The sequence below is a fragment of the Blattabacterium cuenoti genome (genome assembly GCF_014252335.1).
In the GTDB taxonomy this organism is placed as follows: Bacteria; Bacteroidota; Bacteroidia; order Flavobacteriales; family Blattabacteriaceae; genus Blattabacterium; species Blattabacterium cuenoti_AL.
The window spans coordinates 112165-169835 of the sequence record NZ_CP059218.1; the positions used below are offsets into that span (position 1 = coordinate 112165).

Sequence of the window (57671 nt, forward strand, 5' to 3'; positions counted from 1 at the left end):
GTACATTTTTTTAATCCTGAAGAACGAGCAATCTCCTGTAATTCAAAAAGTTTTTTACTTTTTAATTCAGTAATATCAAACATAAAGTAAGTATAAGTAATAAGTAATTGGATAAAATTTTATATTATAATAACATGATATACGATATATAATATACTATATACGATAAAATATTATACAAAATAAGATAAATACAATTATACAAAATTAATTTGAACTTAATTATAACTAATATATTATGCAGAATATAATACAAAATTTTTATACATTTATACAAAAAAATTTTTTAACTTAATATATAATACTTAATATATAACTAACTAATATGTTCTGTAGAATACAAAATATTTATACATTTATATCATCTTTACTAATTTTAATTTCTATATTATTAAATTTTTCTTTTAATATATTTTTTGATTTATTCTTGATTATATGTTTTATATTATCAGTTTCTAGCATGTTATTTTGCAAAAATAATAAATTACAAATAATATTAAATATTTTAAATATTTTTTTTAATAGTGTAAATAGTATAGTAATTTTATTATTCACTTATTTCAATAAAGAATTAAATAGTTCTCTACTTATTTGTTTACTATTATTTTCTATATTGTTTTTATTATTATCGAATAAATCAATCAAAAAAAATATAAAAATAATTAAATCATCAAATAGAATACGATAATTAATCATGACATGATTACAAATTCATCATTGAATAAAAAATTTGAAGTATTTAAAAAAGAATTTGATCAAATTTCAAAATTGATTTCTCTTCCTAACATTATATATAATAAAAAAAAATATCACAAATTATTAAAACAATATAAAAAAATAGAAAAATGGATAAACTATTATAATGAATATAATAATAAATTATCATATTTAAATGAGCTCAATTCTATTTTAGAACATGATACAGATCCAGAAATGATAAATATAGCATCTGCAGAAAAAAAAAATATATTAGAAGAAATATTATATTTTAAAAATAAATTAAATCATACTTTTTCATCTTCATCACAATCACAAAATATCAATGATAATAATAGAAATGCTATAGTAGAATTACGTTCAGGAACTGGTGGAAATGAAGCGTGTCTATTTGTTGAAGAAATATTAAGAATGTATATTATGTATTTTAAACAAATGCATTGGAAATATAAAATAATGCATGCTCAAAAAAGTGGATCCACAGGATATAAAGAAATTATATTAGAAGTCAGTAGTGGCAGTAATAATAAAGATAATGTGTATGGCAATCTGAAATTTGAATCTGGAGTACATAGAGTGCAAAGAATTCCAAAAACTGAATCTCAAGGTAGAATTCATACATCAGCAATTACTGTAGCAGTATTACCAGAAATTCAAGAATTAGAAATGAAAATCAATCTAACTGATATAAAAAAAGAAACATTTAGATCTAGTGGAGCTGGAGGACAACATGTGAATAAAACAGAATCAGCAGTTAGATTAACTCATATACCAAGTAAAATAACTGTTGAATGTCAAGAAGAAAGATCTCAACATAAAAATTTTGAAAAGGCTATGAATGTATTAAGAGCTAGATTATTCCAACAAGAAATGAATAAAAGATGTCAAGAAAGATCTTTTCAAAGAAAATGTTTAATCTCTACTGGAGATCGGTCAGTTAAAATCAGAACTTATAACTATCCAAACAAAAGAGTAACAGATCATAGAGTAAAAAAATCAATTTATGATATTACAGGATTTATGAATGGAAATATTCAAAAAATGATAGATTGTCTAAAAGAAAAATATATACAATAAACAATAATAAATATTTATTTTATATTATATAAATCAATAATTTGATAACATTGTCTCTATAAAATTAATATTATAATCTCCTTGTATAAAAAAATGATTTTTCATCATTTGTATATGAAAAGGAATAGTGGTACTAATACCTTCTATGACAAATTCATCTAATGATCTACGCATTTTTTCAATAGTTTCTTTTCTACTATTTGCTGTAGTAATAATCTTTGCAATCATAGAATCATAATAATGTGGCACATTATATCCAGCATAAATATGAGTATCAATACGAACTCCTTTACCACCAGGTAAATGCATTTGAGTAATTTTTCCTGGATATGGACGAAATTCTTGTTTAGATTCTTCTGCATTAATTCTACACTCAATTGAATATTTGTTTGGATAAAAATTTTTTCCTGATATTTTTTTGCCATTTGCTATAAATATTTGTTCTTGAACAAGATCTAATCCAGTTATTTCTTCAGTAATAGCATGTTCTACTTGTATTCTGGTATTCATTTCCATAAAATAAAAATTTGTATTTTTATCTACTAAAAATTCAACTGTTCCTATTCCTTCATAATTAATAAATTCAGCTGCCTTAACTGCTTGTTCTCCCATTGTTTTTCTTAAATACGGAGTTAAAAAAGGTGACGGAGCTTCTTCTACTAATTTTTGATTTCTTCTCTGTATAGAACAATCTCGTTCTGATAAATGGCATGTTTGTCCATATTTATCACTAATAATTTGTATTTCTATATGTCTTGGATTAATAATTAATTTTTCTAAATATAAATCTGGTTTTCCAAAACATATTAAAGATTCTTTTTGAGCATTTTCCCAAGATTTTTTTAAATCATTCTTTTTAAAAACAGATCTTATTCCTTTTCCTCCTCCTCCAGAAACTGATTTGATCACAATAGGATATCCTATTTTTTCTGCAAGATTTTCTACTTCTTTATATGAATATTTTTCTTTTAAACATTCAGTTCCAGGAATACATAAAATACCAGCTTTTTTCATAGTTTGTTTAGCTAAAATCTTATTTCCCATTTGAATAATATGATTTGGTAAAGGCCCTATAAATTTAATTTTATGTTTCTTACACATATAAGAAAAATATGCATTTTCAGATAAAAAACCATATCCTGGATGAATTGCATCAGAATTAGTTATTTCTGCGGCTGAAATAATATTTGGAACATTTAAATATGATAAATATGGAGATGGAGGACCAATACAAACAGCTTCATCTGCAAAATATACATGAAGACTATATTTATCTGCCGTAGAATATACTGCTACCGTTTTTATTCCCATTTCTTTTACTGTTCTTATAATTCTTAAAGCAATTTCTCCACGATTTGCAATTAATATTTTTTTAAACATACAAAATCAAGAAATAGATGATTAATTATTATTAATTTTAATAAGAAATAAAGGTTGATTATAATCAACTGGGGTGGAATCTTCAACAAATATTTTTACAATTTTACCTTCAACTTCCGATTCAATATCATTAAATAATTTCATTGCTTCTATAATACAAATTTTGGTTCCTATCTTAACATTATCACCAATTTTTACAAAAGGATCTTGATTAGGATTTGATCTTCTATAAAATGTTCCAATCATTGGAGATTTAATTGTAAAATATCCATTATTATTAAAATTTTTTTCTGAATCTGAAACAGAATAATATTGTTCTTGATTATTATTTTGATTAACTAATTTATAATTTTTTTTTTTTAAAAAAATGTTGTTTTTAATAGAAATTGTAGTTTTTCCTATTTGTATTTTGATTTCATCAATTTCGTATTTATAAACTACTTTAATCAAAGATTTAATTTCTTTTAAATCCATAATTTTCAATGAAACATATCATTTTTGGTTTTTAATAAAAATTACTTTTCCTTTATAAATAAGTTGTTTGTTTTTCCAATATGCATGATGATATAAATATTTTTGATTAGTTAAAGAACATTTAGACAATAAAGGTATGTTTACTTTTAAATGAGTTCTTCTTTTATTTCGTCTTGATTTAGATTGTCTTCTTTTAGGATGTGCCATAATAAAAATTATAATAAATTACTAAGTTACTATAATAATGAAATTATTTTTATATTTATTAATATGAATTATTCGTTAACCAAACAAAGCCAAGATTATTCTAAATGGTATAATGATATTATTATTAAATCTGAATTAGCAGAATTTTCAGGAGTTCGTGGTTTTATGATTATTAAACCATATGGATTTTCTATTTGGGAAAACATGAAAAAAGAATTAGATAAAATGTTGAAAGAATCTGGACATGAAAATATTTATTTTCCACTTGTAATTCCAAAATATTCTTTATTTTTTGATGAAAAAGAAAATAACCACTTTCATAATAAAGAATGTGCAGTCATCACTCATTATAGATTAAAAAAACAACAATATAAAAATCAATTTGAAATAGATGATGATGCTAAATTAAAAGAAGAATTAATTATTAGACCAACTTCAGAAAGCATTGTTTGGCCAACCTATAAAAGGTGGATACAATCTTATAGAAACTTACCTATTCTTTTCAATCAATGGGGAAATGCTGTAAGATGGGAGATGAAAACACGATTATTTATTAGAACTTCAGAATTTTTATGGCAGGAAGGACATACAGCTCACGCTACAAAAGAAGAAGCTATGTATGAAGCTAAAAAAATATTAAATATATATACTAATTTTTCTGAAAAATTTTTAGCTATTCCAGTTATACAAGGAATAAAACCAAATATGGATAAATTTTCTGGATCTGATATCACTTATTGTATTGAATCTATCATGCAAGATGGAAAAGCTTTACAAATCGCTACTTCTCATTTTTTAGGACAAAATTTTTCAAAAGCCTTTAATGTCAAGTTTATGACTAAAAATGGAAATACAGAATACGTATGGGGGACTTCTTGGGGGATATCTACACGATTAATAGGAGCATTAGTAATGTTACATTCAGATGATCATGGTTTAATTTTACCTCCAACAATATCCCCAATACAAGTTATTATTATTCCTATTTTTAAAAATCAAACAGAATTTAATCAAATAAACACAATAGTTTATAGACTAAAAAATAATTTAGAAAAACAAGGAATTAGAGTAAAATATGATAAAAATCAATATATGACTCCAGGATGTAAATTCCACAAATATGAAATGAAAGGAATACCAATCAGAATTAGCATAGGACCACATGAAATTAATAATCAAATAGTAGAATTATTCAGAAGAGATACATATAAAAAAGATTATATGTCATTAGATAAAATAGCATCGTTGATATCTACACTTCTTAAAAAAATTCAAACAAATATATATGAAAAAGCTGTCAATAGAATAAATAATTTATCTTACACATTAGATAATTATGATGAATTTAAACAAAAAATACGTAATACAGGAGGATTTATATTTGCTCATTGGGATGGAACAATAAAGACAGGAAAACAGATTCAAGAAGAAACAGAAGCAACAATTCGTTGTATTCCTATTAATAATAATGATAATTTAAAAATTGGTGGTAAATGTATTTATTCTGGTAATCCATCTGATCAAAGAGTAATTTTTGCCAAATCTTACTAATTAATTATTTATTATTTAATTTGCTTCAAATTGCCTTGAAATTCTTTTAAAGAAAAATAATTTTTATTTTTTAATAATTCTATTAATTCAAATAATAATCTATGAAATACAGTAATTCCTTCAATCAAAAATTGAGTTCCTATTTGAACAGCAGATGCCCCACATAATATATGCTCAAAAATATCTTTACCATTTTTGATACCACCACATCCTATAACTGGAATATCTTTTCTAAGATAATTATAAAATTGTCGTACATTAGATAATGCAAATGGTTTGATTCCTATTCCACCTATTCCTCCAAATCCTTTATTTGGTCTAATGACTATAGTTTCTGTTTCTACATTAATAAATAAACCATTTGGTAAACTATTAACACAGGTAACAAAATAAACTGGATATTTATTCAATATAGAAGAAATTTTTTCTATATCATATTCATTAAAATATGGTGGTAGTTTAATTCCTACAGGATTATTATATAAGTTAAATAATTTATCAAAAAAATACGGCATGTTATGAAAATCATAACCCAAAAGTGTTTTTTCACCTAAAATATTTGGACAAGATAAGTTTAATTCTATAGCACTAATGAAATCAGAATATGGATTTGTTTTTTGTAATAAAACATAAGTTTCTTCAAAAGAAGATCCTGATAAAGATAAAAAAATAGGTTTTTGTAAATGTTGTTTTTCTAAAAATGAAAGATAAAAATCAATTCCAAGATTAGCTAATCCAACAGAATTGATACTTCCAGTTTTCCATTGAAAACATCTAGGAATAGGATTACCATTTCTTTTTTTTATAGTACAACTTTTTGTAACTACTGCTCCTGAATAATTATCTTTCATAAGATTCTTTAATTCTTTTTCTGTAGAACAAAAAATGCCTGATGCATTCATAATACATGAATCTAGTTTTATTGCATTTATATTAGTGGATATATCTATATCTATTGTTGTCATCATTTTATAATTTTAAAGTTAATAACAAAAAATAAAATTTTTAACTTGATAAAAAAGGTTTGTTATGATAAAAGAAAAAGAACAATTTGTTTTAAAAATTTATAATTTAGGAATAATGAAATTTGGAAACTTTACTTTAAAAAGTGGATATAGTTCACCTATATATATTGATTTTCGTCCTATTGCTTCAAAACCTAATTTATTAATTAAATTATCAGATTTACTGTTACATACAATTTCATATTATAATTTTGAATTAATTTGTGGAGTTCCTTATGCAGCATTACCCATTGCAACTACTTTATCAATTAGATCTAATATTCCTTTGATTATTAAAAGAAAAGATAATAAAGGATATGGAACACAAAAAATGATTGAAGGGATTTATAAAAAAGGACAAAATTGTCTTCTTATAGAGGATGTTATAACTAGTGGTGATAGTTTATTAAATACAGCAGAAGGGTTGAAAAAAGAAGGATTAGTAATTAACAACATATTATCAATTTTAGATCGTGAACAAGGAGGAATAGAAAATATAAAAAATAAAGGATTTAAAATTAATACACTATTTAAAATAGGTGAGGTAATCAAAATATTAGAAAATAAAAAATTATTCAAACAACAGGAATTATATTATATTAACAAATTTTTAAAACAAAAAAAGAATATTAAATATAAAAATAAAAGACTGTCTTATGAAGAAAAAAAAGAAAATATTTCTCATCCAATAGGAAAAAAACTTCTTGATATTACAATTAAAAAGAAAACTAACTTAATTTTTTCTGCAGATCTTATATATTCTAATCAAATTTTGAATTTAGCACATTTAATAGGAGATCTAATTTGTGTATTAAAACTGCATGTTGATATTATTCGTGATTTTTCATATTCTTTTATTCAAAAACTAAAAAAAATTGCTATAGAAAAAAATTTTTTAATATTTGAGGATAAAAAATTATGTGATGTTGGATACACAAATTACTTACAATTACATCATGGAATACATAAAATTTCTTCATGGGCAGATATTGTGTCTACACATCTTATTGCAGGAGAAAATAGCATAAATAATTTATATATTCCATATACTATGGCATTAGTCACTATATCTGAAATGTCATCTTATGAAAGAATCTCTGATAATCAATTTGTAATAAAATCTTTAAATATTTCTTTGAGAAATTCTACAGTCATTGGGACTGTTGCACAAAGAAAAGTAGATGATAGATTATTATTATTTACACCAGGAATTTTATTATCATCTACTCATCTTAGTAATAATAATAATCAACATTTATCATATATTACTCCTTATCAAGCTATAACACAATATAAAAGCGATTTTATTATAGTCGGAAAAGCAATTTATAAATCTAAATATCCAACATTTTTTGCAAAAAAATATAGATATGAAGGATGGAAAGCATATCAAAATGACTTTTAAAAAAAAATATTTTTTATTTATATGATAGTAATGAATATAAATTTATTTTATAATTTTAAAATAAACCTCGATATAAAAAAGCGTTGAATACAGTTTGAAAATATGAAATGGATAAATTCATTAGTTAGTTGTTTCATGATATTGTTTAGTATTATCGATATTTTAGGTAATGCTCCTATTATTATGGGATTTAAATCTAAAGGAAATATTATAGAAACTAAAAAAGTAATTATAACATCCTTGATAATATTTTTATCTTTTCTTTTTTTAGGAGAACCTTTATTAATAATTATTGGTATTGATGTTCAATCATTTTCTGTAGCTGGATCTTTTGTATTATTTCTAATTGGATTAGAAATGATATTAGGAATAGATATCCATAAAGTACAAAAAAATGCACAAACATCTATAGTTCCTATAGCATTTCCTCTTATTGCTGGTCCTGGATCATTAACTACATTGATATCATTGAAAACTACGTATAATGTTTCGATTATTATTATGTCTTTGATTTTAAATATGATAGTAGTTTATTTTGTTTTAGAAAAATGTGATATGATTGCGAAAAAATTAGGTGCTAATGGATTAGATATTGTAAAAAAAATATTTGGAATTATTTTATTAGCTTTTGCAGTGAAAATTTTTGGAGCTAATATCAGTGATTTATTTCACAAAAAATTTTAAATTTATAAAGATTTTCTTCAATGAAAAATTTATTACATGAAATGTTGGTAAAATACTACCTTGATAAATAAAAACTATGTAATAAATTTTGTTATTATGTATTTTATTTTCTAAAATATATTTATTTAATACATAAGCTGATCTAAATAATCTTTTTATTTTATTTCGATGAACTGCCTTTTTAAAAACTTTTTTTTTATTAATATTCCAACAATTTTAGTTTTTAAGTAATTATTTGATTTTTTTTGATCTATTGAAATATATTGCAGTTTTATAGGAAAATTATATAATAATTTTCCATATTTTATAATATTTATAACATTAATTTTTAATGAACTATTCATAATAGTTTGTTTTCATAAATGCCTCTAATTTATTAACCATGTTTATAGGGCCACAAATAAATGGAGTTCTTTGATGTAACGAACTAGGTTTGATATTCAAAATTCTTGTAGTCCCATCAGAAGCTTTTCCTCCCGCTTGTTCTGTTAAAAATGCTATTGGATTACATTCATAAAGTAATCTTAATTTTCCATGTGGACAATCATAATGATTAGGATATATATATATTCCTCCTTGTATCATATTTCTATGAAAATCACCTACCAAAGACCCAATATATCTTGCAGTATATGGCCTATTTTCGTTAGTTTCTTGACAATACTTAATAAAATGTTTGATTCCTATAGGAAATTTATCATAATTTCCTTCATTAATAGAATATATTTTTTCTTTTTTTGGAAAAGAAATATTTGGGTGAGATAAATAAAAAGTTCCAATAGTAGGATCTAAAGTAAATCCATATACACCATTGCCAATTGTATAAACTAATATTGTAGATGATCCATATATAATATATCCTGCAAGAATTTGTCTATATCCTTCTTGCAAAAAATCTTCTAACGTAATATTAACAGATGATTTTCTTATATATACAGAAAAAATTGTTCCAATAGGAACATTAACATCTATATTAGATGAACCATCTAGTGGATCAAGTAAAACGATATATTCATTTTTAGAACAATTATCATTTTTTTCTTTGATAATAATAAAATCTTTTTCTTCTTCAGATGCTATTCCACAAACTACATTTCTACTTTTTAAAGATTCAATAAATACTTTATGTGCATAATTATCCAATTTTTGTTGTTTTTCGCCTTGTATATTTATAATTCCAGTACTCCCTATAATGGTTTTTGTTAATCCAGCTTTATTCACTTCTTTATTAATAGCTTTTGCTGCTAATTTAATAGAACTAAATAATCTTAATAAGGATTCTGTAGAATACAAGAAACGATCTTTATTATCTATAATAAATTCTCCTAATGTATACATGATGAAAAAAAATATTTAACTATACTGTTTTTTTTTCAACAAAAAAAGTTATAAATTTTTATTTGAAATGAAAAAATTTTTTTTTATTATTAGTAATTTTATTAAATTATTGATTTATAATTTATTAATTATTTTATGGCATATTTGGTTTCTATTAATTAATATTATATTAGTTCCGTTTTGGGCAGGTGCTTCAATTCCTTTTTTATTTCATGATAAAAATTATCCAATAGTTTATTGGTTTCATCAAATGTGGGCAAGATCTAATCTTTTTTTGATGGGATTTTGGTATGTATTAGAAACTGATAAAGAAATATTAGATAAAAAAAAACAATATGTTATAATTAGTAATCATACTTCTATTATGGATATTATGTTAATTTATTCTTTAATGAGACATCATCCTTTAGTATTTGTGGGAAAAGCTGAATTAGCTAAATTACCATTTTTTGGATTTGTTTATAAAAATAGTAATATTCTATTAGATAGAAATAGCTTATCAAGTTGTAAAAAAGTTTTTAAAAAAATACAATCTCAAATAGATTATGGCAAAAGTATTTGTCTTTTTCCAGAAGGAAGGGTTCCAAATCCATCTATTTTATTGGGAAATTTTAAAAGTGGAGCCTTTGCTATTGCTATAATAAAAAAAATTCCTATAGTGATATTTACAATAGCTGATATAAAAACAAAGTTTCCTAAATTTGCATTATTAAAAGGTAAACCAGGCAAAATAAGAATTAAGCAACATCATTCTATTTCTACTAAGAATTTTTCTTTAAAAGAAAAAAATATTTTAAAACAAAAATGTTTTAATTTAATCAAATTTCAATTAGAACAATTTTATAGTGACAAATATTGATACAATAAAAAATATTGCTAAAGGAAAAAAAATACATATATATACAGATGGTTCTTCTAAAGGTAATCCAGGACCTGGTGGATATGGTATATTTATAGAAGAATTTTTAGAAAATAAAAATTATAAAAGACAAATTATATCTGAAGGATATCGTTATACTACTAATAATAGAATGGAATTATTGTCTGTGATAGTTGGATTAGAAAAAATTCCTCAAAATAGACAAAATATTACTGTTTTTACAGATTCTAAATACATTATAAATCCAATTAATAAAAATTGGATTTATACATGGGAACAAAATAATTTTAAAAATAAAAAAAATATTGATTTATGGATTCGTTTTTTAAAAGTGTTTAAAAAACATTTTATTTTTTTTCAATGGATGAAGTCACATGGATATCATTATATTAATGATTATTGTGATCGTCTAGCTGAAATGGCAGTTAAAAAAAAAAATTAAAAATAGATTACATTTATGAAAAACACAAACAAATAAGTTAATTGTTCCATTAATTATATTAAATACTATTTATAATATTTTTCTTCTTATTATTTCATATATAATAATAGAAAAAACATTACTAACATTGAGAGAATCTATAAATCCAAACATAGGAATTTTCATTATTTTATTCGATTTTTGTAACCAAAACTGAGATAATCCTTTAGTTTCTGATCCTAATACAATAGCTAAAGAAGAAGAAAAATAAGTTTCATATAAATGTGTTGTTGTATATTTATTAACGTTTGTGCTAGTGGCAATTATTTCAATATTATGTTCTTTTAACCAATTTAAAATGGATTGTTTATCTTCTATCATAATGTGTTTAGTAAACACGCTACCTAAACTACATCTAATTACATTTGGATTAAATATGGAAGTTTGTAAATCACAACATATAATAAAATGAACTCCAGCAGAATCTGCAGTTCTAAATATTGATCCTAAATTTCCGGGTTTTTCAATTCCATCTAATATTACACTTAAAGAATTTTTAGGAGGAGTAATATTTCTTAATTTTTTTAAAATTAATTTTTTAAAAAGGCCAATAATTCCTCCTGAATTTTTTCTATATGCTATTTTTTGAAAAATTTTTAAACTAATAAAAATAATAATTGAATGAAATGACTGTATAATCTTATAATGATCAAATATATCTTTACAAATAAATATTTTATTGGGTATATAATTTCCTTTGATAGCCATTGTAAATTCCATAATTCCTTCAACAAAAAAAAAGTTTTTGTTTTGTTTATAAATTTTTATTAATTTTTTTATTTTTATATTTCTTACTATTTTGTTCATATATTGTTCATATAATGAAAATAAATAAAAAATACGATGAAATTTTCTTACAAATTGCAATAAATTTGTCTAAATTATCTATTTGTAAAAAAAAAAAGTAGGAGCTATTATTGTTAATAAAAATCAAATTATATCAAATGGTTATAATAATACTCCAAAAGAATTTGATACATTATGTGAGGATAAACATGGAAACACAAAATGGTATGTATTACATGCAGAAGCTAATGCAATTTTAAAATTATCTTCTTCATCATTATCATGTACAAATTCTTCTTTATATATTACACACTTTCCATGTAAAGAATGTAGTAAATTAATTTATCAATCTAAAATTCAAAGAATAGTCTATTTATATGACAATGAAAATGATAATATAGAAGAACAATTAATTTTTTTTAAAAAAGCAAAAATTTTGATTAACAAATTTATTTAAAATACATCATATTTCATATACAGACCCAGATGGCGGAATAGGTATACGCGCTGAACTCAAAATTCAGTGATTTAATGATATCATGCGGGTTCAAATCCCGCTCTGGGTACTACTAACGATATTAAAAATTAAAATAAAAAATATTTTTGAGAAAGAGGTAAAATAGAGGATGGTTGAGATGTAATTTTTTTGCCATTTATATACACTCTATAATTTATTGGATCTATTTCTATATTTGGAGTTTCTCCATTTAATATCATATCGTGTTTAGATAAATTACTACAGTTTTGAATAATTTTTAATGTTTTTTTAATATTATTTTTTTCTATAAATCCATGATTTATAGCTGAGAGTGAAATAAAAACGCTACTTAATTTAGGATTAAAAAAACCAAACATTTTTCTATACATAAATGGTTGAGGAGTTGGAATAGTCGCATTTGGATCCCCAATACTAGCATATACAATCATTCCACTTTTAATTACTAATTCAGGTTTAACTCCAAAAAAAGCTGGTTTCCAAACTACTAAATCAGCCATTTTTCCAATTTTAATTGATCCTACATAATTTGATATTCCATGAGTGATTGCAGGATTAATAGTATATTTAGAAATATATCTTTTAACTCTTATATTATCATTTTCATTTTTATCATCATCCCCTAAACCACCTCTTTCTTTTTTCATTTTATCTGCCGTTTGCCAAGTTCTTTTTACAATTTCTCCTATTCTTCCCATTGCTTGAGAATCTGAACTAATCATACTGATAGCTCCTAAATCATGTAAGACACCTTCTGCACTAATTGTTTCAGATCTAATTCTAGATTGTGCAAAAGACACATCCTCTGGTAGATTAGAATCTAAATGATGACATATCATAAGCATATCCAAATGTTCATCCAGTGTATTACAAGTATAAGGAAGAGTCGGACTTGTAGATGAAGGTAAAATATTCGAATGAGATATTACTTTTAATAAATCTGGAGCATGTCCACCACCTGCACCTTCTGTATGATAAGTATGAATAGTTCTATTATTGAATATTTTTAAAGTATCTTCAACATAACCAGATTCGTTTAATGAATCTGTATGAATATTCACTTGAATATCTAGTTTATCTGATATTTTTAAACATTGATCAATTACAGATGGAGTGCAGCCCCAATCTTCATGAATTTTCAATCCACCAGCACCATATAATACTTGTTCTTCTAAAGCAATAGGATTAGAACTATTTCCACATGCTAAAAACATAAAATTAATAGGAATATGATCAGTACTATGAAACATATTTTGAATATTCCAAATTCCAGATGTGCAATTAGTTGCAATACTACCAGTTGCTGGACCTGTACCACCACCAATTATAGTTGTTGTTCCATTTTCTAATGCAACTTCAAATAATTGAGGACAAATATAATGAACATGACAATCTATACTTCCAGATGTAACAATACAATTTTCTGCTGATATAACTTCAGTACCTGATCCAATGTGCATATTATTATGAACTCCATCCATAATATCTGGATTACCAGATTTTCCAATTCCAACAATTAATCCATTTCGTATCCCAATATCAGACTTTATAATACCCCAATGATCAATAATAATCGCATTTGTTAATACTAAATCTAAAATGCCATTATCTTTCATTCCTAATGCATTTTGTCCCATTCCGTTTCTAATTACTTTTCCACCTCCAAAAACACATTCATCACCATATACCGTATAATCTTTTTCAATTTCAATCCATAATGAAGTATCACCTAATCTAATTTTATCCCCTTTAGTAGGCCCGTACATTTTAGAATAAGATTCTCTATTCATTTTTGTCATATTGTGTTGTTTGTATATAATTTGTTATTTTAAAAATCCAATAATTTTCTTATTACCTCCCATTTGAACTAATGAAATTTTTTTCATTTCTCCTGGTTCAAAACGAATAGATCTTCCAGCAGCAATATCTAATCTATAACCTTTAGTTCCTTGTCTATCAAAAGATAACATTGAATTAGTATCGTAAAAATGAAAATGTGATCCTATTTGAATAGGTCTATTTCCTTTATTTGATACAATTCTTGTTATTCTATGTCTATTAGGAAGTAATGTAATGTCATCTTTAAGTAAATTATACTCTCCTGGTATTGGTATAATTTTAGTATTTATTTTTTTTAAATTTCTTTTTTTGATTGGATGATGAATTGTTACCAATTTAGTTCCATCTGGAAAAGTTGCTTCTACTTTAATATCTTTAATAAGTTCATAAATTCCATCCATTACTTGATCATCATACAGAATATTTTTTGCTTCATATATTATGTCTTTTATCATTTTTCCGTCACGTGCACCTTCCATTACATAATATGTAATTAGTGCTATAGATTCTGGATAATTTAATTTTAAGCCCCTTTTTAAACGATTTATTGCTAATATACCAGCCATATGAAGAAGAAGTTTTTCTTTCTCATCAAAAGTTAAATGCATAAATCATATAATTTTATTTGTTATCAATCAAAAATCAAAAATAAAGAATTTTATTTCATTGTTTAATTTAATTTAATTTATAAAAACTAGATTTTAAATATTTTACTTTTTTTACATAAAAAATTAAATTTTTTTTAATTATACTTATTTTTGTTTCTATTTTTATCAGATAAAAAATTGGAAAATTTTTATAAAAAATGCAAGTTTTAAAATTTGGAGGTAGTTCTGTTGCTCATGCAGATTCAATTAAACGTATTTGTTATTTATTAGAACAAAAAACTGAAGGAAAATATGCAATTGTAGTTTCTGCTTTGGAAAACATTACTGATCAGTTAATACAATGTGGAAAATTTGCTGCTAAAAGACAAAATATATATAAAAATATTATAGAAAAAATAGAAATTCGTCATTTAAATATGATTAGAGAATTATTTCCAATTTCTTATCAAAGTCATGTAATTAGTTGGATAAAAAAAAAAATTAATAATTTAGAATGTTTATGTGATGGAATTTTTCAAGTAGAAGAATTATCAAAAAGATCTTTAGATAAAATCATGAGTTTTGGAGAACTAAGTTCTTCTTTTTTAATTGCAGAAAAACTCAAACAAGTTGGATTATATGCCATTTGTAAAGATAGTCGAGATTTAATTATTACTGACGCTAAATTTGGATGTGCACAAGTTGATTTTTTAACAAGCAATCATCATATTGTTAAATTTTTTAATGAAGAAAAAACTGCTAAATATATTGTATTACCAGGTTTTATAGGCTCCACAATCAAACATGAAACTACTACTCTTGGAAGAGGTGGATCTGACTATACAGCTTCTATTGTAGCAGCTGCTATATCTGCAAGTTTTTTAGAAATATGGACTGATGTTAATGGTATGATGACCGCAAATCCAAAAATAGTGAATCAAGCATTTACTATTAAAGAAATTTCTTATGAAGAAGCTATGGAATTATCTCATTTTGGAGCAAAAGTTATTTATCCTCCTACTATACAACCAGCAATGAAAAAAAATATTCCTATCAAAATAAAGAATACTTTTTCTCCAATAGATAAAGGAACTTTAATTTATGTGAATAAAAATATTAATATCAATCAACCAGTTATTGGTATATCCGGTATTCAATCTGTATCTTTATTGACGTTAGAAGGAAGTGGCATGATAGGAATTCCAGGTTATTCAAAACGTTTATTTGAAGCTTTATCAAGAGAACAAATTAATGTTATTTTTATTACACAAAGTTCTTCAGAACATTCAATTACAACTGGTATACATGATTTAGATGTAATCAAAGCTAAATCTGTTATAGATAGTGAATTTGCCAAAGAAATACACAAAAAATGTATTGATCCTTTAAGGATAGAAAAAGATTTATGTATCATTGCAGTAGTGGGGGATAATATGAAAAATCTTCATGGAACTAGTGGAAAAATGTTTTCATCTTTAGGAAGAAATAGTATCAATGTCAGAGCGATTGCTCAAGGTTCTACAGAAAAAAATATTTCAGTAGTTATTAAAAAAACTGATTTTAAAAAAGCTTTAAATACTTTGCATGAAGCATTCTTTGAAAGACCACCTAAACAAATCAATCTTTTTATTTGTGGAGTAGGAAAAGTTGGTAGTAAATTATTAGAACAACTTTATAAACAAACAAATTATCTTATTAAAAAATTAAAATTACAAGTTAGAATTATTGGATTAGCAAATAGTCAAAAAATGTTGTTTAATGAAGAAGGTATTAATTTATCACAATGGAAAAATCATTTTGAAAATAATGGAGATACTATGAATATATGTTCTTTTATAAAAAAAGTTTGGCAATTTAATTTTAGAAATAGTTTATTCGTAGATAATACAGCAAGTGAAGATATGGCAATGACTTATGAAAAATTTTTGCAAAATGGAATTGGAGTTATTACTTGTAATAAAATCGCTTGTTCTTCTAATTATGAATATTATAAAAAATTAAAAAATCTTGCTAGACATTTTCAAGCTCCATTTTTATTTGAAACAAATGTTGGAGCAAGTTTACCAGTAATAAGTACTTTAAACGATCTTATAAATAGTGGAGATAAAATTAATAAAATTGAATCTGTATTATCTGGAAGCTTAAATTTTATTTTTAATCATTTTGTAGAAAATAAAACTTTTTTAGAAGTAGTTAAAGAAGCACAATTTAAAGGATACACAGAACCAGATCCAAGAATAGATTTAAATGGATTAGATGTAATGAGAAAAATTCTTATTTTAGCAAGAGAATGTGGTAGTCCTTTAGAATTAAGTGATATTATAAACAACTCTTTTTTACCTAAAAGTTGTTTAAATGCAAAATCTATTAATATTCTTTATCAAGAATTACATAAGTATAGAGATTATTTTATAAAAATAAGAATCAAAGCCGAAAAAAAAGAACAAAAATTACGTTTTATTGCACGTTATGAACAAGGAATAGCAACTGTTGGATTAGAATATGTTCCAATAAATCATCCATTTTATCAATTAGATGGAAAAGATAATATGGTATTATATTATACATCTCGTTATGCTAAACAACCATTAATTATTAAAGGTGCAGGTGCAGGTGCTGACGTAACAGCTTCTGGTATTTTTTCGGATATTATCAAAGCTACTAAATAAAATATGAACGGAATAAAAATATTATCACCTGCAACTGTAGCTAATTTTGTTTGTGGATTTGATATATTAGGATTCTCACTTCAATTTCCATTTGATGAAATTTTTTTGTATAAATCTAATGATCCAGGAATTAGAATGAATAGAATATATGGATCAAAATTACCAGAAAATCCAAATAAAAATGTTGCATTTGTTGCTTTACAAGCATTATTAAATAAATACAATAATAATAAAAATAAAATAATAGGATTTGAATTGGAATTAATTAAAAATATTCATCCTGGAAGTGGAATTGGTTCTAGTGCAGCTAGTGCAGCAGGAGTAGTGTTTGGGGCTAATATTTTATTAGGAAATCCTTTTAATACAATGCAACTGATTCGTTTTGCAATGGAAGGTGAACGCGTATCTAGTGGGACAGCACATGCTGATAATGTATCACCAGCTCTTTTAGGAGGCATTACATTAGTAAGAAGTTACCAACCATTAGACATTACTAAATTACATTGTCCAAGAGAATTATGGGTTAGCATTATACATCCTAAAATTGAAATTAAAACTTCAGATGCAAGAAATATTTTAAAACAAAAAATATTAATGACAGATGCTATACGTCAATTGGGAAATATTGGCGCATTGGTTGCTGGTTTATATCAAGAAAATTACGAATTAATTAGTAGATCTTTAGAAGATGTTATTGTAGAACCTATACGAGCAATATTAATTCCAGCATTTTACGAACTAAAAATTAAATGTAAAAAAATAGGTGCATTAGGTGGAGGAATATCAGGATCAGGACCATCAGTATTCATGCTAAGTAAAGGAAATTATACCGCAAAAAAAGTTACTGAAATGATGAATCGAGTATATGATCCTTTAAGAATAGATTATAAAACGTATACTTCTCCTATTAATAAAAAAGGAGTTCAATGTATAAAAATGATTTGATGTAATAATATGTTTTTTTATAGTTTAAAAAATCAAAAATCTAGAATTTCTTTTCAAGAAGCAGTGTTAACAAGTTTAGCAACAGATGGAACATTATTTTTTCCTGAAAAAATTCCTTTATTAAATTACAATTTTATAGAAAATATATATCAACATGATATATATACTATTGCTATGCAAGTTATTAAACAATTTGTTGGTAAAGATATATCATATAATGCATTATATGAAATGATAATAAAGACTTTCCATTTTGATATTCCACTGAAAATGATTCATGATAATATTTATGTTTTAGAATTATTTCATGGACCAACTTTAGCGTTTAAGGATATTGGAGCTAGATTTATGTCAGAATGTTTAAATTATTTTTATAAAGTTAAAAAATGTGGATTTTTAACAGTTTTAGTTGCTACTTCTGGAGATACTGGTGGTGCAGTAGCTAAAGGATTTGATCAAATTGATGGAACTGAAGTGATTATTCTATATCCATATAAAGGAATAAGTAAATTACAACAACAACAAATTAATACTTTAGGAAACAATATTTTTTCAGTAGAAATACAAGGAAATTTTGATGATTGTCAAAATATTGTAAAAAAAGCATTTTTAGATCGGGATATTAAAAAAATATATAATCTTACTTCTGCAAATTCAATTAATATAGCTAGATGGATACCACAAATAGTTTATTATTTTTTAGCATATAAACAAATAATAAATATAAATAAAAATATAATTATTTCAATTCCTAGTGGGAATTTTGGTAATATGTTTTCAGGAATGATTGCAGAAAAAATGGGATTACCTATTAAATATTTTATTGCTTCTACTAATATTAATGACACTATTCCAAGATTTTTACAATCTGGTAAGTATCATCCTTTTTTATCTAAGCAAACTATATCAAATGCAATGGATATATCTAATCCAAGTAATTTTGCTAGAATCTGGCATTTATATAAAAAAGATATCAATAAATTAAAAAATAAGTTAATAGCATATCCATTTACAGATAAAGACACGTTATCTATAATTAATCTGGTTTGGAAAAAATATCAATATATATTAGATCCACATGGCGCTATTGGTTATTTAGGATTAAAAGAATATTTACAAAAAAATAAAAATACGAAACATACTTCAGAAAGTTATATTTTTTTGGAAACGGCTCATCCTGTCAAATTTGTTGATAAAATGCCTGTTATATTACAAAAAAATATAATGTATTTAAAACAAAAATTTTTTAAAAAAAATATACAAAAGAAAAATACAATATCTCTTCCTAAAGATTTTAATATTTTTAAAAATTGGTTAATAACACGAACAAATTAACATTATTATACTGCAACATCTCCTTTAATATGAGGATAAGGATTATAATTTTTTAATTCAAAATCTTCAAATTTAAAATCTAAAATATTTGTTTTATCAGGATTTATAATCATAGTTGGCAATATTTTTGGGCTTCTTTTAAGCTGAATTTTAGTTTGTTCTATATGATTATTATAAATATGAGCATTTCCAATGGTATGAATTAATACTTTTGCTTTTAAATGTACAATTTGAGATATCATTATAAGTAATAAAGCATAAGAAGCAATATTAAAAGGCAATCCAATAAATAAATCTGCACTTCTTTGATATAATTGCAAAGATAATTCTTGTTTATTTTTATTCACGTAAAATTGAAACATAATATGACATGGAGGTAATTTCATCTGTTTAATCATTCCTACATTCCAAGAAGAAACTATTATACGTCTTGATTCAGGATTGAATTTTATCATATTTATAACATTGTCTATTTGATCAATAAATTTTCCATCATATGTTGGCCATTTTCTCCATTGAAATCCATATATTGGGCCAAGTTCTCCATTTTCATTCGCCCATTTATTCCAAATAAATACTTTATTTTTATTTAAATAATGTACATTAGTTTTTCCGTTTAAAAACCATAACAATTCATAAATAATTGCTTTTATATTTACTTTTTTTGTAGTTATTAGTGGAAATCCTTTATTTAAATCAAATTTTAATTGAGCTCCAAATAAACTGATTGTTCCTATTCCTGTACGATCTACTTGTTTTGTACCTTTTGTTAATACTTTTCTTAATAAATTTAGATACTGTTTCATTATTAAATTTTTAATTCTTGAGTATTTTTGTGATAAAAAGATAAAAAAATTAAATATGAATCAAAAGGTTCTCTTTTTTTCTACAAGAAGTGGATTAAAATTATCAAAACATATAGCTTATCATTATGGTAAGTTATTAGGAAAAATTAATTTTTTAGAATTTAGTGACGGAGAATATACACTGTATTTTGAAGAATCCGTTCGTGGTGCTAGAGTTTTTTTAATTGGATCTACTTTTCCTCCAGTAGATAATTTAATGGAATTGTTATTAATGTGTGATGCAGCAAAAAGGGCATCTGCTCATAATATTACATTAGTTATACCATATTTTGGATGGGCCAGACAAGATCATAAAGATAGACCTAGAACTCCAATTGCTTCTAAATTAGTTGCTAATTTAGTAGTTGCATCAGGTGCAACTAGAGTTATGACTATGGATTTACATGCAGATCAGATTCAAGGATTTTTTGATATTCCAGTAGATCATTTATATGCTTCTAGAATATTTATTGAATATATAAAAAATTTGAATATGGATCAATTAACTATTGCTTCTCCTGATATGGGGGGTGCAAAAAGAGCCAGAAGTTATGCTGGGTACTTAAGAACAAATGTAGTGATTTGTTATAAAGAAAGAAAAAAAGCAAATGAAATTGAATTTATGAATTTAATTGGTGATGTAAAAGGAAAAAATATCATATTAATAGATGATATCGTAGATACTGCTGGTACTCTTACTGAAGCTGCTAATCTTATTCAACAAAAAGGGGCAAAAAGTGTTAGAGCTATCGCTACACATCCTATTTTATCTGGTAATTCATATAATAAAATTAAACACTCTTATATTAAAGAATTGGTAGTCACTGATACAATTCCCATAAATAATCATAACAATACAATAGATAAAATAAAAGTATTATCTTGTGCACCGTTATTTGCAGAAGTTATGAAATCTGTACATAATGAAGAATCTATAAGTAAGAAATTTATTATATGAAATATATAAATGTATATGGTAAAAAAAGACATACAGGAAAAAAAGCATCACAATTAATTAGAAAATATGGTGAGATCCCTTGCATTTTATATGGAAAATATATAGATAGACCCATACCATTTTCAATCTCTTTAGATTCTATGAATAAATTTATATATCAATCTAATATATATTATATTATTCTACAAATAGAAGGTGAAAAAGAAAAAATCACAGCTGTTAAAAAAGAAATTCAATTTGATCCTGTTAGTGATAAAATTATACATGTAGATTTTTTTAAAATCAATGAAAATAAACCTATCATTTTAGATATTCCTATTCAATCTGTTGGAAGATCCATTGGAGTTGCTAAAGGTGGGGTGTATTACTCCTTAATAAGGACATTAAAAGTTAAAACTTTACCAAAATTTTGTCCAGAATATATAGAATTTGATATTAGTTATTTAGATATTGGAGATAAAATTATTGTAAAAGATATTTATAAAAATAAAAAATATATAATTTTGCATTCTATGAATACTTTGATTGCAAAAGTGAAACCAACACGTACAATTGATAATAAAGAAACATTAGAAGAAAACAATAAAGAAAATAAATAAACAAAATATCAAAAAAACAAATAATAACAATGACCATGATTTACAATTTATGCAACTGGCACTTCAAGAAGCTATGATTGCGTTTCATAAAGATGAAGTTCCAATAGGTGCAGTTATTACTTGTAATGATTGTGTGATTGCTAGAGCACATAATTTAACAGAAAGTTTAAATGATATTACAGCACATGCTGAATTATTAGTAATAAAGTTAGCATCTAATTTTCTTAACAAAAAATATATACAAGAATGTACTATATATGTTACTATGGAACCATGTATAATGTGTGCTGGTGCGTTATGTTTTTCACAAATTGGACGAGTAATATGTGGAGCAACCAATGTTAAAAGAGGATTTTTCTCTACTAGATTACTACTTCATCCAAAGACACAATTTATATCTGGCATTATGAAAAATGAATGTAGTGTTATTATAAAAAAATTTTTTTTATTTAAAAGAACTTATAAATTTTATTTAGATTAATTATTGAATAGAATAAATAATAATAGTTGAATAACAAAAAATATAATAGTAATTTGACAGATTGATATCCTATCCTACCTATCCAATCCAATATACTTGCATATTTCCAAAAATGTTAAATAATAATTATAACAAACAAAGGAACATTATATATAAACATATTCATATTTGCATATTACTTAACCAAAAAGTTATGCAGGAAATAAAATATAATCACCTGGTCATAAACATACTATATTCTGTTTATTCAACATCATAGCTAATAAAAAGTAGTATAGTATAAAAAAATAAATGTTGAATAATTTGTACATTTACAAAATTATGACATTTGAATATAATTTATTTTTTAGTATTAAAATATTTACTCATATTTTTGCTATATGAGCTGTTTATTTAAATTAGTTAATACTTTAGGTTGGTTTCCAAATATATTGTTCATCATAATTGCTATTATTTTATTAATTTTTTGGTTATATAAAATTTTCTATTTTGTTGATTAAAATAATAGCAAATTTAAATGATAAAAATACGTAATAATTGCTATTATTTTATTAATTTTTTGGTTATACAAAATTTTCTATTTTGTTGATTAAAATAATAGCAAATTTAAATGATAAAAATACGTAATGTAACAATATTATATGATGCATAAGAATAATAAGAATAATAATCAAATTATATATTTTAATGAAGATGGATATCAAAAATTATATGAATATTTACTGAATAAAAATCACCGAGATTATGGCAAAAATTTATTCATATTAGTAGATGATTTATCTTATAAATATTGTTTTCCTATTTTAATATCTTATCTAAATTTTTTAGATACATCTCATATTATTAAAATCTCACCAGGAGAACAAGAAAAAAATTTAAATACTTGCATTTTTATTTGGAAAAATTTTGAAAAATTTAAAGCTAATAGAAGTAGTGTATTAATTAATTTAGGAGGTGGTGTAATTACAGATATTGGAGGATTTTCTGCTTCTGTATTTAAGAGAGGAATTAGATTTATTAATATTCCTACAACATTATTGGGCATGGTGGATGCATCTATTGGAAATAAAACTGGAATAAATTTTGGAAATATTAAAAATGAAATAGGGTCGTTTTATCATCCTGAATTATTAATAATTGATCCTAATTTTTTAAAAACTCTTTCAAAATATGAAATAATATCAGGACAAGCAGAAATGATCAAACATGGATTAATTTTTGATAAATCTTTTTGGATAAAATTGACAAAAGAATTAGATGATAATATTATTCCTACACAAAATTTAATTTATGAATCTATTTTAATAAAAACTAATATAGTGGAAAAAGATCCTACAGAAATTGGATTGAGAAAAATTTTAAATTTTGGACATACTATAGGACATGCATTAGAAAGTTTGTTTATGAAAAATCCAAATAAAAAATATTTATTACATGGAGTAGCAATTGCGATGGGTATGATTTACGAATCATGGATTTCATACAAAATCAATGATTTACATATCAATGATTATCAAGAAATAAAATATTTTATTTTAAATAAATATTCTTTACAAGAGATAATAAATCAACTATCTAATGATGATATAAATGATATTTTATTAATTATGGAACATGATAAAAAAAATGAAAATAATAAATTTTTATTTTCATTATTAAAAGAAATTGGATATTGCTCTTATAATTGTGCAGTTCCAATTTCATTAATAAAAGAAAGTTTTTTTCAAGTTAAAACTAATCATTGAAATTGAATAACTACTTTATTTAATAAAATATTTTCTACAAAATGAAAAAAGAAAAAAAATTAATATCTATTAACATTGAAGATGAAATGAAATCGTCTTATATAGATTATTCAATGTCTGTGATTGTAGCTAGAGCACTTCCAGATGTTAGAGATGGATTAAAACCAGTACATAGAAGAGTACTTTATGGAATGTATCAATTAGGAGTCTTTTCTAATCAATCTTATAAAAAATCTGCTCGTATTGTTGGAGAAGTATTAGGTAAATATCATCCACATGGAGATATTTCTGTTTACGAAACAATGGTTAGAATGGCACAAAAATGGAATATGCGTTATCCTCTGATAGATGGCCAAGGTAATTTTGGATCAATGGATTTTGATCCACCTGCAGCTATGCGTTATACAGAAGTTAAAATGCAAAAAATAGCTGAAGAAATGTTATTAGATATAAAAAAAGAAACGGTCAATATGCAATTCAATTTTGATGATTCCATAGAAGAACCACAAGTTTTACCTACACGTATCCCTAATTTATTAATCAACGGAACATCAGGAATTGCTGTTGGTATGGCCACTAATATGCCACCTCATAATTTAACAGAAACTATTCAAGCTATTTGTGCATATATAGATAATAAAAATATATCTATAGAAACAATTATAAAATATATTAAAGCCCCTGATTTTCCAACTGGTGGAGTGATTTATGGATATGATGGAGTAAAAAAATCCTTCTATACTGGAAAAGGACGTATAATATTACGAGCAAAGTTTCATTTTGAAGAAATTAATGGGAAAAAATGCATTATAATCGATGAAATACCTTACCAAGTTAACAAAGCCGAAATGATCAATAAAACTGTAGAATTAATGAAAGAAGGTAATATGGAAGGAATTTCTCAAATCAGAGATGAATCAGATAGAAATGGATTAAGAATTGTTTATATATTAAAACATAATCATAATCCAAATATTTTGTTAAATAATTTATTTAAACATACATCTTTACAAACTGCTTTTAATGTCAATGCTATAGCATTAGTCAATGGTAAACCAGTACAATTAAATATTAAAGAACTGATTAAACATTTTGTAGATCATAGAGAAAATGTCATTATTCGTAGAACTAAATATGAATTAGAAAAAATAATAAATAGAGTACATATTTTAAAAGGTTTGATAATTATATTATCTATCAAAAATAATTTAGATAAAATGATTGAATTAATTCAAAGTGCTCAAGATAAAAATGAAGCTATTATAATATTAATGAATAAATTCAATTTATCTAAAGATCAATCAAAATCTATTTTAGATATGAAATTACAACATTTCACTTCATTAGAAATTAAAAAAATTCAAATAGAATATGATCAGTCAGTAAAAACAATAGATAATTTGAAAAAAATTTTGGTAATAGATGATATCAGAATGGATATCATTAAACAAGAATTAAAAGACATAATTCAAAAATATCACGATAAACGTCGTACACAAATAAACTATTCTGATAAAATAACACAACATATAGAAGATTTAATTGAAAATGAACAAGTAGTATTAACTATTTCTCATGCTGGATATATAAAAAGAACTTCTTTATCAGAATATAAACTTCAAGGAAGAGGTGGGGTAGGTAATATAGGTGCTTTAGTTTCTAAAAAAACAGATTTTTTTAAACATATTCTTATAGCCACAAATCATCAATATCTTCTTTTTTTTACAGAAAAAGGAAAATGTTTTTGGTTAAGAGTATATGAAGTTCCAGAAGGATCTAAAATTTCTAAAGGAAGGGCAATACAAAATATTATTAATTTAGAAGAAAACGATAAGGTAAATGCTTATATATTAACTGGAAATTTAAAAAATCCAGAATATATTAAAGATTATTATGTCATAATGGTAACTAAAAAAGGTATTGTGAAAAAAACTTCTTTAGAACATTATTCAAGGCCTAGAAAATATGGAATTAATGCAATTGTGATACGTACAGGGGATTATTTATTAGAAGCTATTTTAACTAAGGGGAATAGTCATGTTTTTATTGCAGTAAAAAGCGGTAAACTTATTCGTTTTTCAGAAAAAAATATTCGTTCTACTAGACGAAATTCTTCTGGTGTAATTGGAATACATGTGAAGCATGACAAAGATTACGTTATTGGGATGATTTGTGTCAACCAAGACCAGCAGGATAAAAAATGTTTGTTAGTTGTTTCGGAAAAAGGATTTGGAAAAAGATCTTATATAACAGAATATCGTACTACTAATCGTGGTGGAAAAGGAATTAAAACGATTAATATTACTTCAAAAACAGGATTTTTAATTGCCATAAAAGATGTAACAAATCAAGATGATCTGATGATTATTAAAAAATCTGGAATCATCATTAGGATCCCCATTTTGGATATTAGAATAATGGGCAGAAATACTCAAGGAGTAAAATTGATTAATTTAAAAAATCATGATTCTATAGCTGATGTAGATAAAGTTACTAATAACATGAAATAAATTTATTTATGTTTATGTTTATTGTATTTTATTTTCTCAATATCTTGAAAAATATTAATAGATTCTTCTATATAAATATCTTTTAACAATTTTTGAGACCATTTTGTTTCTTTGGAATTATTCATAATAATTTTATTTTTATAATTTACGTGATTCTTATGATGCATGGATGATACATGAGAAGTGATATAATTATTTAATTTTTGTAAGTGTTTATTAATTCTTTCTAGTTTAACATTTTCATTATAAAAATCTTTCCAATGTAATGGCATATGTTTTGTATTTAAACATTTTGTATCTAAATCCAATAATTTTTTATAATGATTTATTAAATTAATATGCTTTTTGAAACGTTGCATACTTTTTAATTTTATTTCTTTTATATTAATTGGATATTTCCAACACTTATGATAAACTGGAGAAATACAATCCCATTTCATAGCATTATCTTGATTTTCTTTTTTCATTTGAAAATAATAATGATTCAAATGATTAAATGGAATAACAATATCTGATTTTACTCCTTGTTTTTGAGTAGAACAACCATTAACTCTATAAAACTTATTAATAGTAAGTTTTAATGATCCTAGATTTTGATAAAATGATTTTAAAGGGTAAACAACTTGAACAGTTCCTTTTCCATATGTTTGTTCACTACCCACAATAATTCCTCTTTTATAATCTTTAATAGAAGCTGCAAGAATTTCTGAGGCAGAAGCAGATAAATTATTTGAAATAATTATTAATGGCCCTTTCCAAAGAATATGTTTTTCATAACTTTTTATAATTTGTGTTTGCCCATTAGAAAATACTATTTGAACTATAGGAGTTCTTCCTAAAAAGTATCCAGCAATTTTTACAACATCATCTAACGATCCACCTCCATTATTTCTAATATCAAAAATTAAATGTTCTATGTGTTTTCTTTTTAAATCTTTAATAATTTTTTTAATATCTTTGGCTGAATTTCTATCATTTTTATTATCAGGATTAAAATAAAATTCTGGCAAATATATTAATCCATATCTCTTTTTATTCTTATCTAAGATAATTGCACTTTTTGCCAATGTTTCTTCTTTTTTAATAGTATCTCTGGTGAGTATTACTTCCTTTAATAATCCATTTTTCTTTAGAATGGTTAATTTTACTTTAGTATTTTTTTTTCCTTTTATCAGACGAATAGAATTTTCTAATAACATTCCTACAATATTTTGAGATGGAGAATTGATATTTTTCGATACTCTAATAATTTTATCACCAATTTCTATTTTTTTGCTTTTCCAAGCTGGTCCACCATGAATAATATTTACTATAGTTGCGTAACCTTTATCATCTTGCAATTCTGCCCCAATTCCATCTATTGATCCTGATATAGTATAATCAAATTCTTCTTTTTCTTTAATAGAGAAATAATTTGTATGAGGATCATATAATGTAGTCATTATATTAACATATTTAGAAAACCAATCTTCTACTGTTTTAATTTTTAATTTTCTGAAATATTCTTGTATATCTTCTTTCACTTGTTTTCTACTCCATGCCTCATTTTGCTGAAAAATCTTTTTTATATCATTTAGTGAATAACCAATTTTATTATCAATGGTTTGAAATATTTTAATCATGGCAAGATATTTTAAATATTTTCGCCATTTATTTTCTAAATCATGTACATTTTTTGGATAAGAAATTTTATCATTTTCAAAAAAAAATATTTCTTTTTTTTCAAAATCAAAAGGATGCTCTAATAATTTTGAACAAAAATGGTCTATTTCATTAATTCTTTTATAAAAACATTTAATTGATATATTAAAAAATGTAGGATCTCCATTTTTCCAAAATTCATCTAATTTATATTTATAAAAAGATAAAGATTTTAAATCTTTTTGTATAAAAAAAAATTGATTTTCATCTAAATTATTTAAATAATTATTATATACTTTTCTTGAAAAAGTATTATCAATTTTAATATTATTAAAATGCAACATACTTAATGTTTTATATATGCTTTGTAATATTAAGTGTTGATTCTTTTCTAGTTGTTTTTCTGTTTTATATTTGTAACAACATTTGTAACAACAATTGAATAAAATAAAACATGAACATATAATAATTATATATCTAATTTTAAAAAATTTCTTTTTTTTATGTAAAAATGAAATAAAATTATGTAACATATGTAACAATGTAATCACAATTAATGAACAATTAAAAAAAAATAATAAAAAATATAATGATTTGATAAAATTTTGAAAAAGACATTAGATAAAGTGTTTTGTTTAGAAAAGTCTGTAAATCCAAAAAAAATTACAGATTTTATTGGTCCAGAGGACTTATTATACAATTTAAAAATTTTTATTCAAGCTGCTAAGGCAAGAAACGAAGCATTAGACCATATTTTATTTCATGGCCCACCAGGATTAGGAAAAACTACACTTGCTAATATTGTAGCTAATGAATTAGGGGTAAATATTAAAGAAGTATCTGGAGCTATTTTGGATAAACCTGGAGATTTAGCAGGAGTTCTAATACACTTACATTTAAATGATGTATTATTTATAGATGAAATTCATCGTCTTTCTCCTATAGTAGAGGAATATTTATATTCTGCTATGGAAAATTATAAAATAGATATTATTATAGATTCTGGATCTAAAGCAAAATCAGTTCAAATTGATTTATCACCATTTACGTTAATAGGTGCAACTACAAGAGCTGGATTATTAACAGCTCCTATGCGATCTCGTTTTGGAATTAATATACGTATTAATTATTACAACAAAATATATTTGAAAAATATTATCGATAGAAGTGCCAAAATATTAAATATACCAATAACTGAAAAAGCTTCTTTTGAAATTGCTGATAGAAGTCGTGGAACACCAAGAATTGCAAATTCATTACTTCGTAGAGTTCGTGATTTTGCACAAATCAAAGGCACTGGAATTATTAATAGTAATATTTGTCATTTTAGTCTGAAATCATTACATGTAGATAAATATGGTTTAGATGAAATGGATAATAAAATTCTTACATATATTATTGATAATTTTGAAGGTGGTCCTGTAGGAATAAAAACAATAGCTACTGCTATAAGTGAAAATTCAAATACTATTGAAGAAGTTTATGAACCATTTTTAATTCAAGAAGGTTATTTAATCAGAACGCCTAGAGGAAGAATTGCTACCAAATTAGCTTATATACATTTAAAAAAAAATAGATATTAAATATTTATTATATTATTATATTAAATAAAAAATGAATTAATTATGCCTTCAAATGTTATTGTTGGACTCCAATGGGGAGACGAGGGAAAAGGAAAAATTACTGATTTATTATCTGAAAATTCAGATTATGTTGTTCGTTATCAAGGAGGGAATAATTCTGGCCATTCTATACATATTAAAAATCATTATTTTGTGCTTCATATCATTCCATCTGGAGTGATTCATCCTTTTATTAAATGTATTATTGGTCCAGGTGTTGTAGTAGATCCAAAATCTTTAATTAAAGAATTAAATCAATTGGAATCTATAGGAATAAATACTACACAAGTGTTTTTAGCAAAAAGAGCACATGTCACTATGCCTTATCATTATTTATTAGATCAATATATTGAAGAATCTTTAGGTAATAAATCAATTGGAACAACTAGACGAGGAATAGGGCCGACATATGCAGATAAAATTGGAAGAATCGGAATTCGTATATTAGATTTTTGTAACTTAAAAAAGTTTTATAAAAAATTAAAACAAGTTCTTGATTATAAAAATCAAATTATTACAAAAATATATCAACGAGATCCTTTATCTTTGAAATTAATTTATGAAGAATATGTAGAGTACTATAAAGTACTTTCTCCTAGAATTATAGATTCTGTTTATGAAATTCATAATGCATTTCAACAAAGAAAAAAAATTCTTTTTGAAGGCGCACAAGCTATGCTGTTAGATATTAATTATGGAACATATCCTTATGTCACAACTTCTTCTACATCTACAGGTTCTGTATGTTCAGGGGTTGGAATACCTCCACATTATTTAAATAATTTAATAGGAGTAGCAAAAGCTTATTGCACTCGTGTAGGTCATGGGCCTTTCCCTACAGAAATTAAGGATACCAAAATAGAAAATTTTTTAAGACAAGTTGGCAATGAATATGGATCAACTACTAATAGAGCAAGAAGATGTGGATGGTTAGATTTATTCTCTTTAAAATATTCTTGTATGATTAACGGAATTAATGGTTTGATTATTACTAAATTGGATGTTTTAAGCCAACTAGATATTATTAAAGTAGGAGTAGGATATACAATTCATGGTAAACAATTAAAACAATTTCCAGCAGATTTAGAATATCTTGAAGAACAAAATCTAGAATCTATATATGTAGAATTTCCTGGATGGTATAATAATATTTCTGATATTTATGATTATGATAATTTACCTCAAAATTGTAAAAAATATATTAACTTTATTGAACAATATTTAAATTTGAAGATTTTTTTGATTTCTGTTGGAACTGAACGAAATCAAAACATTATTAAAAACAAATCTTTATTTTTTAAGATATTTTCATAAAATTACTTTTGTGAACGAATATAAAAATCCATTAGTTGAACGATATAGCAGTCAAGAAATGATTTATAATTTTTCTCCAAAAAAAAAGTTTTTGACTTGGAGAAAACTGTGGGTAGCTTTAGCAGAAATACAAAAAAACTTAGGTATTAATATAACCAATGAACAAATAAATAATTTAAAATCTTGTTTAAAGAATGACATTAATTGGAATATAGTTTCCTTTTATGAAACTAAATTTAGGCATGATGTAATGGCTCATTTATATGCTTTTGGAGAACAAGCAAGTTTAGCAAAACCAATTATTCATTTAGGTGCTACAAGCGCGTTTTTAACGGATAATACAGATATAATTATTATTCGTGACGGATTAAAAATAATTTTACATAAATTAATTATAGTTATTTTTCAACTTAGAAATTTTGCTTTAGAATATCATAAACTGCCTACTTTAGCGTTTACTCATTATCAACCCGCACAATTAACTACTGTTGGAAAAAGAGCAACTACTTGGATACAGAGCTTGCTTATGGATTTACAAGAATTAGAATTTAGATTAAAAAATATTTGTTTTAGAGGTGCAAAAGGTACGGTTGGTACGTCTGCAAGTTTTAAAGAATTATTTGACGGTAATATCGATAAGGTGAAAAAAATGGAAATAGAATTATCCAAACAATTTGGATTTAATCAATTTTATCCAGTAATAAGTCAAACTTATGATAGAAAAATAGATACCCAAATATTAAATTTATTGTCTAATATTTCCCAATCTTCTCATAAATTTAGTAATGATATAAGATTATTACAAAATTTAAAAGAATTAGAAGAACCATTTGAAGACCATCAAATTGGATCCAGTGCAATGTCATATAAAAGAAATCCTATATTGAGTGAACGAATATCTTCTTTATCTAAATATGTAATGTCTTTATCTCATAGTTCAGAAATGGTTGCTGCTACACAATGGTTAGAAAGAACATTAGACGATTCTGCTAATCGTAGATTAGTGATTCCGCAATCTTTTTTAGCAGTAGATGCAATTTTAATAATATGGAATAACATTTTGGAAAAAATAACTGTATATCCTAAAATGATTGAAAAAAACATTAAGAAAGAACTTCCATTTTTTATTACAGAATATATTATTGTAGAAAGTGTTAAAAATGGTGCAGATAGACAAACAATTCATGAAATAATTAGGCACCATTCTATGGAGGTGAATAAAGAAATTAAATTCAAAGGGAAAACAAATGATTTTATTCAAAGAATTGTAAATGATAAAAAAATACCAGTTAATGAAAATAAAATCAAACAAATGTTAAATCCAAATAGATTTATAGGGTTTTCTTCTATTCAAGTTATAGAATTTATTGAAAATTATGTGAATCCTATTTTAACTAAGTTTCATTATTTATTGGATTGATTACTCCAATTATTATGAACCTCAAAATTTATATAAAAAAAAAACAAAAATTTGATATTTATTCCAAAGAATTGTATAAAGAATTACAACATCTTTTTAATATATCAAGTTTATATAAAATTATCGTTTATCAAACATACGACATATTAAATGTCACAAATCCGTCAGTTTTTTTTCAAGATATTATATATAAAGTATTTGTAGATCCTGTAACCGATGTTTGGTATAAAAAAATCAATTTATTAAATCCATATTTTGAATATAATCTAGGTCAATATAATTCTAGAGCGGAAGCAGCAACACAATGCGTAAAAATTATTCATCCACAATATAATAATATTGTAGTTAAAACGGGAAAATTAATTGAATTATTTGGAATCAAAAATAAAACAGATTTTTTAAAAATAAAAAACTACTGTAGTTATAAAATTACAAAAAATAATATAAAAAAAACGAAAAAACAAAATAACATACCATATATTATTAATTTTATACATTTAACTTATTATGAAATAAAGAATCTACATCAAGACTTTGATTTTTCTATAGATATTGAGGATTTACTATTTATTCAGAAATATTTTCGTTATGAAGTATGCCGTAATCCTACAGAATTAGAATTACGAGTTTTAGACACTTATTGGTCAGATCATTGTCGTCATACAACTTTTTTAAGTTCTTTAATTGATATTCAATTTACTGGATATTTAAAACCAACATATCATAAAATTTTTGATGAATATAAAAAAGATCGTCGTAAATATTGTATTGATAAAAAATCTTTTCCAAATTTAATGGAACTATCAACACTACCATCCAAAATAGTATTACAAAAACAACAATCAAATTATTTTGTATCTAAAGAAAAAAATGCATGTACAATATTGATCGATGTAGATATAGATATCTTTGGTCATAAAAATATAGAAAAATGGTATATTTTATTTAAAAATGAAACTCATAACTATCCTACAGAAATTAATCCATTTTGGGGGGCAGCAACGTGTATAGGAGGTGCTATTCGTGATCCTTTATCTGGTAGAGCATTTGTGTATCAATCTATTAGATTAAGTGGGGCAGCAAATCCAACGATTAACAAAACATTATATAATAAAATTCCACAATATAAAATATGTAGAGATTCTGCTTATGGATATAGTTCTTATGGAAATCAAATTGGGGTAGCTACAAGTCATATAAATGAAATATATCACGAAGGATTTAGAGCAAAAAGAATGGAAATAGGTATGGTAATTGGTGCCGTACCAGCTAATTATGTAAATCAAAAAACGCCACAAACGGGTGATATTATTGTATTATTAGGAGGTTTAACTGGTAAAGAAGGTATAGGTGGAGCTACCGATTCTTCCAAAAAAAAACATAAACCACAAAATATATTGAAAAATCATTTATTTTACAAATTAACATTAGATCCAATAACAGAAAGAAAAATTCAAAGATTATTTAGAAAAAAAAAAGTAATCTCATTGATTAAAAAGTGCAATGATTTTGGTGCTGGAGGTACATCTGTAGCAATTGGAGAATTATGTGATAGTTTAGAATTAAATTTAGATAAAATTCCTATTAAAAAAAATTTTCACACTTTGACATCGGTTGAATTAGCGTTATCAGAGTCTCAGGAAAGAATGGCAATTGTGTTGGATCCATCTGATCTAAAAAATTTTATTCATTTTGCTAATGAAGAAAATTTACGAGCTATTCCTATAGCTACTGTTATGAATAACAAAAAAATAATTTTTTATTATAAAAATAAACAAGTATTAAATTTAAACAGTGATTTTTTGAATAGTGGTGGAGTTGAAAAAAAAAGAATGGTACATATAAATTCTCCTTTGACCATTTCTCCATTCAAAAAATCAAAAAATGTAATATTTAATAAATACACATTTTTAAAAACTATATCCAAGTTAAATATTGCTTCTCAAAAAAGTTTAGTAGAGATGTTTGATAGTACTGTTGGGGGAACTACAGTTTTAATGCCATTTGGAGGAAAATTTCAAATGACACCATCAGAAGGCAGTGTTCATAAAATACCAGTTTTTAATGGAAAAACTAATACTGTTAGTTTAGTTTCTTGGGGTTATCATCCAGATATTTCTTTATGGAGTCCATTACATGGTGGAGCTTATGCAATAATAGAATGTATTTCTAAAATTGTTTCTATGGGAGGAAATTATAAAAAAACATATTTGAGTTTTCAAGAATATTATCAAAAATTAGACAATGATCCTAATAAATGGGGGATTCCTTTTGCTTCTTTGTTAGGTGCATATAAAGCTCAAAAAGAACTAGGAATAGTATCTATTGGCGGAAAAGATAGTATGTCAGGGACATATAAAAATATACATGTACCACCAACTTTAGTAGCTTTTGGTGTTTGTATAGGATCGTCTTTAAATATCATATCTCCTGAATTTAAAAGGGTAGGAAATAAAATATATTTATATCATCATCATCCAAAAAATGATGAAATGCCAGATTTTCAATCAATCAAAAATGCATATATACAAGTGCATAAAGAAATTATTTCAGGAAAAATTATTTCTGTTCAAACAGTAAAAGACGGTGGTATTGCTATAGCTATTTCTAAAATGGCATTTGGAAATCGTTTAGGAGTGATGATTAATTTAAAAACACATCATTTACTTGAAACCCATATAGGATCATTAATTATAGAATCAAATTCTACTTTAGAAAATAAAGAATTTATTCTTATAGGACAAATTGTAAATTCTAAATATCTTAACTTTAATTCAGTTAAAATTGATATAGAAGAAGCAATTTTTTATTGGGAAAAAACATTAAATCCTATTTATAATAATTCATGTTTGGTAGACAAAAAACTGAATATTAAAAAAAATGTAAATAAAAATTATTTGTATAATACAAAAATTAAAAATAAAACAATTATTTTTCAATCAAAAGTTAGAGTAAGAGTATTTATTCCTATTTTTCCTGGAACTAACTGTGAATTAGAATCTATACGTGCGTTTAAACAAGAAGGAGCTATAGTAATAACGTCTATCTTTAAAAATTTAAAATATAAAGATCTTATTGAGTCTATACAAGAATTAAAAAAAAATATAAAATCATCACAAATATTAATGATTTGTGGAGGATTTACTTATGGAGATGAACCAGATGGTGCTGGAAAATTTATAACATCTATTTTACATAATCCATATATAAAAGAGACCATAGAAGTTTTATTAAAAAAAAATGGATTAATATTAGGTATATGTAATGGATTTCAAGCACTTATCAAGTCAGGATTATTACCATATGGAAAAATAAAATTAAGAAATTATAAATCTCCTACTTTAACTTATAATGAATTAGGTAAACATGTTTCTCAATGTGTGAGAATTAAAGTAATTTCTGATAATTCGCCATGGTTAAAAGGAATGAAAAATAAAATTTATATTCAGCCATTATCTCATGGAGAAGGTAGATTTTATGCTAATAAAAAAATTACTGAGATTCTATTCAAAAAGAATCAAATAGCAACTCAATATGTAAATTTTCAAGGTAATCCTACATTAGACAAAGCATTCAATCCTAATGGATCACTTCAAGCAATAGAAGGATTATTAAATAATAATGGACAAATTTATGGAAAAATGACTCATCCAGAACGTTTTCAACATGGATTATTAAAAAATATTCCTAATATTATTAATGAATATTCTATTTTTAGAAATGCAGTAGAATATTTTGTATAAAAAATTTTTTATTATGAAAGTATTAATTTTTTGTGGCAGTCAATCAGATAAAAAAATTATGAATATTGCAGAAAATACGCTAAATAAGTTTAATATTGAAAACACAACTTATATTATTTCAGCTCATCGTTTACCGGATGTGTTATCTGACAAAATTAAAGAAATTGAATACGAACAAAAAACAGATTTAATTATAGCTGGGGCTGGTTTATCTGCACATCTTCCAGGTATAATTGCATCAAAAACAATTATCCCTGTTATTGGCGTACCAATTTATAATATTGATAATGGATTATTGGGTGGCCTGGATGCTACTATTTCTATATTGCAAATGCCTAAAGGTGTTCCAGTCGCTACTGTAGGTATAAATAATGCATATAACGCTGCATTATTAGCTGTCCATATTTTATCTATAAAAGATAAAAATGTAAAAACATCTTTAATAAAATTTAGAATAGAAAATACAAAATTATTGATGAAACAAATAAAAAATAATTAAGTTGTAATATAAATACAATACAATAATGTATTATGTATAATTATAAAAATAATTTTCTTTTAGAAGGCAAAACTAAAAAATTATATAAGACGGATAATATTAATGAAATTATTATTCATTATAAAGACATTATTACCTCATTTGATGGAGATAAAACACAAAGTTTAAATCAAAAAGGAATTATTAATAATCAAATATCTGCAATAATATTTCATCTTCTAAATTCTTGTGGAATCAAAACTCATTTTATTCGTATAATAAATAATAGAGAACAGTTATGTCATAAATTAGATTTATTTACATTAGAATTTGTTATTAGAAATATAGTATTTGGTAGTATGTCTAAACGTTTAGGAATAAAAGAAGGAATATACATACAAAATCCAATTTTTGAAATTTTTTATAAAAATGATATTTTAAAGGATCCTTTTATTAATCATCATCATGCAGTTTTTTTAAAGATTATTTCTTATGAAGAATTAAATATTATCAATAAAATATCATTAGAAATAAATAAAATAATTAAAAAATTTTTTTTTGATAAAAATATTATATTAGTTGATTTGAAACTAGAATTTGGTAAAAATCATAAAAAAGAAATTGTTCTTGCTGACGAAATTAGTCCTGATACTTGTCGTATTTGGGATAAAACAACAAAACAAAAACTTGATAAAGATTGTTTTAGAAAAGGATATAGTAATGAAAAAATTATTAATACTTATATGAAAGTTTTAAACAAAATCGACAAATAAGAAAGATTTATAAATTGTTTATCAATAATCAAAAAGAATATTTCGATAGATTTCATGAAGAATGTGGAATTTTTGGAATTTATTCTCCTAATAAAATTGATACATTTTCTTTAATTCAATTTGGATTATTTGCCTTGCAACATAGAGGACAAGAAGCCTGTGGATTTTCAGTATTGAAAGATGGGTTTATTTTATCTCATAAAAGCGAAGGATTAGTTTTAGATTGTTTTAGACAAATTTCTAATATTGAATGTTATCATGGAAATGCTGCAATTGGACACACACGATATTCTACAGAAGGTGGCCAAAGCAAAAAAAATATTCAACCATTTTTTGGTGGTGAAGATGCTTACGGACGAAGTATTATATCTATAGTGCACAATGGAAATTTAACTAATGCTAAAAACATTAGAATACAATTAGAGTCAGAAGGATTTAAATTTATATCTGAATATTCTGATTCAGAAGTGATTTTACGTTTAATTCAAAAATATTTGTTATCCAATCATAATAATTTAGAAAAAGCAATTAGAAAAACTATTTTAAATATAAAAGGAGCATATTCTGTTATAGTTCTCATGAATAATAAAATCGCTGCTTTCAGAGATCCAAATGGAATAAGACCTTTATGTTATGGAATATTAGATGAAAATACTTATATTTTTAGCTCTGAAACTTGTGGTATAGATTCTATAGGAGGAGTTTATATAAGAGATATTTTTCCTGGAGAAATGATCATAATAGATACCAAGTCTATACGCTTTTCTTTTTTGAAAGAAAAAAGATTAACTAAGTGCAAAATTTGTTCTTTTGAGTATATTTATTTTTCTCGTCCAGATTCTTTTATAGAAAATATAAGTGTTTATAAAATACGTGAACAAAGTGGAATAAAACTTTATAAACAGAATCCAATTAGTGCAGATGTCGTGATAGGAGTTCCAGATTCAGGAGTCCCTTCAGCTATTGGTTATTCCAAAGCATCTGGAATACCATTTAAGCCAATTTTAGTAAAAAATAAATATATAGGAAGATCTTTTATTTTACCTAAACAAGAAATTCGTGAAAAAATGGTTAATTTAAAATTAAATTCTATTTTAAATGAAATTATAGGTAAAAAAATTGTGATTATTGATGATTCAATTGTTCGTGGCACAACCAGTCGTAGACTAGTTCATGTATTAAGAAAAGCAGGTGCGAAAGAAATACATTTTCGAAGTGCATCACCACCTATTATTGCACCATGTTATTTGGGAGTTGATACACCAAGTAAAGAAGATCTTATTTCCTATAATATGAATCAAAGTGAAATTGCAAAAATTTTAGATGTAGATACTTTAGAATTTTTAAGTATGAAAAATTTAATAGAAATTTTAGGTGGAACTAATTATTGTTTTGGTTGTTTTACTGAAACTTATCCTATTGATAATAAATAAAATAAAATGATTGTATATTATGATATAATAAATTCAATATGAAAGACAGCCTTATATCTCAAATTACCCCTATTGTTAAACCAACATATAATCATAATGTAATTAGTGATTTAGATTTTTTTTCGGCACTGTATAGTATACCTATTAATAAATATAAAAATCCTGTTTTAGTTTCTAGCGTTGATGGAGTTGGAACTAAAATATGTATAGCTATAAATTATAAAAAATATGATATAATTGGCAAAGATTGTTTTGCTATGTGTATTAATGACGTTTTGTGTCACGGTGCCACTCCATTATTTTTTTTGGATTATTTAGCTTGTGGTAAATTAGATGATCAAATTTTCAATAAAATTATACAAGGAATGGCAATTGCTTGTAAAGAAACTGATACCTGTATGATTGGTGGTGAAACGGCAGAAATGAAAGGATTTTATAAAGAAAATAATTATGAAGTTGCTGGATTCTGTTTGGGAATTGTAGAACGACATAAAATTATAAATGGAAAAAAATTGATTCAAAATGGAGATATTATAATTGGGCTACCATCTTCAGGAGTTCATAGTAATGGCTTTTCCTTAATTAGAAGTATTTTTAATACAGAATATTTATTGAATAAAGAATTTAATCAACAACCATTTTATGAAACACTTTTAGTTCCAACTAAAATTTATTATTCATCCATTAAAAAATTGATAAAAAATGTTTATATACATGGATTAGTTCATATTACTGGTGGAGGTATCATTGATAATTTACTTCGTATTTTACCTGAAAATCTATTAGCTATAGTATATAAAAATAACATTCCTATTCAACCTGTTTTTAATTATATTAAAAATCAAGGAAAATTATCTGATCAAATAATGTGGAAAACATTTAATATGGGAGTAGGAATGATTATAATAGCATCTATACAAGATCAAGTTTATATATTAAATCATTTACGTTCTTCAGGTGATAATCCATTTATATTTGGTAATATATTTAAAGGAAATAAAAAAGTTGTAATAAAATAAAAAATATTTATGATTAAAAAAATACTAGCTATTTTAGTTTCAGGAAAAGGATCTAATATGTTACATATTTTAAAATCAATTGATATTGGAATACTGAAAAATTTTCAAGTCAATTTAGTTATTGCAGATAGAGTGTGTTTAGCAATTCAACGAAGTATCCAAAAAAATATTCCAACTTTTTTATTATATAAATTACATGATCAATCAAATAATATTTTTTATGAAAAAATGCATTTTCTTTTGAAAAAGTACTGTGTAGATATCATTGTTTTGTCTGGATTTCTTTCTATTCTTAATAAAGAATTTTGTGATAAATGGCATGATAAAATAATTAACATACATCCATCATTACTACCTAAGTATGGTGGAAAAGGTATGTATGGAATTAAAGTACATAAAGAAGTTTTAAAAAAAAAAGAAAAATTATCAGGTGCAACGATTCATTATGTAACAAAAGATATAGATTTAGGAGATATTATTTTAAATAGATCATGCAAAATATCCAATAACGATACATACATTTCACTAGATAAAAAAATTTCTATAATAGAAAAAGATATTATTATACAATCTCTCAAAATAATTTAAAGATTACACAACACTGTTGTAATGAATATTTATTTATTGTGTGTTTATGAAAATGAAAGGTGCTTTAATTAGTGTTTATAAAAAAAATGAACAAATATTGAACTTTGTTGAGTTTCTCAAGGATAATGGATATCAAATAATGGCTACTGAAGGAACTTATCATTATTTAAAAAAACATGGTATACATAAAGTACAGTCTGTATCACATTTATTTGACTCCAATGAAAAAATATTAGATGGAAGAATTAAAACTCTTCATCCAAACATTTATATAGGAATATTAGCAAATCGTTCTATTAATAAACATATGGATTTTATGAAAATGAAATCTATAACACCTATTGATATAGTTATAGTCAATTTTTATCCATTTTTTGAAAAACAAAAAACATATTCTCTTCAATCATTAATTGAATTTATTGACATAGGTGGCCCATCTTTATTAAGAGCTGCAGCAAAAAATTTTTTTTATGTAACTCCTATTGCAGATACTGATGATTATATATTAGTAAAACAAGAAATAGAAAAGCATGGTAATATATCTTTTAGTTTGAGAAAAACATTATCAGCAAAAGCATTTAATATTACTTCTTATTACGATTTATGTATTTCAAAATTTTTCATGGTAAATCAACAAGAAGATTTTCCTATGTATTTTAATAAAATTTATAAAAAAGAAATGGATCTCAGATATGGAGAAAATCCGCATCAAAAAGCTGCTTATTATATTAGGCCTACTCATATAGGTACAGGAAGTATGCAAAATTTTAATCAATTACATGGTAAATTATTGTCGTTAAATAACTTAAAAGATATGGATGTTGCATGGAAAATTGTATCAGAATTTAATCAACCTACCTGTTGTATAGTTAAACATTCTACTCCTTGTGGAGTAGCAATAGGACAAGATATTTTAGACGCTTTTCAAAAAACTTATGAATCGGATAAAATTTCTTCTTTTGGAGGCATTATGGCTTTCAACATGCCAATAATACATAAAGAATTAGCTATAAATATAAACAATATATTTTTAGAAATAATATTATCTACTGGTTATTCACAAGAAGCATTAGATATTTTAAAAACAAAAAAAAACATACGAATTATTCGTATAAATAATAAAATTACAGACACAAAAATAGAATTTTTTCAAATAGATGGAGGAATATTAGTTCAACAATATAATAATTGTGATAATAATACTTATAGAATTGTTACTAAAAAACAATTTTCTAATGAAGAAATTTCTTCTTTATTATTTGCAAACAAAATTGTAAAATTTGTGAAATCTAATGCAATTGTGTTATCTCAAGGAACTCAAACATTAGGTATTTCTGGTGGACAAACAAATCGTATTTGGGCGGCGCGTCAAGCCATTCAAAGAGCATTAGAAAAAAAAATAGAAAATATGGTACTTGTTTCTGATGCCTTTTTTCCATTTAGAGATATAGTAGATGAAATCGCTATGTCAGGAAAAATAAGTGCTATTCTTCAACCAGGAGGATCTATTAGAGATAATGAATCTATAATTGCCTGTGATACATATGGTATCGCAATGGGATTTACTGGAATTAGACATTTTAAACATTAACAAATAATTAATTTATGAAAATTTTAATTCTTGGTAGTGGTGGACGTGAACATGCTATGGGTAAAAAATTATTGCAAGATTCACCAGCCATAAAACTTTATTTTTATCCTGGCAATGGGGGGACAAATCATATAGGCATAAATATTAAATTTGATGATATTGATAACAATAATATAATAGACAATATTTGTTCATTTGTAAAAATTAATAATATAGATCTTACGGTAGTAGGCTCAGAAACATTTTTATTTTATGGAATAGTAAATCGCTTTAAACATTTTGGATTACCAATATTAGGCCCAAATTTGTATTCTTTTCAATTAGAAGGAGATAGATTATTTGCCAAATCATTTATGAACAAATATGGAATTAGAACTCCTAAATATCATAGTTTTTCTTCATATATAGATGCTTTCAATTTTATCAAAACTACCACATACCCATTAGTTATAAAAACTAATGGAATTGCTGAAGGAAAAGGAGTAATTATTATTAATAATAAAATAGAAGCTGAACAAGCATTACATTCTATAATGATAGATAAAAAATTTGGAAAATCAGGAGAAAAAATTATAATAGAAGAAAAATTAATAGGTAAGGAATCGTCAATTATTTCTATTTTGAACAGTAAACAAATAATTCCTTTTTTATCTGCTATGGATTATAAAAAAATAGGTGAAGCAGAAACAGGACATAATACTGGTGGAATGGGATCTATTTCACCTAATCCATATATGACAAAAGATATTTGGAGAGATTTTCAAAAACATATATTAGCACCAACTGTAGAAGGACTGTTTGCAGAAAATTTGATGTTTTCTGGGTTTATTTATTTTGGATTAATGATTACTCCATCGAATAAAATTTATTTATTGGAATATAACACTAGGATGGGAGATCCTGAAACTCAATCTTTATTACCAATTATGAATAGTAATTTTTTACAAATTTTACGAGATGCTATGTTAAAAACCAATATAAGAGTTTTTTGGAAAAACTTATGTTCTTGTTGTGTTGTTTTATCTTCAAAAGGATATCCAAATGAATATAAAACTGGACACATTATACAGGGAATTAATTTATTAAAAGAACCATTTTTTATTGCTGGTGCTAAACAAGAATATAATAAATGGATAACAGTTGGTGGAAGAGTTTTAAATTTAGTCGGATTAGGAAAATCAATATATGAAGCTAGAATAAATACCTATAATAAAGTAAAACAAATTGTTTTTAAAAATTGTTATTTTAGAAAAGACATTGGATTATTATAATTAATAAATCATAAAATGAAAAAAGATTTTATATTAATACTAGATTTTGGCTCTCAATATACTCATCTCATAGCGAGAAAAATAAGAGAAATTGGAGTTAATGCAACAATATATCCATATCATACTTCTATATTATATATTCAATCCATAATGCCAAATGGTATAATTTTATCAGGAGGACCATTTTCTGTTTATGAAAAGAATCCACCATTAATATCACGATCAATTTTTCAATTAAATATTCCTATACTTGGAATTTGTTATGGAATGCAATTGCTTGTATTTCTGTTTGGAGGAAAAATTCTTCCATCCAAACATAAAGAATATGGAAAAACCAAGTTTTTCATAAATAATGAAGTAAATAATAATTTATTATTTCATGAAATTCCAAAACAATCTATTGTTTGGATGAGCCATTATGATGAAATTAAACAAATTACAAACAACTTGAAAATCATTGGATACACCACTTCTTCTTCTATTTCAGCATGTTGTAATTTAGACCAACATATTTATGCATTACAATTTCATCCAGAAGTAACTCACACTGAGTTCGGACAAGTAATGATTAAAAATTTTGTTTTCAAAATATGTAAATGTATACCACAATTAAAATATAATAATTTTTTTAAACAGTTTATACAAAAAACTATAAACCAAATAAAAACAACAACAAAAAAGAAAAATGTATTATTAGGATTATCAGGTGGTATAGATTCATATGTTACTGCATATTTACTACATAAATCGATTGGTTCTCATTTATACTGTATTTTTGTAGATACTGGATTATTGATAGAATCTGAAACAAAACAAATAATTTTATCATGCAAAAAAATAAATCTTTATATAAAAATTATAGATGCAAAACAACGTTTTGTATCTATTTTAAATGGAGTAATTGATCCAGAAGAAAAAAGAAAATTAATAGGACAAGAATTTATTAATATTTTTCAGGCAGAAGCAAAAAAAATTAAAAATATAGGATTTATAGCACAAGGAACTATTTATTCAGATATGATTGAATCATCTATAGATCCCCAATTAACAAAAAATATGAATCATGTAATGATAAAATCTCATCATAATGTTGGTGGAATTCCAAAGGATGTCAATATTAAACTTCTTGAACCATTAAAAATGTTATTTAAAGATGAAGTAAAACAAATAGGTGAAGAACTAGGAATTTCGAAAGAAATTTTATATAAACATCCATTTCCTGGCCCTGGATTCAGCATTCGGATTATTGGAAAAGTAAATAAAAAAAAAATTGATATTCTTAAAAAGGCAGAAACGATTCTTATACATGAATTAAAAAAAGCTAATCTTTATCAACATGTAGATCAAGCATTTATAATTTTATTACCAATCAAATCTGTAGGAGTTATGGGAGACAAAAGAACATATGAATATACTGCAGTATTACGTGCAATTAATACAAAAGATTTTATGACATCAACTTTTGCTTATCTGCCTTATGAATTTTTAGAAAATATATCAAATAGAATTGTTAATGAAGTAGAAGGAATTAATCGTATAGTATATGATATTACTTCCAAACCTCCATCTACTATTGAATGGGAATAGATTATATCATCATAGAAATTAATTTATACAGATTATTTTTCAATTCAGTTCTAGAAGAAATTAAATCTATAAATCCATGTTCTAATAAAAATTCAGCAGTTTGAAACCCTTTAGGTAGATCATGCCCAATAGTTTCTCTAATAACTCGTGGTCCTGCAAAACCAATTAATGCACCAGGTTCTGCAATATTTATATCTCCAAGTAATGCATATGATGCAGTCACCCCACCCGTAGTCGGATCAGTCAGAACAGAAATATAAGGTATTCGTGAATCTCTTAATTGAGTTAATCTAGCAATTGTTTTCGCCATCTGCATCAAAGAAAAAGATGATTCCATAATTCTAGCACCTCCAGATTTAGAAATCAATACATATGGATATTTATTTTCAATACAATATTTAATTGCTCTAGATATTTTTTCTCCTACTACAGAACCCATTGATCCTCCTATAAAAGAAAAATCCATACAAGAAATTACCAAATCTAATCCTTTTATTTTTCCAATTCCTGTTCTAATAGCATCATATAATTTGGTTTTTTTTCTAGCATCTATTATCCTCTCTTCATATGTTTTTCTATCTATCCATTTCATAGGATCTTTACTAATTATATTAACATTTATTTCTAAAAATTTTCCATTTTCAAAAAGAATTTCAAAATATTCTTGACTACGAATTCTTACATGATATCCATCTTCTGGACTAACATAAGCATTCTTTTTAAGTTCTTCTGTATCTATAATTTTTCCACTTGGTGTCCTGTACCAAAGACCTTTTGGTAATTCTTTTCTATTTTTTGTGGGTGTAATAATATTTCTTTTTTTTCTTAGAAACCATGCCATGATTTTATGATAAAGTGTTAATATTATTCAATAATTTGAAATATTTTTTTAAAAACATGCTAAAATACAGTTCTCCTTCTCTAAGCCAAACTCTTGGATCATAATATTTTTTATTTGGAATATTATCTCCTTTTGGATTACCTATTTGTTTTTGAATATATTTATTATTTTTATTTATATAATCACGTACTCCACAAGTAAAAGCATATTGTAAATCTGTATCTATATTCATTTTAATGACTCCATAATTAATAGCATTTTTAATATCTTGTTTAGAAGATCCTGAACCTCCATGAAATACAAACAAAACAGGATTTTTTTTTGTATGAAATTTTTTTTGTATATATTCCTGTGAATTTTTCAATAATATTGGACGTAATATCACATTTCCAGGTTTATATACACCATGAACATTTCCAAAAGAAGCAGCTACAATAAAGTTATGACTAATTTTTGTCATTTGTTCATATGCAAATGAAACATCTTTTGGATGAGTATATAATTTTTCATTTTCTATATTTGAATTGTCAACACCATCTTCTTCTCCACCTGTAATACCCAGTTCTATTTCAATAGTCATTTTCATTTTATTCATTATTTCAAAATATTTTTCACACAATTTAATGTTATTTTCTAGAGATTCTTGAGAAAGATCTAACATATGTGAACTAAATAATGTTTTTCCAAAACGTTTATAATATTTTTTATTTTCATTTAGTAATCCTTCTATCCATGGAAGATCATTTTTTGAACAATGATCAGTATGAAGAATAACTATAGATTTATAATGCTGAGATAATTCATGAATATGAAGCGCGCTGGTTACTGATCCTCTAATAGCTGCTAATTGATTATGATTATTCAGTCCTTGTCCAGCATTAAAACGTGCTCCGCCATTAGATAATTGAATAATTACTGGCGCATGCAAGTTTGATGCTGTTTCCATCACAGCATTCATTGTATTAGTACCAATAACATTAACTGCAGGTATAGCAAAATTATTTTCTCTAGCGTAATCAAATAGTTCTTTAACTAAATTGCCGGTAGCTACTCCATAAGGAAATTTTTCAGACATTTGTATATATATTTAATAATGGATCAACAAATGTAAAAAAGATTTTTTTCTTGAAATTCGTAAAAAACATTTTTATTCATTACCATTTATTTTATTTTGACTACATCTATATTAAAAATATATAATGCCTCTGCAGGTTCTGGAAAAACAAATTGTTTAGCACAAAATTATTTATACATATTATTACAAAGTGATAATAAAAACGAATTTACAAGAATATTATGTTTAACGTTTACTAATAAATCTTCTGAAGAATTAAAAGACAGAATATTACAATGTATTAAATATTTTGCTAAAAACACAGAATATACAACTAATAAAGAATACGATTCTTGGAAAAAAAATTTAAAAAACAAATTAAATCTTACTGATCAAGAACTTGAAAAACGTTCTAAAAAAATATTGTTATCTATTTTGAATGATTTTTCATCATTTTCTGTACAAACAATAGATAAATTTACTTATCATATTATTCAATCTTTTTTTGTAAATAAAAAATTCAATTTAGAAATTAATACCAATGAATTTTTATTAGAAGTATCAGAACAAATATTATATAAACTTAATTATTATAATACAACAAAACAAGTTAATAATTTTTTTTTAAAAAAATATTCATTAGAAAAACTACAGTCAGGAAAAAATTGGGATATCAAGTTAGAATTGATGAAAATTTTAAAATTAATAGTGAAAGAAATTCACTATTTACCAATGATTGGAATAAAAAAACAATCTACAAAAGATTGGATAAATTTAAAAAATACCTTATTATATAGAACAACTGTTTTTGAAAATGAATGTAAAAAACAAGGAAATAAATTTATTAATTTTTTAACAAGTACTTCTATTATAAATTCTTCTTTGTATTATAAACTAATTCCAAAATTTTTAAAAAATATTTGCAACATAAAAAAATCTCCAATTATTGTTTTTGAAAAAATAGAAAATCATACATTATACAATAAGAATGCTAATGTATATCAAAAACAATTAATTAATAAATACCAATCACATATTATTGATTTATATAAAAAAGCTGTTTTAATTTATAAATTAGGTATCTCATCATATATTATAGACAAACTAATTTTAAAAAATTTGAATTTATTTATTCTAATAGATGAAATAGAGAAAGAATTAGTTTTATTAAAAGAAGATAAAAAAATTTTACTTAATGAAGAATTAAATCAAATACTTTATAATCATATAATAAAAAATATTGTTCCACCAATAATTTATGAAAAAATAGGAACACAATACAAACATTATCTGATTGATGAATTTCAAGATATTTCATATTTACAATGGCAAAATATAAAAATATTAATAGAAAATACATTATCAGAAAACGGAACTGTTATAATTGTAGGAGATCCAAAACAATCAATTTATCGATTTAGAGGAGGAGATTCAAAATCATTTTTTAATCTTTTATATACTCCTTCTAAATATTATCATAAAAAAATTTTTTATATAAAAACTAATTTTCGTAGTTTTGAAGAAATAGTAAAATTTAATAATTTTCTATACTATTCTATATCAAACTTTTTTCAGTCTTCTATTTATAACAAAATATATAAAACATCTACACAAAAAATATTTAAAAAACCTGGAGGATATGTAAAATTATATTTTATTGGTAAAACACAAACAAATCATAAAAAATATGTTTATGAACATACAGAAAAAATTATTAATAATTTATTAAAAAACAAATATAACTTATCAGATATAGCAATTTTAGTAAGAAAAAACGAAGAAGGATATTTTTTGTATGAACAATTAATAAAAAATGGATTTTATGTCAATACAAATGTTTCTTTTCTTCTCAAGAATAGTATAGATATTAAAATTATTATACATATTTTTTATCTTTATATCAATCCCAACTGTATTAAACATAGAATTGCTATAATTTTATTATTACTGATGAAAAAACAATCAGTGTTATTGAACTATGATATACATGATTTTATTAAAAAAATATTGCATTTACCATTAAATTTATATTTAATCAATATTATTAATGTCATCATAAAAAGTAAAATAAATAAGATATTTTTCAATTTGGATACAATGTATAATAAATCTCTGTATTATATAGCAGAAAAAATTATTGATATGTTTGATTTGCTCAATTCAAATAATAAATCATTCATATATTCTTTTTTAAATTTTATTCATAAATCTAAAAAAATTATAGGTAATTCTATGATAGATTTTTTAGAATATTGGGAATATAAAAAATGTAAAATTAGTATTACATATACTGATAATATCAATGCCATTCGTGTCATGACTATACATAAATCAAAGGGATTACAATTTCCGATTGTTATATTACCTTTTGCTGATTGGAAGATAACATCCAAACTAAAAGAAGGAATATGGATCAACATTAATCCAAAATTATATCATGGATTAGATAAAGTGTATTTAGAAATCAATTCTAATTTAGAAACATATATAAAAACACATTATGATTCACATTTATGTAATCTTTATGAAGATAGTCTTTATCAATCACAATTTGAAAATACGAACTTATTATATGTAGCTACTACTCGTGCTATAGAGAAATTATTTATTTTTTCTAAACAAGATGATAAATCAGTTTATTTTTATCTTAAAACATTATTAAAAGAACAAAAAATGTGGAATAAAAATAAATTTCATTATTCATTTGGAAATATCAAATAATTATTTAATTATTTATAATACGTGTTTTTCCGCGTGATAAGATGAACGAACTAATGGGCCACTTTCTACATATTTGAATCCCATTTTTAATCCAATTTTTTCATATTCTAAAAATTCTCCTGGAGATACAAAAAAACGTACTGGAAAATGTTTGATAGAAGGTTGCAAATATTGTCCAATTGTTAAAATGTCTACTTTAGAATGTTTTATATCTTTCATTGTTGCTAATACTTCTTCTTTTGTTTCACCCAATCCTAACATAATACCGGTTTTTGTCCTAATTTTAGTATTTTTTTCTTTAATATATTTCAATACAAAAAGACTCCTATCATATTTTGCTTGAATTCTGACTTCTTTTGTTAGTCTATAAACAGTTTCTAAGTTATGAGAAATGATTTCTGGATTTAATTTTATGATTCTATCTATTATTTTGTGGTTCCCTTGGAAATCTGGAATTAATGTTTCTATTGTAATTTTAGGATTGAATTGTCTGATTTTTTTTATAGTATTTTCCCAAATATATGTACCCATATCCTTTAAATCATCTCTATTAACAGAAGTAATAACGACATGATTGAGGTTTAATATTTGAATTGATTTAGCTATTTTTTCTGGTTCTTTCCAATCAATATTATCAGGTTTTCCAGTTTTTACTCCACAAAATCTACATGATCTAGTACAAATAGATCCTAAAATCATAAAAGTTGCTACCCCTTTACCCCAACATTCTCCTATATTTGGACAATTTGCACTTTGACAAATGGTATTTAAATTATGTAAAACAATTAATTTTTTAATTTTTTTATAATTTGTGCCAATTGAAAATTTAACTTTTATCCAATCCGGTTTTTTTTTCATAATATTCATAAAACTAGTTTTAGTTCCAAAAATATAATTTTATGTTTTTATGAAAATAATTTTTTTTTTAAATTTGCTAAACCTTTATGGATATAACAGTAAAAAATATTACAGATCAATTAGAAAATTTTGCTCCAATAGAATATTCTGAACCGTATGATAATGTTGGATTAATTATAGGATCGTATGAACAAATAGTTAGAAAACTATTGATAACTTTAGATATTACAGAGGAAATAATAGAAGAAGCTATAAAGAAGACATGTAATTTAATCATTTCTTTTCATCCTATACTTTTTAAACCAATAAACAAATTAACTGGATTAATTAGTCAAGAAAGAATTATTATTTTATCATTAAAAAATAATATATCTATTTACGTTATTCACACCAATTTAGATGTTATATGGAATGGAATTAATTCTTACATATCTAACATATTAGATTTATATAATACTAAAGTATTATTTCCTAAAAAAGGCATCATAAAAAAATTAACAACTTATGTTCCTATATCTTATGCAGAAAGAGTTAGAAACTCTTTATTTTCTGCTGGAGCTGGTGAATTTAACAATTATAGTTGTTGTAGTTATAATTTTGATGGTATTGGAACTTTTCTAGGAAATGAAGATGCTAACCCTACTATTGGTAAAAAACAACATTTTAATATTGAAAAAGAAACTTGTATAAATGTTATTTTTCCATATCATAAAATTCACTCTATTAAAAACGCTCTTTTTACAAGTCATCCTTATGAAGAAGTAGCTTATGAAATTTATAATTTAGAAAATTATAATTCACGTTTAGGAATAGGCATATCCGGTTTTTTAAAGAAAGAAATGAATGAATATGATTTTTTACGTTTTTTAAAAACCAAAATGTCATTGTCTTATATAAGACATTCTTTCTTTACTGGTAAAGAATTAAAGAAAATAGCTATAATATCAGGATCAGGTAGTTTTGGAATTGAACATGCTATAAAAGGAAAATATCAAGTTTTTGTTTCATCTGATTTAAAATATCATGATTTTTTGAAATCAACAAATAAAATTTTTCTTATTGATATTAATCATTATGAATCTGAAAAATTTAATAAAATAATAATAAAATCTTTTTTACAACAAAGATTTTCCTCAATTGATATTGCAGAATCCTCAATTTGTACAAATCCAATTCAATATTTTTATTAAAAATGAAAAACAAAGAAAAAAGTATTCAAGTACAAGTAGTAGATAAATTGAGAAAATTATACAAACTTCAATTAATAGATACTCGTATAGATGAAATTAAAGAATTTCGTATCAATATACCTATAGAAATTAAGATTATACAAGATGAACTTGAAAAAACAAAAAAATTATTAGAAAATACTAAAAATCATCTTCATGCTTTGAATGAAGAAATTTTACAAAAACAAAAAGAGATTAAACAATCGGATTTATTAATTATAAAATATAAAAAACAAAAAAATAATATAAGAAATGATAAGGAATTATATTCTTTGAATAAAGAAATTGATTATCAAAAATTAGAAATCCAATTATATCACAAAAAAATCAAAGAAATTACCCAACAAATTAATAATTATAAAATACTTTTGGAACAACAAGAAATAACATTTAAAAATGAAAAAGAACATATCATTCATAAAAAAATAGAATTAGATCAAATTTATTTAGAAAATGAAAAAGAAGAAGAATTATTAAGAAAACAAGCCAACATACTTTCAAAGGAATTAGATAAAGAATTATTACAAACTTATATACGAATAAGACATGGAGTCAAAAATGGAATTGCAGTATCTCCAGTTCAAAGAGGTGCTCCATTAGGATCTTATTTACTTATTACACCACAAAAATATTCTGAACTTATGCAAAGAAATAAATTATTAATAGATGAACATAGTGGCAGAATACTAATAGATGAAGAACTAGCTATAGAAGAAAGAAAAAAATATTCTCTTTTGAATAAAAAAAAATAATAATATTATGGTCATTACTTATTCTGCTTACGATATTAAACATAAACAACTAAAAAATTTTTACTTATTAGAAACTAAATCTGGTAAACAACAAGATTTAAAAGAGTTTTTTTCTGATATAGGAACTGTAATTATGTTTATTTGCAATCATTGTCCATTTGTTCAACATATTAATAACCAACTAATTATATTATCTAATGAATATATTAATAAAAATATATCATTTATATCTATTAATTCTAATGATATTAAACAATATCCAGAAGATTCTCCTGAAAATATGCACAAAGTTGCACATAAATTAGGATATCCTTTCCCTTATTTTTTTGATAAAACACAAGAAGTTGCAAAATATTACGGAGCAACATGTACACCAGAATTTTTTATTTTTGATAAATATCAAAATTTATGTTATTATGGTCAATTTGACGATTCAAGACCAGGAAATAATATTCCAGTATCTGGAATATCTATACAAAAAATACTAGATAATATATTAACAAATAAAAAAATAAAATTTATAAAAAAACCAAGTCAAGGATGTAATATTAAATGGACAAAGTAAGATTTTCTTTATATTTTTTAATAATATTTAAAAAATAATCAATTGATTCAGAAAGACTGGTGTAAGATATTCCTCCTGCTGCGTTTTTATGTCCTCCACCTTGAAAATGGGTACGTGCAAATTTATTCACATCAAATGTACCTATTGAACGAAAAGAAATTTTAATTGTTGAAGTTTTATATTCCTCGAAAAAGAACACAGAAAAAACAATATTTTTTATTCCTAACCCGTAGGTAACAATCCCATCTGTATCACTTTTATTATATGAATTAATATATCTCATATCTGATTCATTAATACTAGTATAAGCTGTTCTATATTGATCTATTATCTGAATTTTGTTTAAAGCTTGTGATAATATCTTTAATTTTGATATATTATATGTTACTTTAAGATGGAAATAAATATTTTGAATATCAATTCCTTGATCTAGTAATTTAATAGCGATAAAATGAGTTTCGGATGTAACAGATGGAAATCTAAAAAATCCGGTATCAGTTATTATGCCAACATATAAACAAGTAGCTATATTTTTATCAATTTTATCTAAATTATTCATATTGTATATTAATCTATAAATTAATATACTAGTTGCTGAAACTGTATAATCAAACAACATAAAATCAAATTTAGATGGAAAAGGATGATGATCAATTAATATTGTTTTTCCTTTATAATTGGAAAACAAGTATTTCATATTTTTTATTCTATATAATCTAGATAAATTATTAAAATCAATAACAAATAAATAATCTGAATTAGATACCTTCTTTTTTATAAAACTTTCTGTTTTATCAGAAAAAATAATAATATTATCATTTCCTGGAAGCCATCTAAAAAATTCTGAATATTCTGTAGGTGAAATTAAGTAAACATCATGTTGTAATTTCTTTAAATAAAAATATAGTGCTAAAGAAGATCCTAATGCATCGCCATCTGGGTTAGGATGAATTAATAGTATTATTGTTTTTTTTTCTTTTCCGTCAATATTATATAACCACATTACTACTAATTTTTCTTTTTAATCCTAATTCATCACCTTTTTGTAACATCATTAAATATGCTGAATTATATTCATTATATATCCTTCCTTCTAAAATCGACTCTTTAATATAATTCTTAATAATTCCTATTTGTTTACATGGAGTAATATCAAAAGCGTTCATAATATCATTTCCTGATATAGGTGATTTCCAATTTTTTATTTTATCTTGTTTTTCTAATTGTTTTATTCTTCTAACTAAAAGAAAAAAATTTTTTTTATATGTTGTTTGTTTTTTTATATTTTTTGTCGTAATATCCGCTACACATAATCGTATTAAATCATCTATATCATCTCCCATATCAAATAATAATCTACGTATTGCAGAATCACTAGTATTATCAGATATTAATGCTATTGGTCTATAACTATTTCTAATAATTTTTGTGACATATTTCATAGGAGATCCTTGTGGTAACTTTAATCTTTTAAATATATTTGAAATCATTCTAGATCCTACTAATTCATGTGCATGAAAAGACCATCCTATTTTTGGAATAAATTTTTTTGTATTCGTTTTTCCAATATCATGAAGTAAAGCTGCCCACCTTAACCATATAGTATGATCTTTATTTTTACTAATATTATCTAATACTTTTAATGTATGAAAAAAATTATCTTTATGTTTATATCCATATTTTGTTTCTATACCTTGTAATACAGATAATTCCGGTAATATTTTTTGTAATAATCCAGACTGATATAATAATAATATGCCTACAGAAGGATTTTGAGTTAATATAATTTTATGTAATTCTTCTACAATTCTTTCTATAGAAATAATACTAATTCTATGTTTATTTTTTTTAATTGATTGAAAAGAAGATTTATCAATGATAAACTGTAATTGAGTTGCAAATCTGATAGCCCTTATCATTCTTAACGGATCATCAGAATAAGTAATATCAGAATTTAATGGGGTTCTTAATATTTTTTTTCTTAAATCTAATAATCCACCAAATGGATCAATCAATTGACCATAATTTGTTTTATTTAAACTAATTGCTAAAGCATTAATAGTAAAATCTCTTCTATTTTGATCATCTTGTAAAGAACCAGGTGTTATCATAGGATTTCTACTGAAAATATTATAGGATTCTTTTCTAGATCCTACAAATTCTATTTTTTTATTTTTATATTCTAACATAGCTGTCCCAAAACGTTTAAATATGTTGATTTTTGGAGATGGTGTAATATATTTAGAAACTTCTTTAGCTAATTTAATTCCTTCTCCTATAGTTAAAATATCTAAATCTGTTGCAGATGCATATTTGTTAACCCCCAGTAAAAAATCACGTACATATCCTCCTATTACATAAGAATCTTGTTCTATATTTATTGCGGCATGAGTAATTATTTTAAATATATTTTCGTTAATAGCTGAAATGAGATTCATGTTCGTTATACAATACAAGTTATTAACGTAATATTGTGATTTGATTAGAAACCAATTTTATAATAGAAGATTCATTATACATAGATTTTTCTTGTCTACGAAAATTAACAGCATAATCAATTTTATTCAATATAGATGGATGAATTTCAGAAAAAGATTTTGGAGTTGGATCCCCAGATAAATTTGCAGAAGTAGATATTAATGGTTTATCTAAATTTTTGATTAAGTTGTAACAAAATGTATCCATGGTTATACGTATTGCTAAAGTTTTATCATGTTTTATAAAAATACAGTTAGAAATTATTTTTCTAGGATTGTCATATATTATAGTCATGGGTTTATTTATATTTTGTTCTAGTAATTTCATTAATTTATTAGGAATAAATGTGATTAAATCATGTAAACGATTAATATTTTCTACTAAAATAATCATAGGTTTAAACAACTTTCTATTTTTTATTTTATATATTTTTTTTACTGCTTGTATATTAAATGGATCACAACCTAATCCCCATACTGTATCCGTAGGATAAAGCAAAGATTTTCCTTGATTTAATATTTTCACACTTTGTTCTATTTCATTTATAAATGACATGGACATATTGTAAAAAAATTAAAAAGATAAACGATGTTGTCTTAATACTTCATTTAAAGAAGTTTTTTTATTTGTGCTATCTTTTCTTTTGCCTATAATTAATGCACATGGAACATGATATATTCCAGAAGGAAATTTTTTTGGATATGTTCCAGGAATAACAACAGATGACTTAGGTATAAAACCTTTCATTTCAATTGCTCTATCTTCTCTAGTCACATCGAAAATTTTTGTAGATGAAGTTAATACTACATTGGCACCTAAAACCGCTTCTTTTTCAATAAGCACTCCTTCTACTAAAATACATCTAGAGCCAATAAATACATCATCTTCTATAATAACTGGATTGGATTGTATTGGTTCTAAAACTCCTCCAATACCAACACCACCACTAATATGTACACGATTGCCTACTTGTGCACAACTACCAACTGTGGCCCAAGTATCTATCATAGTATCTTTTCCTATATAAGCCCCTATATTAACATAAGAAGGCATTAAAGTGACTCCAGGAGAAATAAATGATCCATAACGAGCAACAGCTGGGGGAACAACTCGCACTCCTTTTTCTTTAAATTTATTTTTTATAGGTATTTTATCATAAAATTCTAATGGACCAACTTCTATAACATTGATTTCCCTCATTGAAAAAAACATCAGAATTGCTTTTTTGACCCATTCATTAACTTTCCATTTTCCCTCCGAAAAATATGAAACTCTAATACATCCTTCATCCATTTTTTTTATAACATACATAACAGTATCTTGAGTATTTTGTATATTATAACAACTATTCTTGTAATTTTCTTCATTAGCATTCCAAGCAGTTTCAATTTGAAATTTTATTTTCTCTACATTTATTTTCATAGTTAATATTAATGAAATGACAAACAAGATGAAATATAGCAAAAAAAAATAAATTTTTCATGATAATAAAAAAAATATTAGGAATAGATTATGGAAAAGTAATGACTGGAGTATCAATAACAGATTCTAAACAAATTTTTGCTTTTGGTATTGACTCTGTTTTGACAAAAGATTTAATGATATTCTTAGATACTTTAATGAAAACCAATCAAATAGAAATAATTGTGATAGGTTTACCGAAAACTTTAAATAATAAAATTTTTTCCATAGAAAAACTT

General features: G+C 24.3%; 50 protein-coding genes, 1 tRNA gene and 1 pseudogene (1 of these 52 running past the window's edge). 34 read left to right on the forward strand and 18 right to left on the reverse strand.

The genetic code is table 11. From position 1 onward, the window contains the following. Window positions 1-460 precede the first annotated feature (460 nt). Together H0H37_RS02765 and prfA are read left to right on the forward strand one after the other, a co-directional pair. Window positions 461-688 (forward strand): DUF4293 family protein, encoded by a 228-nt coding sequence (locus tag H0H37_RS02765; RefSeq protein WP_238785499.1) that lies wholly within the window; start codon window positions 461-463, stop codon window positions 686-688. Window positions 689-699: 11 nt separating this feature from the next. Next, a complete protein-coding gene (gene prfA, locus H0H37_RS00540; RefSeq protein ID WP_394798457.1) occupies window positions 700-1794 on the forward strand; it encodes a peptide chain release factor 1 in 1095 nt (364 codons plus the stop codon). Window positions 1795-1827: 33 nt separating this feature from the next. On the opposite strand, the gene accC is transcribed toward prfA, so the two are convergent. Genes accC through rpmF form a run of 3 tightly spaced genes read right to left on the reverse strand, consistent with a single transcriptional unit; the run spans window position 1828 to window position 3855 of the window. Continuing rightward, window positions 1828-3174, reverse strand: coding sequence for an acetyl-CoA carboxylase biotin carboxylase subunit (accC, locus tag H0H37_RS00545; RefSeq protein ID WP_185882505.1), 1347 nt, complete (start codon window positions 3172-3174; stop codon window positions 1828-1830). 21 nt (window positions 3175-3195) lie between these two features. Further along, window positions 3196-3648 carry an acetyl-CoA carboxylase biotin carboxyl carrier protein gene (gene accB / locus H0H37_RS00550; RefSeq protein WP_185882506.1) on the reverse strand — a complete coding sequence of 151 codons (453 nt, stop codon included), beginning with the start codon at window positions 3646-3648 and terminating at the stop codon, window positions 3196-3198. 18 nt (window positions 3649-3666) lie between these two features. After that, the gene (rpmF, locus tag H0H37_RS00555) at window positions 3667-3855 is read right to left on the reverse strand and encodes a 50S ribosomal protein L32 (RefSeq protein WP_185882507.1); all 189 of its coding nucleotides are present in this window, start codon (window positions 3853-3855) and stop codon (window positions 3667-3669) included. A 63-nt stretch (window positions 3856-3918) separates the two neighbouring features. Between rpmF and proS the strand changes: the two genes are divergently transcribed. Beyond that, window positions 3919-5406 carry a proline--tRNA ligase gene (gene proS, locus H0H37_RS00560; RefSeq protein WP_185882508.1) on the forward strand — a complete coding sequence of 496 codons (1488 nt, stop codon included), beginning with the start codon at window positions 3919-3921 and terminating at the stop codon, window positions 5404-5406. Window positions 5407-5417: 11 nt separating this feature from the next. Here proS and H0H37_RS00565 read toward each other — a convergent pair whose 3' ends face one another. Continuing rightward, window positions 5418-6374: a dihydroorotate oxidase gene (locus H0H37_RS00565; protein ID WP_238785500.1), complete on the reverse strand. Its 957-nt coding sequence runs from the start codon at window positions 6372-6374 to the stop codon at window positions 5418-5420. Between the two features lie 64 nt (window positions 6375-6438). On the opposite strand from H0H37_RS00565, the gene pyrE reads away from it, so the two are divergent. Next, window positions 6439-7815: an orotate phosphoribosyltransferase gene (gene pyrE / locus H0H37_RS00570; protein ID WP_185882648.1), complete on the forward strand. Its 1377-nt coding sequence runs from the start codon at window positions 6439-6441 to the stop codon at window positions 7813-7815. Window positions 7816-7917: 102 nt separating this feature from the next. Further along, window positions 7918-8499: a MarC family protein gene (locus H0H37_RS00575; RefSeq protein ID WP_185882509.1), complete on the forward strand. Its 582-nt coding sequence runs from the start codon at window positions 7918-7920 to the stop codon at window positions 8497-8499. On the opposite strand, the gene H0H37_RS02795 is transcribed toward H0H37_RS00575, so the two are convergent. Then, a complete protein-coding gene (locus H0H37_RS02795) occupies window positions 8479-8703 on the reverse strand; it encodes a ribonuclease P protein component (protein ID WP_185882649.1) in 225 nt (74 codons plus the stop codon). The two genes, H0H37_RS00575 and H0H37_RS02795, sit on opposite strands and share 21 nt — an antisense overlap. Before the next feature lie 132 nt (window positions 8704-8835). Next, window positions 8836-9837, reverse strand: a complete 1002-nt coding sequence (gene fbp, locus H0H37_RS00585) for a class 1 fructose-bisphosphatase (protein ID WP_185882510.1) — start codon at window positions 9835-9837, stop codon at window positions 8836-8838. Between the two features lie 67 nt (window positions 9838-9904). Here fbp and H0H37_RS00590 point away from each other — a divergent pair, with 67 nt between their 5' ends. Together H0H37_RS00590 and H0H37_RS00595 are read left to right on the forward strand one after the other, a co-directional pair. Then, window positions 9905-10696: a lysophospholipid acyltransferase family protein gene (locus H0H37_RS00590; RefSeq protein WP_185882511.1), complete on the forward strand. Its 792-nt coding sequence runs from the start codon at window positions 9905-9907 to the stop codon at window positions 10694-10696. After that, on the forward strand, window positions 10683-11159 hold the full coding sequence (locus tag H0H37_RS00595; RefSeq protein ID WP_317168510.1) for a ribonuclease HI: 477 nt from the start codon (window positions 10683-10685) through the stop codon (window positions 11157-11159). The genes H0H37_RS00590 and H0H37_RS00595 overlap by 14 nt, the downstream gene beginning before the upstream one ends. Before the next feature lie 69 nt (window positions 11160-11228). Here the strand turns inward: H0H37_RS00595 and H0H37_RS00600 are convergent, their stop codons facing one another. Beyond that, window positions 11229-12005 carry a TrmH family RNA methyltransferase gene (locus tag H0H37_RS00600; RefSeq protein ID WP_185882512.1) on the reverse strand — a complete coding sequence of 259 codons (777 nt, stop codon included), beginning with the start codon at window positions 12003-12005 and terminating at the stop codon, window positions 11229-11231. Window positions 12006-12019: 14 nt separating this feature from the next. Here H0H37_RS00600 and H0H37_RS00605 point away from each other — a divergent pair. Further along, window positions 12020-12441: pseudogene (locus tag H0H37_RS00605) on the forward strand (deaminase). Window positions 12442-12464: 23 nt separating this feature from the next. After that, window positions 12465-12550: transfer RNA gene (locus tag H0H37_RS00610), tRNA-Leu, on the forward strand. Window positions 12551-12569: 19 nt separating this feature from the next. On the opposite strand, the gene ureC is transcribed toward H0H37_RS00610, so the two are convergent. Together ureC and H0H37_RS00620 are read right to left on the reverse strand one after the other, a co-directional pair. After that, window positions 12570-14279 carry an urease subunit alpha gene (gene ureC, locus H0H37_RS00615; RefSeq protein ID WP_185882513.1) on the reverse strand — a complete coding sequence of 570 codons (1710 nt, stop codon included), beginning with the start codon at window positions 14277-14279 and terminating at the stop codon, window positions 12570-12572. Window positions 14280-14303: 24 nt separating this feature from the next. Further along, window positions 14304-14927 (reverse strand): urease subunit gamma, encoded by a 624-nt coding sequence (locus H0H37_RS00620; protein WP_185882514.1) that lies wholly within the window; start codon window positions 14925-14927, stop codon window positions 14304-14306. Window positions 14928-15124: 197 nt separating this feature from the next. Between H0H37_RS00620 and thrA the strand changes: the two genes are divergently transcribed. Genes thrA through thrC form a run of 3 tightly spaced genes read left to right on the forward strand, consistent with a single transcriptional unit; the run spans window position 15125 to window position 19855 of the window. Further along, the gene (thrA, locus tag H0H37_RS00625; protein ID WP_185882515.1) at window positions 15125-17575 is read left to right on the forward strand and encodes a bifunctional aspartate kinase/homoserine dehydrogenase I; all 2451 of its coding nucleotides are present in this window, start codon (window positions 15125-15127) and stop codon (window positions 17573-17575) included. A 3-nt stretch (window positions 17576-17578) separates the two neighbouring features. Further along, window positions 17579-18520, forward strand: a complete 942-nt coding sequence (locus H0H37_RS00630) for a homoserine kinase (RefSeq protein ID WP_185882516.1) — start codon at window positions 17579-17581, stop codon at window positions 18518-18520. A gap of 9 nt (window positions 18521-18529) precedes the next feature. Next, window positions 18530-19855: a threonine synthase gene (gene thrC / locus H0H37_RS00635; protein WP_185882517.1), complete on the forward strand. Its 1326-nt coding sequence runs from the start codon at window positions 18530-18532 to the stop codon at window positions 19853-19855. Window positions 19856-19860: 5 nt separating this feature from the next. On the opposite strand, the gene H0H37_RS00640 is transcribed toward thrC, so the two are convergent. After that, window positions 19861-20661 carry a thymidylate synthase gene (locus tag H0H37_RS00640; RefSeq protein ID WP_185882518.1) on the reverse strand — a complete coding sequence of 267 codons (801 nt, stop codon included), beginning with the start codon at window positions 20659-20661 and terminating at the stop codon, window positions 19861-19863. A 55-nt stretch (window positions 20662-20716) separates the two neighbouring features. Here H0H37_RS00640 and H0H37_RS00645 point away from each other — a divergent pair, with 55 nt between their 5' ends. The 5 genes from H0H37_RS00645 to gyrA all read left to right on the forward strand — a co-directional run bounded on the left by H0H37_RS00645 (window position 20717) and on the right by gyrA (window position 26993). Beyond that, a complete protein-coding gene (locus tag H0H37_RS00645; protein WP_185882519.1) occupies window positions 20717-21658 on the forward strand; it encodes a ribose-phosphate pyrophosphokinase in 942 nt (313 codons plus the stop codon). Continuing rightward, entirely contained in the window at window positions 21655-22257 is a 603-nt protein-coding gene (locus H0H37_RS00650; RefSeq protein ID WP_185882520.1) for a 50S ribosomal protein L25, read from the forward strand. Before H0H37_RS00645 ends, H0H37_RS00650 begins: the two co-directional genes overlap by 4 nt. Before the next feature lie 49 nt (window positions 22258-22306). Beyond that, window positions 22307-22738: a nucleoside deaminase gene (locus H0H37_RS00655; RefSeq protein WP_185882521.1), complete on the forward strand. Its 432-nt coding sequence runs from the start codon at window positions 22307-22309 to the stop codon at window positions 22736-22738. Window positions 22739-23379: 641 nt separating this feature from the next. After that, complete coding sequence (aroB, locus tag H0H37_RS00660) at window positions 23380-24483, forward strand: 3-dehydroquinate synthase (protein ID WP_317168511.1); 1104 nt, start codon at window positions 23380-23382, stop codon at window positions 24481-24483. Between the two features lie 41 nt (window positions 24484-24524). Continuing rightward, complete coding sequence (gene gyrA / locus H0H37_RS00665; RefSeq protein WP_185882522.1) at window positions 24525-26993, forward strand: DNA gyrase subunit A; 2469 nt, start codon at window positions 24525-24527, stop codon at window positions 26991-26993. 2 nt (window positions 26994-26995) lie between these two features. Here the strand turns inward: gyrA and H0H37_RS00670 are convergent, their stop codons facing one another. Then, complete coding sequence (locus H0H37_RS00670) at window positions 26996-28978, reverse strand: carboxy terminal-processing peptidase (protein ID WP_238785501.1); 1983 nt, start codon at window positions 28976-28978, stop codon at window positions 26996-26998. A gap of 282 nt (window positions 28979-29260) precedes the next feature. On the opposite strand from H0H37_RS00670, the gene ruvB reads away from it, so the two are divergent. Genes ruvB through guaA form a run of 12 tightly spaced genes read left to right on the forward strand, consistent with a single transcriptional unit; the run spans window position 29261 to window position 45473 of the window. Beyond that, entirely contained in the window at window positions 29261-30217 is a 957-nt protein-coding gene (gene ruvB, locus H0H37_RS00675; protein ID WP_185882651.1) for a Holliday junction branch migration DNA helicase RuvB, read from the forward strand. A 42-nt stretch (window positions 30218-30259) separates the two neighbouring features. Continuing rightward, window positions 30260-31570, forward strand: coding sequence for an adenylosuccinate synthase (locus H0H37_RS00680; RefSeq protein WP_185882524.1), 1311 nt, complete (start codon window positions 30260-30262; stop codon window positions 31568-31570). A gap of 10 nt (window positions 31571-31580) precedes the next feature. Then, on the forward strand, window positions 31581-32990 hold the full coding sequence (purB, locus tag H0H37_RS00685) for an adenylosuccinate lyase (RefSeq protein ID WP_185882525.1): 1410 nt from the start codon (window positions 31581-31583) through the stop codon (window positions 32988-32990). 14 nt (window positions 32991-33004) lie between these two features. Then, window positions 33005-36733, forward strand: coding sequence for a phosphoribosylformylglycinamidine synthase (locus tag H0H37_RS00690; protein ID WP_185882526.1), 3729 nt, complete (start codon window positions 33005-33007; stop codon window positions 36731-36733). A gap of 13 nt (window positions 36734-36746) precedes the next feature. Then, the gene (purE, locus tag H0H37_RS00695) at window positions 36747-37232 is read left to right on the forward strand and encodes a 5-(carboxyamino)imidazole ribonucleotide mutase (protein ID WP_185882527.1); all 486 of its coding nucleotides are present in this window, start codon (window positions 36747-36749) and stop codon (window positions 37230-37232) included. A gap of 32 nt (window positions 37233-37264) precedes the next feature. Beyond that, the gene (gene purC, locus H0H37_RS00700; RefSeq protein WP_185882528.1) at window positions 37265-37984 is read left to right on the forward strand and encodes a phosphoribosylaminoimidazolesuccinocarboxamide synthase; all 720 of its coding nucleotides are present in this window, start codon (window positions 37265-37267) and stop codon (window positions 37982-37984) included. A 5-nt stretch (window positions 37985-37989) separates the two neighbouring features. Beyond that, a complete protein-coding gene (gene purF / locus H0H37_RS00705; RefSeq protein WP_185882652.1) occupies window positions 37990-39417 on the forward strand; it encodes an amidophosphoribosyltransferase in 1428 nt (475 codons plus the stop codon). A gap of 38 nt (window positions 39418-39455) precedes the next feature. After that, window positions 39456-40436, forward strand: a complete 981-nt coding sequence (gene purM / locus H0H37_RS00710) for a phosphoribosylformylglycinamidine cyclo-ligase (protein ID WP_185882529.1) — start codon at window positions 39456-39458, stop codon at window positions 40434-40436. Window positions 40437-40445: 9 nt separating this feature from the next. Then, window positions 40446-41024: a formyltransferase family protein gene (locus H0H37_RS00715; protein ID WP_238785502.1), complete on the forward strand. Its 579-nt coding sequence runs from the start codon at window positions 40446-40448 to the stop codon at window positions 41022-41024. A 52-nt stretch (window positions 41025-41076) separates the two neighbouring features. Beyond that, entirely contained in the window at window positions 41077-42615 is a 1539-nt protein-coding gene (gene purH / locus H0H37_RS00720) for a bifunctional phosphoribosylaminoimidazolecarboxamide formyltransferase/IMP cyclohydrolase (protein ID WP_185882654.1), read from the forward strand. Window positions 42616-42629: 14 nt separating this feature from the next. Further along, window positions 42630-43886 (forward strand): phosphoribosylamine--glycine ligase, encoded by a 1257-nt coding sequence (gene purD, locus H0H37_RS00725; protein WP_185882530.1) that lies wholly within the window; start codon window positions 42630-42632, stop codon window positions 43884-43886. 15 nt (window positions 43887-43901) lie between these two features. Beyond that, on the forward strand, window positions 43902-45473 hold the full coding sequence (gene guaA / locus H0H37_RS00730) for a glutamine-hydrolyzing GMP synthase (protein WP_185882531.1): 1572 nt from the start codon (window positions 43902-43904) through the stop codon (window positions 45471-45473). Window position 45474: 1 nt separating this feature from the next. On the opposite strand, the gene accD is transcribed toward guaA, so the two are convergent. Both accD and fbaA read right to left on the reverse strand, forming a co-directional pair. Then, a complete protein-coding gene (gene accD, locus H0H37_RS00735; protein WP_185882532.1) occupies window positions 45475-46314 on the reverse strand; it encodes an acetyl-CoA carboxylase, carboxyltransferase subunit beta in 840 nt (279 codons plus the stop codon). Window positions 46315-46318: 4 nt separating this feature from the next. Beyond that, the gene (gene fbaA, locus H0H37_RS00740; RefSeq protein WP_185882533.1) at window positions 46319-47389 is read right to left on the reverse strand and encodes a class II fructose-bisphosphate aldolase; all 1071 of its coding nucleotides are present in this window, start codon (window positions 47387-47389) and stop codon (window positions 46319-46321) included. Window positions 47390-47485: 96 nt separating this feature from the next. On the opposite strand from fbaA, the gene H0H37_RS00745 reads away from it, so the two are divergent. Further along, window positions 47486-50089 carry a UvrD-helicase domain-containing protein gene (locus H0H37_RS00745; RefSeq protein WP_238785503.1) on the forward strand — a complete coding sequence of 868 codons (2604 nt, stop codon included), beginning with the start codon at window positions 47486-47488 and terminating at the stop codon, window positions 50087-50089. Between the two features lie 12 nt (window positions 50090-50101). Here the strand turns inward: H0H37_RS00745 and lipA are convergent, their stop codons facing one another. Further along, complete coding sequence (lipA, locus tag H0H37_RS00750; RefSeq protein ID WP_185882534.1) at window positions 50102-50956, reverse strand: lipoyl synthase; 855 nt, start codon at window positions 50954-50956, stop codon at window positions 50102-50104. A gap of 77 nt (window positions 50957-51033) precedes the next feature. Between lipA and H0H37_RS00755 the strand changes: the two genes are divergently transcribed. From H0H37_RS00755 to H0H37_RS00765, 3 genes are read left to right on the forward strand one after another with little or no spacing between them, the layout of a single operon-like run. After that, window positions 51034-52137, forward strand: coding sequence for a Nif3-like dinuclear metal center hexameric protein (locus tag H0H37_RS00755; protein WP_185882535.1), 1104 nt, complete (start codon window positions 51034-51036; stop codon window positions 52135-52137). Between the two features lie 2 nt (window positions 52138-52139). Beyond that, a complete protein-coding gene (locus H0H37_RS00760) occupies window positions 52140-52928 on the forward strand; it encodes a zinc ribbon domain-containing protein (protein ID WP_185882536.1) in 789 nt (262 codons plus the stop codon). Between the two features lie 7 nt (window positions 52929-52935). Beyond that, the gene (locus H0H37_RS00765) at window positions 52936-53493 is read left to right on the forward strand and encodes a thioredoxin family protein (protein ID WP_185882537.1); all 558 of its coding nucleotides are present in this window, start codon (window positions 52936-52938) and stop codon (window positions 53491-53493) included. Here H0H37_RS00765 and H0H37_RS00770 read toward each other — a convergent pair. From H0H37_RS00770 to H0H37_RS00785, 4 genes are read right to left on the reverse strand one after another with little or no spacing between them, the layout of a single operon-like run. After that, window positions 53477-54496, reverse strand: a complete 1020-nt coding sequence (locus H0H37_RS00770) for a DHH family phosphoesterase (protein ID WP_185882538.1) — start codon at window positions 54494-54496, stop codon at window positions 53477-53479. The two genes, H0H37_RS00765 and H0H37_RS00770, sit on opposite strands and share 17 nt — an antisense overlap. Continuing rightward, window positions 54483-55931: a CCA tRNA nucleotidyltransferase gene (locus tag H0H37_RS00775; protein ID WP_185882539.1), complete on the reverse strand. Its 1449-nt coding sequence runs from the start codon at window positions 55929-55931 to the stop codon at window positions 54483-54485. The genes H0H37_RS00770 and H0H37_RS00775 overlap by 14 nt, the downstream gene beginning before the upstream one ends. A gap of 22 nt (window positions 55932-55953) precedes the next feature. Beyond that, window positions 55954-56532 (reverse strand): L-threonylcarbamoyladenylate synthase, encoded by a 579-nt coding sequence (locus H0H37_RS00780; RefSeq protein ID WP_317168512.1) that lies wholly within the window; start codon window positions 56530-56532, stop codon window positions 55954-55956. A 12-nt stretch (window positions 56533-56544) separates the two neighbouring features. Continuing rightward, window positions 56545-57393: a 2,3,4,5-tetrahydropyridine-2,6-dicarboxylate N-succinyltransferase gene (locus tag H0H37_RS00785; protein WP_185882540.1), complete on the reverse strand. Its 849-nt coding sequence runs from the start codon at window positions 57391-57393 to the stop codon at window positions 56545-56547. A gap of 59 nt (window positions 57394-57452) precedes the next feature. Here H0H37_RS00785 and ruvX point away from each other — a divergent pair, with 59 nt between their 5' ends. Beyond that, window positions 57453-57671, forward strand: partial view of a Holliday junction resolvase RuvX gene (gene ruvX, locus H0H37_RS00790; RefSeq protein WP_317168513.1) — the 5' portion only. The gene runs 204 nt beyond the window's last position; only the first 219 of its 423 coding nucleotides appear in the window; it begins with the start codon at window positions 57453-57455; the stop codon falls past the right edge of the window.

Coding starts and splice junctions, on each gene's coding strand:
- H0H37_RS02765 (WP_238785499.1), top strand. CDS start 461: ATGTTATTTTGCAAAAATAATAAATTACAAATAATATTAAATATTTTA.
- H0H37_RS00620 (WP_185882514.1), bottom strand. CDS start 14,927: ATGCATTTAACTTTTGATGAGAAAGAAAAACTTCTTCTTCATATGGCT.
- purC (WP_185882528.1), top strand. CDS start 37,265: ATGTATAATTATAAAAATAATTTTCTTTTAGAAGGCAAAACTAAAAAA.
- H0H37_RS00590 (WP_185882511.1), top strand. CDS start 9,905: ATGAAAAAATTTTTTTTTATTATTAGTAATTTTATTAAATTATTGATT.
- H0H37_RS00650 (WP_185882520.1), top strand. CDS start 21,655: ATGAAATATATAAATGTATATGGTAAAAAAAGACATACAGGAAAAAAA.
- lipA (WP_185882534.1), bottom strand. CDS start 50,956: ATGAATATTATGAAAAAAAAACCGGATTGGATAAAAGTTAAATTTTCA.
- thrA (WP_185882515.1), top strand. CDS start 15,125: ATGCAAGTTTTAAAATTTGGAGGTAGTTCTGTTGCTCATGCAGATTCA.
- thrC (WP_185882517.1), top strand. CDS start 18,530: ATGTTTTTTTATAGTTTAAAAAATCAAAAATCTAGAATTTCTTTTCAA.
- purH (WP_185882654.1), top strand. CDS start 41,077: ATGAAAGGTGCTTTAATTAGTGTTTATAAAAAAAATGAACAAATATTG.
- H0H37_RS00630 (WP_185882516.1), top strand. CDS start 17,579: ATGAACGGAATAAAAATATTATCACCTGCAACTGTAGCTAATTTTGTT.
- H0H37_RS00640 (WP_185882518.1), bottom strand. CDS start 20,661: ATGAAACAGTATCTAAATTTATTAAGAAAAGTATTAACAAAAGGTACA.
- H0H37_RS00565 (WP_238785500.1), bottom strand. CDS start 6,374: ATGATGACAACAATAGATATAGATATATCCACTAATATAAATGCAATA.
- H0H37_RS00690 (WP_185882526.1), top strand. CDS start 33,005: ATGAACCTCAAAATTTATATAAAAAAAAAACAAAAATTTGATATTTAT.
- accC (WP_185882505.1), bottom strand. CDS start 3,174: ATGTTTAAAAAAATATTAATTGCAAATCGTGGAGAAATTGCTTTAAGA.
- H0H37_RS00655 (WP_185882521.1), top strand. CDS start 22,307: ATGCAACTGGCACTTCAAGAAGCTATGATTGCGTTTCATAAAGATGAA.
- H0H37_RS00600 (WP_185882512.1), bottom strand. CDS start 12,005: ATGAACAAAATAGTAAGAAATATAAAAATAAAAAAATTAATAAAAATT.
- H0H37_RS00575 (WP_185882509.1), top strand. CDS start 7,918: ATGAAATGGATAAATTCATTAGTTAGTTGTTTCATGATATTGTTTAGT.
- aroB (WP_317168511.1), top strand. CDS start 23,380: ATGATGCATAAGAATAATAAGAATAATAATCAAATTATATATTTTAAT.
- prfA (WP_394798457.1), top strand. CDS start 700: ATGATTACAAATTCATCATTGAATAAAAAATTTGAAGTATTTAAAAAA.
- H0H37_RS00770 (WP_185882538.1), bottom strand. CDS start 54,496: ATGTGGTTATATAATATTGACGGAAAAGAAAAAAAAACAATAATACTA.
- accD (WP_185882532.1), bottom strand. CDS start 46,314: ATGGCATGGTTTCTAAGAAAAAAAAGAAATATTATTACACCCACAAAA.
- H0H37_RS00670 (WP_238785501.1), bottom strand. CDS start 28,978: ATGTTGCATTTTAATAATATTAAAATTGATAATACTTTTTCAAGAAAA.
- H0H37_RS00760 (WP_185882536.1), top strand. CDS start 52,140: ATGAAAAACAAAGAAAAAAGTATTCAAGTACAAGTAGTAGATAAATTG.
- fbp (WP_185882510.1), bottom strand. CDS start 9,837: ATGTATACATTAGGAGAATTTATTATAGATAATAAAGATCGTTTCTTG.
- guaA (WP_185882531.1), top strand. CDS start 43,902: ATGAAAAAAGATTTTATATTAATACTAGATTTTGGCTCTCAATATACT.
- purD (WP_185882530.1), top strand. CDS start 42,630: ATGAAAATTTTAATTCTTGGTAGTGGTGGACGTGAACATGCTATGGGT.
- proS (WP_185882508.1), top strand. CDS start 3,919: ATGAATTATTCGTTAACCAAACAAAGCCAAGATTATTCTAAATGGTAT.
- H0H37_RS00785 (WP_185882540.1), bottom strand. CDS start 57,393: ATGAAAATAAATGTAGAGAAAATAAAATTTCAAATTGAAACTGCTTGG.
- fbaA (WP_185882533.1), bottom strand. CDS start 47,389: ATGTCTGAAAAATTTCCTTATGGAGTAGCTACCGGCAATTTAGTTAAA.
- H0H37_RS00775 (WP_185882539.1), bottom strand. CDS start 55,931: ATGAATCTCATTTCAGCTATTAACGAAAATATATTTAAAATAATTACT.
- accB (WP_185882506.1), bottom strand. CDS start 3,648: ATGGATTTAAAAGAAATTAAATCTTTGATTAAAGTAGTTTATAAATAC.
- H0H37_RS00765 (WP_185882537.1), top strand. CDS start 52,936: ATGGTCATTACTTATTCTGCTTACGATATTAAACATAAACAACTAAAA.
- H0H37_RS00645 (WP_185882519.1), top strand. CDS start 20,717: ATGAATCAAAAGGTTCTCTTTTTTTCTACAAGAAGTGGATTAAAATTA.
- purE (WP_185882527.1), top strand. CDS start 36,747: ATGAAAGTATTAATTTTTTGTGGCAGTCAATCAGATAAAAAAATTATG.
- ureC (WP_185882513.1), bottom strand. CDS start 14,279: ATGACAAAAATGAATAGAGAATCTTATTCTAAAATGTACGGGCCTACT.
- H0H37_RS00715 (WP_238785502.1), top strand. CDS start 40,446: ATGATTAAAAAAATACTAGCTATTTTAGTTTCAGGAAAAGGATCTAAT.
- H0H37_RS00680 (WP_185882524.1), top strand. CDS start 30,260: ATGCCTTCAAATGTTATTGTTGGACTCCAATGGGGAGACGAGGGAAAA.
- purM (WP_185882529.1), top strand. CDS start 39,456: ATGAAAGACAGCCTTATATCTCAAATTACCCCTATTGTTAAACCAACA.
- gyrA (WP_185882522.1), top strand. CDS start 24,525: ATGAAAAAAGAAAAAAAATTAATATCTATTAACATTGAAGATGAAATG.
- H0H37_RS00755 (WP_185882535.1), top strand. CDS start 51,034: ATGGATATAACAGTAAAAAATATTACAGATCAATTAGAAAATTTTGCT.
- rpmF (WP_185882507.1), bottom strand. CDS start 3,855: ATGGCACATCCTAAAAGAAGACAATCTAAATCAAGACGAAATAAAAGA.
- H0H37_RS00780 (WP_317168512.1), bottom strand. CDS start 56,532: ATGTCCATGTCATTTATAAATGAAATAGAACAAAGTGTGAAAATATTA.